Source organism: Streptomyces sp. NPDC058663, assembly GCF_042716745.1.
Lineage (GTDB): Bacteria > Actinomycetota > Actinomycetes > Streptomycetales > Streptomycetaceae > Streptomyces.
Genome location: NZ_JBHXRV010000004.1, coordinates 171,587 through 218,088 on the forward strand (window position 1 = coordinate 171,587; position 46,502 = coordinate 218,088).

At 71.4% G+C, this 46,502-nt stretch carries 42 protein-coding genes (1 of these 42 cut by a window edge); 19 read left to right on the forward strand and 23 right to left on the reverse strand.

Translation table 11 applies throughout. From position 1 onward, the window contains the following. The 4 genes from ACFWVV_RS04620 to ACFWVV_RS04635 all read right to left on the reverse strand — a co-directional run. Window positions 1-640, reverse strand: the 5' portion of a protein-coding gene (locus ACFWVV_RS04620) for an SURF1 family protein (RefSeq protein WP_384349784.1). Its footprint begins 233 nt before the window's first position; only the first 640 of its 873 coding nucleotides appear in the window; the start codon lies at window positions 638-640; the stop codon falls past the left edge of the window. Between the two features lie 102 nt (window positions 641-742). Further along, window positions 743-976, reverse strand: coding sequence for a hypothetical protein (locus ACFWVV_RS04625; protein ID WP_266655386.1), 234 nt, complete (start codon window positions 974-976; stop codon window positions 743-745). A gap of 54 nt (window positions 977-1,030) precedes the next feature. Next, window positions 1,031-2,032: a DEDDh family exonuclease gene (locus ACFWVV_RS04630; RefSeq protein ID WP_384349787.1), complete on the reverse strand. Its 1,002-nt coding sequence runs from the start codon at window positions 2,030-2,032 to the stop codon at window positions 1,031-1,033. 29 nt (window positions 2,033-2,061) lie between these two features. After that, on the reverse strand, window positions 2,062-2,772 hold the full coding sequence (locus tag ACFWVV_RS04635) for a TetR/AcrR family transcriptional regulator (RefSeq protein WP_384349790.1): 711 nt from the start codon (window positions 2,770-2,772) through the stop codon (window positions 2,062-2,064). A 109-nt stretch (window positions 2,773-2,881) separates the two neighbouring features. Between ACFWVV_RS04635 and ACFWVV_RS04640 the strand changes: the two genes are divergently transcribed. The 7 genes from ACFWVV_RS04640 (at window position 2,882) to ACFWVV_RS04670 (ending at window position 9,529) form a co-directional block, all read left to right on the forward strand. Beyond that, window positions 2,882-3,682, forward strand: a complete 801-nt coding sequence (locus ACFWVV_RS04640; protein ID WP_384349792.1) for an acetoacetate decarboxylase family protein — start codon at window positions 2,882-2,884, stop codon at window positions 3,680-3,682. Beyond that, window positions 3,682-4,566: an SDR family NAD(P)-dependent oxidoreductase gene (locus tag ACFWVV_RS04645; RefSeq protein ID WP_384349795.1), complete on the forward strand. Its 885-nt coding sequence runs from the start codon at window positions 3,682-3,684 to the stop codon at window positions 4,564-4,566. Before ACFWVV_RS04640 ends, ACFWVV_RS04645 begins: the two co-directional genes overlap by 1 nt. Window positions 4,567-4,603: 37 nt before the next feature. Continuing rightward, window positions 4,604-5,899: an amidohydrolase family protein gene (locus tag ACFWVV_RS04650; RefSeq protein ID WP_384349798.1), complete on the forward strand. Its 1,296-nt coding sequence runs from the start codon at window positions 4,604-4,606 to the stop codon at window positions 5,897-5,899. Continuing rightward, entirely contained in the window at window positions 5,899-7,167 is a 1,269-nt protein-coding gene (locus ACFWVV_RS04655) for an amidohydrolase family protein (RefSeq protein WP_384349801.1), read from the forward strand. The genes ACFWVV_RS04650 and ACFWVV_RS04655 overlap by 1 nt, the downstream gene beginning before the upstream one ends. A 171-nt stretch (window positions 7,168-7,338) precedes the next feature. Further along, window positions 7,339-7,611, forward strand: coding sequence for a Clp protease N-terminal domain-containing protein (locus tag ACFWVV_RS04660; RefSeq protein ID WP_384349803.1), 273 nt, complete (start codon window positions 7,339-7,341; stop codon window positions 7,609-7,611). A gap of 104 nt (window positions 7,612-7,715) precedes the next feature. Beyond that, a complete protein-coding gene (locus tag ACFWVV_RS04665; protein WP_384349806.1) occupies window positions 7,716-8,837 on the forward strand; it encodes a sterol desaturase family protein in 1,122 nt (373 codons plus the stop codon). After that, window positions 8,834-9,529: a lysoplasmalogenase gene (locus ACFWVV_RS04670; protein WP_384349808.1), complete on the forward strand. Its 696-nt coding sequence runs from the start codon at window positions 8,834-8,836 to the stop codon at window positions 9,527-9,529. Before ACFWVV_RS04665 ends, ACFWVV_RS04670 begins: the two co-directional genes overlap by 4 nt. A 100-nt stretch (window positions 9,530-9,629) precedes the next feature. Here the strand turns inward: ACFWVV_RS04670 and ACFWVV_RS04675 are convergent, their stop codons facing one another. Further along, window positions 9,630-11,162: a S8 family serine peptidase gene (locus ACFWVV_RS04675; protein WP_384349811.1), complete on the reverse strand. Its 1,533-nt coding sequence runs from the start codon at window positions 11,160-11,162 to the stop codon at window positions 9,630-9,632. Window positions 11,163-11,405: 243 nt separating this feature from the next. Between ACFWVV_RS04675 and ACFWVV_RS04680 the strand changes: the two genes are divergently transcribed. The 3 genes from ACFWVV_RS04680 (at window position 11,406) to moaA (ending at window position 14,578) form a co-directional block, all read left to right on the forward strand. Further along, entirely contained in the window at window positions 11,406-11,771 is a 366-nt protein-coding gene (locus tag ACFWVV_RS04680) for a DUF485 domain-containing protein (protein WP_384349814.1), read from the forward strand. A 95-nt stretch (window positions 11,772-11,866) separates the two neighbouring features. After that, window positions 11,867-13,429 carry a cation acetate symporter gene (locus ACFWVV_RS04685; protein ID WP_384349844.1) on the forward strand — a complete coding sequence of 521 codons (1,563 nt, stop codon included), beginning with the start codon at window positions 11,867-11,869 and terminating at the stop codon, window positions 13,427-13,429. 159 nt (window positions 13,430-13,588) lie between these two features. Next, window positions 13,589-14,578: a GTP 3',8-cyclase MoaA gene (moaA, locus tag ACFWVV_RS04690; RefSeq protein WP_384349817.1), complete on the forward strand. Its 990-nt coding sequence runs from the start codon at window positions 13,589-13,591 to the stop codon at window positions 14,576-14,578. Window positions 14,579-14,631: 53 nt separating this feature from the next. Here the strand turns inward: moaA and ACFWVV_RS04695 are convergent, their stop codons facing one another. Both ACFWVV_RS04695 and ACFWVV_RS04700 read right to left on the reverse strand, forming a co-directional pair. Then, the gene (locus tag ACFWVV_RS04695; protein ID WP_384349820.1) at window positions 14,632-14,862 is read right to left on the reverse strand and encodes a hypothetical protein; all 231 of its coding nucleotides are present in this window, start codon (window positions 14,860-14,862) and stop codon (window positions 14,632-14,634) included. Window positions 14,863-15,059: 197 nt separating this feature from the next. Beyond that, window positions 15,060-15,425: a DUF3099 domain-containing protein gene (locus ACFWVV_RS04700; protein ID WP_384349821.1), complete on the reverse strand. Its 366-nt coding sequence runs from the start codon at window positions 15,423-15,425 to the stop codon at window positions 15,060-15,062. Between the two features lie 212 nt (window positions 15,426-15,637). Between ACFWVV_RS04700 and ACFWVV_RS04705 the strand changes: the two genes are divergently transcribed. Then, window positions 15,638-15,916 (forward strand): GlsB/YeaQ/YmgE family stress response membrane protein, encoded by a 279-nt coding sequence (locus ACFWVV_RS04705; RefSeq protein ID WP_384349824.1) that lies wholly within the window; start codon window positions 15,638-15,640, stop codon window positions 15,914-15,916. A gap of 143 nt (window positions 15,917-16,059) precedes the next feature. Here the strand turns inward: ACFWVV_RS04705 and tyrS are convergent, their stop codons facing one another. From tyrS to ACFWVV_RS04720, 3 genes are all read right to left on the reverse strand, one after another. Then, window positions 16,060-17,328 (reverse strand): tyrosine--tRNA ligase, encoded by a 1,269-nt coding sequence (gene tyrS / locus ACFWVV_RS04710; protein ID WP_384357817.1) that lies wholly within the window; start codon window positions 17,326-17,328, stop codon window positions 16,060-16,062. Window positions 17,329-17,375: 47 nt separating this feature from the next. Beyond that, window positions 17,376-18,767, reverse strand: coding sequence for a metallopeptidase TldD-related protein (locus ACFWVV_RS04715; RefSeq protein ID WP_384357815.1), 1,392 nt, complete (start codon window positions 18,765-18,767; stop codon window positions 17,376-17,378). A gap of 91 nt (window positions 18,768-18,858) precedes the next feature. Next, on the reverse strand, window positions 18,859-20,400 hold the full coding sequence (locus tag ACFWVV_RS04720) for a TldD/PmbA family protein (protein ID WP_384357813.1): 1,542 nt from the start codon (window positions 20,398-20,400) through the stop codon (window positions 18,859-18,861). 187 nt (window positions 20,401-20,587) lie between these two features. Here ACFWVV_RS04720 and fabG point away from each other — a divergent pair, with 187 nt between their 5' ends. After that, a complete protein-coding gene (gene fabG / locus ACFWVV_RS04725; protein WP_384357811.1) occupies window positions 20,588-21,304 on the forward strand; it encodes a 3-oxoacyl-[acyl-carrier-protein] reductase in 717 nt (238 codons plus the stop codon). 5 nt (window positions 21,305-21,309) lie between these two features. After that, window positions 21,310-22,077 carry an enoyl-ACP reductase FabI gene (gene fabI / locus ACFWVV_RS04730; protein WP_384357809.1) on the forward strand — a complete coding sequence of 256 codons (768 nt, stop codon included), beginning with the start codon at window positions 21,310-21,312 and terminating at the stop codon, window positions 22,075-22,077. Window positions 22,078-22,140: 63 nt separating this feature from the next. Here fabI and ACFWVV_RS04735 read toward each other — a convergent pair whose 3' ends face one another. From ACFWVV_RS04735 to ACFWVV_RS04780, 10 genes are all read right to left on the reverse strand, one after another. Continuing rightward, complete coding sequence (locus ACFWVV_RS04735) at window positions 22,141-24,108, reverse strand: helix-turn-helix domain-containing protein (protein ID WP_384357807.1); 1,968 nt, start codon at window positions 24,106-24,108, stop codon at window positions 22,141-22,143. A 174-nt stretch (window positions 24,109-24,282) separates the two neighbouring features. After that, window positions 24,283-25,644 carry an MFS transporter gene (locus ACFWVV_RS04740; protein WP_384357805.1) on the reverse strand — a complete coding sequence of 454 codons (1,362 nt, stop codon included), beginning with the start codon at window positions 25,642-25,644 and terminating at the stop codon, window positions 24,283-24,285. 47 nt (window positions 25,645-25,691) lie between these two features. After that, the gene (locus ACFWVV_RS04745; RefSeq protein ID WP_384357803.1) at window positions 25,692-26,435 is read right to left on the reverse strand and encodes a 3-hydroxybutyrate dehydrogenase; all 744 of its coding nucleotides are present in this window, start codon (window positions 26,433-26,435) and stop codon (window positions 25,692-25,694) included. Between the two features lie 139 nt (window positions 26,436-26,574). Beyond that, window positions 26,575-27,948 carry a UbiD family decarboxylase gene (locus ACFWVV_RS04750; protein ID WP_384357801.1) on the reverse strand — a complete coding sequence of 458 codons (1,374 nt, stop codon included), beginning with the start codon at window positions 27,946-27,948 and terminating at the stop codon, window positions 26,575-26,577. After that, a complete protein-coding gene (locus tag ACFWVV_RS04755) occupies window positions 27,935-28,681 on the reverse strand; it encodes a hypothetical protein (RefSeq protein ID WP_384357799.1) in 747 nt (248 codons plus the stop codon). Before ACFWVV_RS04755 ends, ACFWVV_RS04750 begins: the two co-directional genes overlap by 14 nt. Before the next feature lie 116 nt (window positions 28,682-28,797). Next, a complete protein-coding gene (locus tag ACFWVV_RS04760) occupies window positions 28,798-29,748 on the reverse strand; it encodes an amidohydrolase family protein (RefSeq protein WP_384357797.1) in 951 nt (316 codons plus the stop codon). 115 nt (window positions 29,749-29,863) lie between these two features. Continuing rightward, complete coding sequence (locus ACFWVV_RS04765; protein WP_384357795.1) at window positions 29,864-32,104, reverse strand: molybdopterin cofactor-binding domain-containing protein; 2,241 nt, start codon at window positions 32,102-32,104, stop codon at window positions 29,864-29,866. A 78-nt stretch (window positions 32,105-32,182) separates the two neighbouring features. After that, a complete protein-coding gene (locus tag ACFWVV_RS04770; RefSeq protein ID WP_384357793.1) occupies window positions 32,183-32,941 on the reverse strand; it encodes a GntR family transcriptional regulator in 759 nt (252 codons plus the stop codon). Window positions 32,942-32,982: 41 nt separating this feature from the next. After that, window positions 32,983-34,446 (reverse strand): nucleobase:cation symporter-2 family protein, encoded by a 1,464-nt coding sequence (locus ACFWVV_RS04775; RefSeq protein ID WP_384357791.1) that lies wholly within the window; start codon window positions 34,444-34,446, stop codon window positions 32,983-32,985. Between the two features lie 287 nt (window positions 34,447-34,733). Continuing rightward, window positions 34,734-36,164, reverse strand: coding sequence for an amidohydrolase family protein (locus ACFWVV_RS04780; protein WP_384357789.1), 1,431 nt, complete (start codon window positions 36,162-36,164; stop codon window positions 34,734-34,736). 196 nt (window positions 36,165-36,360) lie between these two features. Between ACFWVV_RS04780 and ACFWVV_RS04785 the strand changes: the two genes are divergently transcribed. Beyond that, complete coding sequence (locus ACFWVV_RS04785; RefSeq protein ID WP_384357787.1) at window positions 36,361-36,861, forward strand: hypothetical protein; 501 nt, start codon at window positions 36,361-36,363, stop codon at window positions 36,859-36,861. Window positions 36,862-36,973: 112 nt separating this feature from the next. On the opposite strand, the gene ACFWVV_RS04790 is transcribed toward ACFWVV_RS04785, so the two are convergent. After that, window positions 36,974-37,672 carry a FadR/GntR family transcriptional regulator gene (locus ACFWVV_RS04790; RefSeq protein ID WP_384357785.1) on the reverse strand — a complete coding sequence of 233 codons (699 nt, stop codon included), beginning with the start codon at window positions 37,670-37,672 and terminating at the stop codon, window positions 36,974-36,976. Between the two features lie 104 nt (window positions 37,673-37,776). Here ACFWVV_RS04790 and ACFWVV_RS04795 point away from each other — a divergent pair, with 104 nt between their 5' ends. From ACFWVV_RS04795 to ACFWVV_RS04810, 4 genes are all read left to right on the forward strand, one after another. Next, window positions 37,777-39,123 (forward strand): CynX/NimT family MFS transporter, encoded by a 1,347-nt coding sequence (locus tag ACFWVV_RS04795; RefSeq protein WP_384357783.1) that lies wholly within the window; start codon window positions 37,777-37,779, stop codon window positions 39,121-39,123. Between the two features lie 73 nt (window positions 39,124-39,196). Next, window positions 39,197-39,313: an SGM_5486 family transporter-associated protein gene (locus ACFWVV_RS04800; RefSeq protein WP_384357781.1), complete on the forward strand. Its 117-nt coding sequence runs from the start codon at window positions 39,197-39,199 to the stop codon at window positions 39,311-39,313. A gap of 146 nt (window positions 39,314-39,459) precedes the next feature. Then, on the forward strand, window positions 39,460-39,666 hold the full coding sequence (locus ACFWVV_RS04805) for a hypothetical protein (RefSeq protein WP_384357779.1): 207 nt from the start codon (window positions 39,460-39,462) through the stop codon (window positions 39,664-39,666). An 84-nt stretch (window positions 39,667-39,750) separates the two neighbouring features. Then, window positions 39,751-40,269, forward strand: coding sequence for a SixA phosphatase family protein (locus ACFWVV_RS04810; RefSeq protein ID WP_384357777.1), 519 nt, complete (start codon window positions 39,751-39,753; stop codon window positions 40,267-40,269). A gap of 105 nt (window positions 40,270-40,374) precedes the next feature. Here the strand turns inward: ACFWVV_RS04810 and serB are convergent, their stop codons facing one another. Together serB and ACFWVV_RS04820 are read right to left on the reverse strand one after the other, a co-directional pair. After that, window positions 40,375-41,589, reverse strand: a complete 1,215-nt coding sequence (serB, locus tag ACFWVV_RS04815) for a phosphoserine phosphatase SerB (protein ID WP_384357775.1) — start codon at window positions 41,587-41,589, stop codon at window positions 40,375-40,377. Between the two features lie 152 nt (window positions 41,590-41,741). Then, window positions 41,742-43,556, reverse strand: a complete 1,815-nt coding sequence (locus ACFWVV_RS04820; RefSeq protein WP_384357773.1) for a streptophobe family protein — start codon at window positions 43,554-43,556, stop codon at window positions 41,742-41,744. A gap of 315 nt (window positions 43,557-43,871) precedes the next feature. On the opposite strand from ACFWVV_RS04820, the gene ACFWVV_RS04825 reads away from it, so the two are divergent. Beyond that, a complete protein-coding gene (locus tag ACFWVV_RS04825) occupies window positions 43,872-46,445 on the forward strand; it encodes an FHA domain-containing protein (protein ID WP_384357771.1) in 2,574 nt (857 codons plus the stop codon). The last annotated feature ends 57 nt before the right edge of the window (window positions 46,446-46,502 follow it).

Below are 46,502 nucleotides of genomic sequence, written 5' to 3' on the forward strand. Positions count from 1 at the left end.
TCGACTCCGCGTCCGGCTCGGCGATCGGCTCGGGGGTGTTGTTCGCCGGGGCGGGGGCGGTCAGTTCGAGGTAACCGCCGAGCACGGGGCGGCCGAGCAGCGCGGACTGCTGCGCGCTGTTGATCAGCATGACCTGCCGGGGCGGCAGCCCCTTGAGGTCCTTGATACCGCTGCCGGCCGCCGTCTCGTCGGCCTTGAGGCGGCCGGTGACGGTCACTTCGCCCTTGGGCGGGGCCGGAATGTGCGGGAAGGACTGCTGGTCGGGTCCGAACGGCACCCAGCCCCGGTTGACCAGGACGGTGCCGCCGCCCTTGAGGTCCAGCGGGGTCAGGACGTGGAAGCCGACCTTGTCGCCGGCCGAGGTACGGCGCCGGACGGCGACCTCGTGCGTGGTGTCGAAGGTGCCCGTCGCGGTCGCGGTGCGCCAGTAGTCGGCGCGCGGCACGGTGTGGCCGGGCGAGGTGAGCTCGCCCACGGGCTTCGGCTTCGCTGCGACGTTCCCGGCGATCAGCTGGTTCTGGGCGACCTTGTGCTCGTGGCGGTGGAACTGCCAGAAGCCGAGCTCGACCATCGTGGGGATGAGGACGAGAACCAAGAGGGTGAGGATCACCCACTGCCGGGACAACAGGAAGCGGTACACGCTTTGACGGTACCTGGCGGGGAAAGACCCCCGGTGGGCGGGTTGCCCGCCGAGGGCCTCGCGCGCGCGGGCGCGGTGGGTGCAGTCGGGTGGCGGGCGGTCTCAGACCTTGTCCACGATGCCCACCTTCCCCTCCGCGCGGGAGCAGTGCGCACCGCAGAACCACTGGCCCTCGACCTCGACGCCCTGACCGATGATGCGGCAGCGGCAGTGCTCGCAGATCGGGGCCATCCGGTGGATGGCGCAGGAGAAGCAGTCGAAGACGTGCACCGCACCCTGTGCGTGCACTTCGAAGGACATGCCGTAGTCGTTTCCGCAAACCTCGCATCGTGCCATGCGCCACAGGGTGCAGTGCCGGACGGTGCGGGACGTGCAGGGCACGCCAGGGCGTCACCCGTCCGACGGTGCGGGTGCCACGTCGCGGAGCAGATGCGTGTACGCGGCCTCGTCGACCACCGGTGTGCCGAAGGACTTGGCCTTCACCGTCTTGGAGGTCGCCGAGTCCGGGTCGTTGGTGACGAGCAGGCTGGTGAGCCGCGACACACTCGACGCGACGTGCAGGCCCGCCTCGACCGTACGGTCCTCCAGCAGGTCCCGGTCCACCGAGGTGTCGCCGGAGAAGGCCACCCGCATCCCCTGCATCAGCGGCTGGTCCGCCCGGTAGCGGCCGGGGTTGGGGTACGGGCAGGCGGGCCGCTTCCGCGAGGGCCGCCAGCCGGTCTGACCGCCGCCACCGCTGCCGCCGTACGAGGCCTGGTAGCCGATCCGGGGCCGGGCGGGCGCGTCCGACCACTCGGTGAGCGGCCGGCACTCCAGCAGCGGCAGCCGCACCCCGCCCCTGGCCGCGGCGTGCAGGCTCGGGCGGAACGCCTCGGCGAGCACCCGCGCGTCGTCGAGGGCGTGGTGGGCGCGCTGCTGCACGACGCCGAAGTGCGCGGCCAGCGAGGCCAGCTTGTGGTTGGGCAGCGGCAGCGCCAGCTCCTTGGCCAGCGCGATGGTGCACAGCCGCTGCTGCACCGGTGCCCGGTGCCCGGCCCTCGCGTACTCCCTGGCCAGCATCGACCAGTCGAACATCGCGTTGTGCGCGACGAGCACCCGGCCGTCCAGCCGCGCGGACAGCTCTCCCACGATCTCCGGGAACAGCGGTGCGCCCTCCAGGGCTTCGGTGGTCAGTCCGTGGATCCAGGTGGGGCCGGGGTCCCGCTCGGGGTTGACCAGGGTGTACCAGTGGTCGACGACATCGCCGTGCGTGTCCAGGCGGTAGACGGCAGCGGAGATTATCCGGTCGTCGCGGGAGAGGCCGGTGGTCTCCACGTCGACGACCGCGTACCCGTCCGGGTAGGCGGTCGGCCAGGGTGCTGCCGCTGTGGTCTGGTCATCGAGCATGGTCACAGAGAATACGGGCCGGGACTGACAGTCCCCTATTCGGCCAGGTCCGCCGTCCGCGCGGCCCGTTTGCCGGCGGGGCCCGTCCCCTTCGCGGCGGACGCCCCCGCGAGCAGCGCCCCCGCCAACGCCCGTACGGACAGCGCGAACAGCCGCTCCGGGTCGGCCGGCCGGGCCAGCGCGCGGGCCAGCGCCGGGTCGTCCTCGGCGCCCCGGTCCTGCCGGAGGCCGCCGGAGCGGCCCGCGGACCACAGGTCACTGCCGTCCGGCGACTGGACGGGGGACCGCTCACGGTTGCGCTCCACCAGGACGTGCCCCACCACCTGGTACTGCACCGCGCGCACCGCCTGCGCGGCCCGCGCCCCGCGCAGGCCCGCCGCGTGCACCTCGCGCACCAGGGACTGCTGGGCCGGCAGGAACATCCGCTCGGTGAGCCCGCGTTCGTGCACCATCGCGATCAGGTGCGGCCGGGCGCGCAGTTCCCTGCGCAGCGCCCGCGCCACCGAGACGACCCGGTCGACGGGGGTGCGGCCGCGCGGGGAGAGCGCGCCCATCTCCCGCACCGTCCGCTCCACGAGGGCGTCGAGCAGAGCCTCGCGGTTGCCGACGTGCCAGTAGATGGAGGTGACCGCCGTGTCCAGTTCGGCGGCCAGCCTGCGCATGGTGAGGGTCTGCGGGCCGTGCCGCACGACGAGCCGCGCGGCGGCCGCCAGCACGTCCTCCCGGGTCAGCTGCGTCTTCGGCATGGCCCTCAACTCCCTCGGTGCACGGCTCTTTACCCTTCATCGCCGCTGCTGTAACAGTGTTACAGCAGCGACGACCCGCGAACGGCACGACCGACGAAGGGTGGCAGGCATGGCACGCGTACGGTACGGACCGCGCACGGAGGCCGAGATCGAGGCGGCACGCTCCGGGAGCACCGCACTCCCCGCCATCTGGTCCACCGGAGTGGTCGCAGTGTGGGAGAGCGACCCCGACGCGGTGGCCGCGGTCCTGCCGCCGCCCCTCAAGCCCACCGGCCGTCCCCTGGTGCGGGCGAACATCAGCAAGGTGGACCTGCCCGGCTACCCGCTCGGCGCCGGCTCCGTGGCGGTCGCCGCCGAGTACGGGGGCCGCGAGGGCTGGTATCCGCTGGTGATGCCGATGACCCACGAACGGGCCCTGATCGGCGGGCGCGAGGTGTTCGGCGAGCCCAAGAAGCTCGGCGAGGTCACCGTCGAGCGCGACGGTCTGGTCGTCCGCGCCGCCCTCGCCCGGCACGGCATCGCCTTCGTCGAGGTGCGCGGCGCGGTCAGCGAGGTGCTTCAGGTGCCGCCGGAGCCGGTGGAGAAGCTGGACTTCTACTTCAAGTTCCTGCCCGCCGTCGACGGGCACGGCTTCGACGCGGAGCCGGTCCTCGTGCAGTGCACCCGGCACGAAAGGGTGCGCAGGCTGGAGCGGGTCACGGGTGACGTGGTGCTGCGCGAGTCGATGTACGACCCCGTGGCCGACCTCCCGGTGCGGCGCCTGATGGAGATCACCCTCGGCGAGAAGACCAGTGACCAGAGCGGCAAGGTGGTCGAGCGGGTCGACGCGCAGGCCCTGTTGCCGTACATCCACCAGCGCTACGACGATCCGCAGCAGATCCTCGACGGCCCGCCGGAAGGGAGCGTCTGATGGAGCTGCGGGCCGGACAGGTGGCCGTCGTCACCGGGGCCGCGAGCGGGATCGGGCGCGCGATGGTGCGGCGGTTCGCCGACGAGGGGCTCAAGGTGGTCCTCGCCGACGTGGAGGAGGGCGCGCTGGAGAAGGCCGCCGCCGAACTGCGCGAGGGCGGGGCCACCGTCCTGGCGCGCGTGACGGACGTCGGCGAGCGCGCTTGCGTCACCGCGCTGGCGGACGCGGCGTACGAGGCCTTCGGCGCGGTGCACGTGCTGTGCAACAACGCGGGCGTCGGCTCCGGTGCCGAGGGCCGCATGTGGGAGCACGAGCCCAACGACTGGAAGTGGGCGTTCGCGGTCAACGTCTGGGGCGTCTTCCACGGCGTCCAGGCCTTCGTCCCGCGGATGCTCGAAGGCGGCGACGCCGGCCATGTCGTCAACACGTCGTCGGGGGACGGCGGCATCGCACCGCTGCCGACCGCCTCCGTGTACGCCGTCACCAAGGCGGCCGTGGTCACCCTCACGGAGTCGCTGTACGCGCACCTGAAGGCGGAAGGGGCCCGGGTCGGCGCGTCCGTACTGTTCCCCGGACCGCACATGCTGCGCACCGGGCTGTGGGAGTCGCACCGCAACAGGCCCGGCCGGTACGCCAAGGAGCGCCCGCGCAGAACCCCGTACCGCACCCTGGACCAGTGGGAGGCGGCGATGGAGCGGGCGGGGCAGCGGATCGAGTTCACCCCGGTCGAGGAGGTCGCCGCGACCGTCGTCGACGGGATCAGGGCGGACCGCTTCTGGATGCTCCCCGAGAGCGAGCACAGCGACCGGCAGATCAGGGCGCGGGCGCAGTCGATGCTGGAGCGCGCCAACCCGGCGTACCTGGAGAAGTTCGTCCTCGACTGAATCCGCCACGCAATCCTCGACCGAGGGGAAGTACGCGATGCCCAGTGAGGCGCACGACGCACGTGACCCGTACCTGATCATCTCCTCCGACTGCCACGCCGGACTCCCCACCGAGCAGTACCGGCCCTATCTGGACAGTGCCTTCCACCGCGCCTTCGACGACTTCCTCGGGCAGCGCGACGCCCGCCGCGAGGCGATGACCCGGCTCGGCGTCCGCAACGAGGCCTTCGCCGCCAAGTGGTTCAAGGACAACGAGGAGGGGCTGCGCGGCGGCTGGGACACCGCGCAGCGCCTCAAGGAACTGGACGGCGACGGCGTGGCCGCCGAGGTCGTCTTCCCGGACGCGGACGCCGTGGACAGCCGGACCGCGGCCCCCTTCGGCGTCGGGCTCGGGCTCTCCGGCGACCAGGACCCCGAGCTCGGCATGGCGGGCGCGCAGGCGCACAACCGGTGGCTGGCCGAGTTCGTCGCCCAGAACCCGGACCGGCACTGCGGAGTGGCGCTGCTGCCGATCACCGGCGAGGTGGACAGGGTGGTCGCCGAGGTGCACCGGGCCAAGGAGTCCGGGCTCGGTGCGCTGATGATCCCCTCGATGTGGGTGGACAAGGCCCCGTACCACGACCGGCGTTACGACCCGGTGTGGGCGGCCGCCGCCGAGAGCGGCATGCCGGTCGTCACCCACTCCGGAGCCGCTCCCCGCCACGAGTACGGCGACCACCTGGGCATCTACGTCAGCGAGGTCACCTGGTGGCCGGCCCGCCCACTGTGGTTCCTGCTCTGGTCCGGGGCCTTCGAGCGGCACCCGGGACTGAGGTTCGGCGTCGCCGAGTCGGGCTGCTGGTGGCTGCCCAACCAGCTGTGGTTCATGGACCGGCTCTACCTCGGGGCGCACGGCGGCAAGAAGCTCTCCCCCTTCGAGGAACTGAAACGCCCCCCGAGCGAGTACCTCGACCGGCAGGTGTTCGTCTGCGCCACCAACACCAAGCGCCGCGAACTCGCCCAGCGCTACGAGATCGGGGTCGACAACATCCTCTGGGGCAGCGACTTCCCCCACCCCGAGGGCACCTGGCCCAGGACCCGCGAGTGGCTGGGGAACACCTTCCACGACATCCCCGTCACCGAGACCCGCCGCATCCTCGGCCTCGCGGCGGCCGACGTCTTCGGCTTCGACACCGAGAAGCTGGCCCCGCTCGCCCGCCGGATCGGACCCACCCCCTACGACCTGGGCCAGAGCGAGGACCAGGCGGCCGTCGAGCAGTCCTGGGCGAAGTCCCGCGAGGTGGGCCGCCACTGGCTCACCGGGCACGACTTCCCGCAGATCGGGGTCATGTGATGGACCGCGCCACGACCTCGCACGCTGCGACCTCTCACGCCGCGACCTCTCGCTACACCGTCATCTCCGCCGACTGCCACGCCGGCGCCGACCTCCTCGACTACAAGCCGTACCTGGAGAAGAAGCACCACGCCGACTTCGACGCCTGGGCGGCCACCTACACCAATCCCTACGAGGACCTCCTCGCCGACACCGCCGACCGCAACTGGAACTCGGCGCGCCGGCTGGCCGAGCTGGAGGCGGACGGCATCGTCGCCGAGGTGGTCTTCCCCAACACCATCCCGCCGTTCTTCCCCGCCGCCTCCCTGCTGGCCCCGGTGCCCTCCCGCGCCGAGTTCGAGCAGCGCTGGGCAGGACTGCGCGCCCACAACCGCTGGCTGGAGGACTTCTGCGCGATGGCCCCCGGCCGCCGGGCGGGCGTCGCACAGATCCTCCTCAACGATGTCGACGAGGCGGTCCGGGAAATCCGGCGGACCAAGGAAGCCGGGCTCACCGGGGGAGTGCTGCTGCCGGGAGCACCGCCGGGCTGCGGCGTACCGGAGCTGTACTCGGCCGCCTACGACCCCCTCTGGGCGGTCTGCGCCGAACTGGAGGTCCCGGTCAACCACCACGGCGGCTCCGCCTCCCCGCCGCTCGGCGACGAACCGGCGGCACGCGCCGTCTTCATGGTGGAGACGACGTGGTTCTCGCACCGGGCGCTCTGGCACCTGATCTTCGGCGGTGCCTTCAAGCGGCACCCGGGCCTGAGACTGGTCCTCACCGAACAGGGCTCCGGCTGGATCCCCGGCATCGTCGACATGCTGGACTACTACCACGAGCGGCTGGTCGCGGCGGCGTCGAAGGCGGCCACCGCGGAGTCGAAGTTCGGGGCGGGACTCGCCGCCTCGATGGGGGCCAGCCCCGGCGAGGTGTGGCGGGACAACTGCTTCGTCGGCGCCAGCTTCATGCGCCCGCACGAGGTGCCGCTGCGCCACCGGATCGGCCTCGACAAGATCATGTGGGGCAGTGACTACCCGCACGACGAGGGCACCGCCCCCTACTCCCGCGAGGGCCTGCGGATCGCCTTCGCGGGGCTGCCGCGGGAGGAGGTCGCCGCGCTCGTCGGCGGCAACGCGGCCCGGGTCTACGGGTTCGACCTGCCGGCCCTGGACGCCGTCGCCGCCAAGGCCGGTCCGACCGTGGAGGAGATCGCCCGGCCGCTGGAGGAGATCCCCGCCGACGCGACCAGTCCCGCCTTCGCTCCCGGCGGATCGGTCCGCGTCTGGTGACCCGGGGCGGCCGGAACGCATCACGGGTGCCGGTGCGTTCCGGTGCGCCGGGCGTCCGGGATCCGGTGCCGCCCACGGCGGGGCGGCACCGGCCGTGGGTGGCATCCGGGAACCTGTCCGGGGCGGTTCGCCCTGTTCCGTACCGGCTGCGCTTCGGTCACCATGGGGCGTATGCCGAACCACGAGCGAAACGAGACAACTCCCCACCCCACCCCGCGATTCGAGGCCCTGGTCGCCGAGGCGGGCCGGATAGCCGTCGGACTCGGGCACCGCCACACCGGCGCCGAGCACCTGATGCTGGCGCTGCTGCGCGACCCTGACGCCGTACCGACGCAGGTGCTCGCCGAACTCGCCGACCCCGGCCAGGTCGACAAGCGGCTGCTCGACCTGGTCACCTCGCCGACGTACCACGAGAACCGGCACACGGACCGGCCGCGCTCCTGACCGGGACCCCCGCCGGCGGCGGACACACTCCTGACAGAAGTTCTTACATACTCGTAGGTAACTACCCCTAGTCGGGCCGCTGCCCGCGCCTCTATCGTGCGGGCATGCCGAACCTGCCCGATGTCGTGCTGTGGTCGATACCCGCCTTCGTCCTGCTCACCGTGGTCGAGATCGTGAGCTACCGCCTGCACCCCGACGACGACGCCGAGGGGTACGAGACCAAGGACGCCGCCACCAGCATCACCATGGGTCTGGGCAGCATCGGGTTCGACCTCCTGTGGAAGATCCCGATCGTCGCGGTCTACAGCGCGGTGTACGAGCTGACGCCCGCCCGCGTCCCGGTGCTGTGGTGGACGATCCCGCTGATGCTGCTCGCCCAGGACTTCTTCTACTACTGGTCGCACCGGGGCCACCACGTGGTGCGCATCCTGTGGGCCTGCCACGTCGTCCACCACTCCAGCCGGAAGTTCAACTTCACCACCGCGCTGCGCCAGCCCTGGACCACGCTCACCGTCTGGCCGTTCTACCTGCCGCTGATCGTCTGCGGCGTCCACCCGGCGGCGCTCGCCTTCTGCTCGTCGGCGAACCTGGTCTACCAGTTCTGGGTGCACACCGAGCGGGTCGGCAAGCTGCCGCGCCCCTTCGAGTACGTCCTCAACACGCCCTCGCACCACCGGGTCCACCACGCCTCGCAGGGCGGCTACCTGGACCGCAACTTCGGCGGCATCCTGATCGTCTGGGACCGGCTCTTCGGCTCCTTCGTGGCCGAGACCGAGCGCCCCGTCTATGGGCTGACCAAGAACATCGGCACGTACAACCCGCTGCGGGTCGCCACCCACGAGTACGCGGCCATCGCCCGCGACGTCCGCCACGCACGGTCGTGGCGGGAGCGCGCGGGCCGGGTCTTCGGCGGCCCCGGCTGGCAGCCCAAGGACGCGACGCCGGCGACGACTCAGGCCGCACCTCCGGCACCGGCGGTGCCTTCTGCGTCGGCGGTCACTCCCGAATCGGCGGTGCCTCCCGCGTCGGCCGCACCTGCGGCACCGGCGGTGTCTCCCGCATCGGCCGTGGCTCCCGAACCGGCGGAGCCTCCCTCACCGGCCGTGACTCCCGTACCGGCGGCACCTCCCTCGCCGGCCGTCCCCTCCGCGACGGCCACGCCCGCCCCGGCCGCCGCCACCCCCCACCCCGCCGCCTCGCCGCAGCAGCCCGAGCCCGCCGCGTGAGCACCGTCCCTGCCAGCCTCGGCGAGCGCCTCGCCCGGCCCCTGCTCATCGCGTTCCTTCTTGCCGCGGCCGTCGACCTCGCCGGGCTGCTGGCGGGCGTCTGGGCGGTGCACGCCGCCGCCAAGCCGCTGCTGATGCCGCTGCTCGCGGGCTACGTCGCCGCACGGGGCGGGCCGCGTCTGCTGATCGCCGCGCTGCTCTTCGGCTGGGGCGGCGACCTGGCCCTGCTGTTCGACGCAGACCCCGCCTTCATGCTCGGCATGGGCTCCTTCGCCGCAGGCCACGTCTGCTACCTGCTGCTCTTCCGCGGTGCGCCCGTGAACCGCCCGCTCGGCGCCGCCTACGCCCTCGTGCTCGTCGCCGTCGTCGCCCTCCTGTGGCCCGGCCTGCCCGCCGATCTGCGCATCCCGGTCGCCGGGTACAGCCTGCTGCTGACCGTCATGGCCTTCCGCGCCGGCGGCGTCGGCCCGCGGGCGGGCGCGGGCGGCGCCCTCTTCCTGCTCTCCGACACGCTCATCGCCACCGGGGTCGCCCAGTGGCCGCAGCCGCCCGTGCCGGACTTCTGGGTGATGGCCACCTACGCGGCGGCCCAGCTCCTGCTCACCCTCGGGGTGCTCGGCGCGGCGTCCGCGGCGCCCCTCGGGGCACGCCGCGCGGACCGGACGTACGGTGATCAGCACACCCCGCTCTGACCAGCGAGGACGCACTTCCCCGGATATGCGCAAGGGGCCTGCCGGCGCATTGCCGGCAGGCCCCTCCCCGTCCCAAGGACGGCTCTGCTCGGTGACGTGTCTAGCGCACGGCACGCAGGGCGTCGACGATTCCGGCTCCGTAGAAGCCGTTGTCGTTGGTCGAGCCCTGGCAGACGGCGTCGATCTTGCCGTCCTTGTTGATGTCGTACGGCTCACCGCACGCCACGCTCTCGGCCTGCGTCGTCAGCATCCGCTCCAGCTGGCGCGGAGAGGCGTCGGGGTGGTTCGACTTCAGCAGCGCGAGGACACCCGAGACGTGCGGGGACGCCATCGAGGTGCCGTTCTTGTAGCCGTAGCCGCCCGGCACCGTCGAGAGGATGCGGCCGTCGACGGCCGGGCCCTCCGGCGGCTGGTAGGCCGTGCGGTCGCCACCGGGGGCGGTGACGTCGACAACGCCCTTGCCGTAGCTGGAGTACGAGGACTTGAGACCCTTGGCACCGGTCGCGGATACCGTCACCACGTCGTCCAGCTGCATCGGGATGTCCAGGCACTTCTTCGGGTCGATGGTGCGGCTGCCCGGCGTGGAGTCATTGGGGCTCGACGTGTCCACGATCTCCTTGGCGGCGAGGTCGTAGTTCGAGTTGCCCGCCGAGGCGACCGAGATCGTGCCCTTCTTCCAGGCGAACCTGTGCGCCCGGTCGACGGCCTCCACCAGGGCACCCTGGTCCGGGTCGTTCTTGCAGTTGAACATCCACGGGTCGGTGTAATAGCTGTTGTTCGTGATGTCCGCACCGTGCTCGGCGGCGTACACGAAGGCACAGACGACGGCCTCGGTGTAGAAGAAGCCGGTCGCGTCGGCGACCTTGATGCCGGAGACCCGGACGTTCGGCGCGACACCGGTGACGCCGACGCCGTTCTTCGCGGCGGCGATGGTGCCCGCCACGTGCGTGCCGTGGTCGGACTCGTCGGCCTTGGGACGCCACACACCGGCCGTGGTGTCCGCCTTGCCGCCGACACAGCTCGCGGAGCCCTTGGCGTCGAAGTTCGGCGCCAGGTCCGGGTGGGTGTCGTCCACGCCGGTGTCGATGACGGTGACGTTGACCTTCTTGGAACCGAGCGACTTCTGGTGCGCCTTGTCGGCGCGGATCGCCGGCAGGCCCCAGAGCAGCGGCTCCAGCGGGTCCTGGGCCTCGGACGCCTTCTTGGCGGCGGCCTGGGCCTCACTCGCGGAGAGGCGCTCGGTGGAGCCCTCCTCGGTGGTCGCGGCCGCCTTGATCGGCGCGGTGCGGGTGGCACCTGCCGACTCCACGCCCCGCACCTTGCGGATCTGCTTCCCGAAGTCCGGGTTCTGGGAGGTGACGACAATGACGCCTATTTTGTCGTAACTGATCACGATCGTGCCGCCGGCCTTGGCGATCGCCTTCTTGACCGACTTCGCGGTGGAGCCGCCGCCGTCCACGTTCACGACGTACGACAGCTTCGGTCCGTCGGCCCGGGGGGCCGCGGCCGCCGCGGTGTCCTCGGCGGGAGCCGCCGTGGCCGAGGTCATCGGCAGGAAGCCGAGCGAGGCAGTCAATGCCAGTCCGACGGGCAGCGCCAGTGCGCGCGACCGTCTGGTTCCCAGATGAGCCATGGGTTCTCCACATCATCCTTGCCGAACATCCAGCCGCACAACTGCGGTTGGACGAGTACATGACGAGTGAAGTTATCCCTGATCGAACCGTTGTATCAATGAGTTCGGAAAAGAAAACGTCCCGCGTGAACCGAGTCGTGCCGCGCACCGTGCCGTTGTCAGTGGGAGGCAGCACCATCCGCCCTTCCCAGTGAGGTCACTTTGCCCCACCCCACCACCACACCCGCGTCGCGAGGAGAGTCCGTGAGCACCGATGCACCGCCGCCCCGGGGCGGTCCGGACACCAGCCCTGCCGGGCCCACGACGGAGCAGTTCGTCGAGGTGCAGGAGAGCGCGGAATTCGGCGAACTGCGCCGTGCGCACCGCTCCTTCGCCTTCCCCCTCACCATCGCCTTCATCGCCTGGTACCTGCTGTACGTACTGATGTCGAGCTACGCCGGCGGCTTCATGGGCACGAAGCTCTTCGGCAACATCAACGTCGCACTCGTCTTCGGACTCGCCCAGTTCCTGACGACCTTCCTGATCGCCTGGTTCTACTCGCGGCACGCGGCGACCAAGCTGGACCCGAAGGCCGCAGCGATCAAGTCGCGCCTGGAGGCCGGAGAATGACACTGCACACCGTGGGCCACCACAGCCTCACCCCGGACCACCTCGGCTGGCAGCTCGCCGCCGGCGACGGGGCCGGCGAGCACCGCGGCCTGATCATGACCCTCTTCGGTCTCTTCGTCGTCGCGACCCTCATCATCACGGTCTGGGCCGGCAAGCAGACCAAGAGCGCCTCGGACTTCTACGCGGGCGGCCGCCAGTTCACCGGCTTCCAGAACGGCCTGGCGATCTCCGGCGACTACATGTCCGCCGCGTCCTTCCTCGGCATCGCGGGATCCATCGCCCTCTTCGGCTACGACGGCTTCCTGTACTCCATCGGCTTCCTGGTCGCCTGGCTGGTCGCCCTGCTCCTGGTCGCCGAGCCGCTGCGCAACTCCGGCCGGTACACGATGGGCGACGTCCTCGCCTACCGCATGAAGCAGCGCCCGGTGCGCACCGCGGCGGGCACCTCGACCATCGTCGTGTCGATCTTCTACCTGCTGGCCCAGATGGCGGGTGCGGGCGTCCTCGTCTCGCTGCTGCTGGGCATCACCAGCGACGGCGGCAAGATCGCCATCGTCGCCCTGGTCGGCGTCCTGATGATCGTGTACGTGACCATCGGCGGCATGAAGGGCACCACCTGGGTGCAGATGGTCAAGGCGGTGCTGCTCATCGCGGGCACCGTGCTGATCACCTTCCTGATCCTGCTGAAGTTCAACTTCAACGTCTCCGACCTGCTGGGCGCGGCCGCCACCAACAGCGGCAAGGAAGGGTTCCTGGAGCCGGGACTCAAGTACGGCGTCAGCACCATGTCCAAGCTGGACTTCATCTCGCTGGGCATCGCGCTCGTCCTCGGCACCGCGGGCCTGCCGCACATCCTGATCCGCTTCTACACCGTGCCCACGTCCCAGGCCGCCCGTAAGTCCGTGAACTGGGCCATCGGCATCATCGGCGCCTTCTACCTGATGACGATCGTGCTGGGCTTCGGCGCCGCCGCCCTGCTCAAGCCGGGCGACATCACCGCCTCCAACAAGGCGGGCAACACCGCGGCCCCGCTCGCCGCGCTCGAGATCGGCGGCGGCTCCGGCTCCACGGGGGGCGCGATCCTGCTCGCCGTCATCTCGGCGGTCGCCTTCGCGACCATCCTCGCGGTCGTCGCCGGCCTCACCCTCGCCTCGTCGTCCTCGTTCGCGCACGACATCTACGCGAACGTGATCCGGCGCGGCAAGGCCACCGAGAAGGAGGAGATGAAGGCGGCCCGCTGGGCCACCGTCCTCATCGGCGTCGTCTCCATCGCGCTCGGCGCCCTGGCCCGCGACCTCAACGTGGCCGGCCTGGTCGCGCTGGCCTTCGCGGTCGCCGCGTCCGCCAACCTGCCGACGATCCTCTACAGCCTGTTCTGGAAGAAGTTCACCACCCAGGGCGCCCTGTGGTCGATCTACGGCGGACTCTTCGCCGCGGTCTTCCTGGTGCTGTTCTCGCCGGTCGTCTCCGGCAAGCCCACCTCGATGTTCAAGGGCGTCGACTTCGCCTGGTTCCCGCTGGAGAACCCCGGCCTGATCTCGATCCCGCTGGGATTCCTGCTCGGCTGGCTCGGCTCCGTCCTCTCCAAGGAAGCCCCCGACAAGGGCAAGTACGCCGAGCTGGAGGTCAAGTCCCTCACCGGCACGGGAGCCCACTGACGGCCACGCAGGGGCGCTCCTGACGGCCTCTGCGGGGGCCGCGTCGTAGAGTCCTACGACGCGGCCCCGCCGTGCCTCGTGGCAATCGGCCCCCGGGGTTGTCAGTGCCGTCGCGTAGTGTCGAAAGCAACAGTCATCCCATCGGGGAGGGGGCCCACAGTGCTCATCGACACTTACGGTCGGGTCGCCACCGACCTGCGCGTCTCGCTCACGGACAAGTGCAACCTGCGGTGTACGTACTGCATGCCGGAAGAGGGCCTGCAGTGGCTCGGCAAGCAGGAGCTGCTCTCCGACGACGAGATCGTCCGCCTCATCCGGATCGCCGTCACCGACCTGGGCATCACCGAGGTCCGCTTCACCGGCGGCGAACCGCTGCTCCGGCCCGGCCTGACCGGGATCGTGGAGCGCTGTGCCGCCCTGGAGCCCCGCCCCAGGATGTCGCTGACCACCAACGGCATCGGCCTCAAGCGCACCGCCGCCGCCCTCAAGGCGGCCGGCCTGGACCGGGTGAACGTCTCCCTGGACACGCTGCGCCCCGACGTCTTCAAGACCCTCACCCGCCGCGACCGGCACAAGGACGTCCTGGACGGCATGGCAGCCGCCCGTGAGGCCGGCCTCACCCCGGTCAAGGTCAACGCCGTACTGATGCCGGGTCTCAACGACGACGAGGCCCCCGACCTGCTCGCCTGGGCCGTGGCCAACGAGTACGAGCTCCGCTTCATCGAGCAGATGCCGCTGGACGCCCAGCACGGCTGGAAGCGCGACGGAATGATCACCGCCGGTGACATCCTGCAGTCGCTGCGCACCCGTTTCACCCTCACCGAGGAGAGCGAGCGCGAGCGCGGCTCCGCCCCCGCCGAGCGCTGGGTGGTGGACGGCGGCCCGCACCGGGTCGGCGTGATCGCCTCGGTCACCCGCCCGTTCTGCGGGGCCTGCGACCGGACCCGGCTCACCGCCGACGGCCAGGTCCGCACCTGCCTCTTCGCCCGCGAGGAGTCCGACCTGCGGGCCGCCCTGCGCTCGGGCGCCAGTGACCAGGACATCGCGGAGCTCTGGAAGACCGCCATGTGGGGCAAGAAGGCCGGCTCAGGACTGGACGACCCCACGTTCCTCCAGCCGGACCGCCCGATGTCGGCCATCGGCGGCTGACGGCCCGACCGGCCCGCGACCGTACGGGGAGAGGCGGGCGGCGCGGGGTCGCTTCAGCGGCCCTCGGCCGAGTGCTCCCGCTGCTCCCACTCGGCGAACGGCACGACGTCCTTCAGGAAGCCGCGCAGGTCCAGGAAGTGCGCCAGATGCTCGCGGTGCTCCTCGCACGCGAGCCACGTCTTGCGGCGCTCCGGCGTGTGCAGCTTCGGGTTGTTCCAGGCCAGCACCCAGGCGGCGGGCACACGGCAGCCCTTGGCGGAACAGACGGGGGTTTCGTCACTCACAGCAGATTTCCCAACAGGGGCCACGCGGAAGGGGCCCTCACAAAGGCGACGCCGAGCAGCCACGGGGGGAGCTGCCCGGCGTCGGTCCGTCGCTCCGACGGGGGATGCGGAGCGCTTACGAAGTATGTCACGGGGGACGGGGTGCGGTGCACCGGAACTTCATGATTGATCTGAGCTTTTCTTGAGCTTGGGCGGAGCTAAGTAGTCCGCCCCTGCGGGTCGTTGACCGGTTCGGCGGGCTCGGGGTCCATGATCCGGCCCTCCAGCACGGGCCCCAATGCAGGCCGCACCGGAGGCGGGATGAAGGTAGACGGCATCGCCTTCACGGTCTCCCGTCCGGCGTTCGCGATCACCACCGAGACGTACGGCAGCAGCACACCCAGCGCGAGCGCCACGACCGCCACATGGCGCTCCACGTTCCACAGGACCGCGGCGGCGATGACCGCGACCGTTCTGATCGACATCGAGATGATGTAGCGGCGCTGCCTGCCCCGCACGTCATCGGCGAGCCCCTGCCGCGCCCCGGTGATCCGGACGACCTCGGTTCCGCGCAGCTTCCGCATACCTTCCACCACCCGATTTCCGCTCCCGGCACTCCCCGGCCCGGACACCTTCCACGGTACGCCCGCGCTCCGACGGGCGGCAGAGCGGGGGCCTGCCCGTGCGACCGGACACGGACCGGCGTACCGCGTATGGAGGTGTCCGACATGCGCCGTACGGGGGACAGGCACAGACTTGATCGCAGCGCACATCCGCGCCGCTACGAGGAGGCGACATGAGTTGGTTGTGGGCAATCATCGTCGGGCTGGTGCTCGGCCTGATCGCCAAGGCGATCCTGCCGGGCAAGCAGCAGATCCCGCTCTGGTTGACGACTGTCTTCGGCATCATCGGAGCCGTGCTCGGCAACTGGCTGGCGACCGTCTTCGGCATCAACGAGACCCGTGGCATCGACTGGGGGCGGCACATCCTCCAGTTGATCGGAGCCGTGGTCGTGGTCGGCGTGGGTGACGCGATCTACGCGTCGCTGCGCGGGAACCGACGGCGAACGACCTGACCCCAGTACGGGTACGAACGCCAGTACGAGTACTTGTACCTGTGCCGGTGGCCGGGAACCCCCCCCGAACGCGGGGTTCCCGGCCACCGGTCTGTCCGGACCCGGGGCAGAGCGGCCACCGGCCCCTCCCCTCCCGGTGCGGGTCAGGCGCCGGCGACCTCGACGGCCGCCAGGTTCTTCTTGCCCTTGCGCAGCACCAGCCAGCGGCCGTGCAGCAGCGACTCGGCGGTGACCTCGGCGTCCTCGGCGGTGACCTTGACGTTGTTCACGTAGGCGCCGCCCTCCTTGATGGTGCGCCGCGCGCCGCCCTTGCTGGGCGCGAGCCCGGCCGCGATCAGCAGATCCACCACCTGGCCGAGGCCCTCCACCCGCGCGTGCGGCAACTCGGAGAGCGCCGCCTCCAGGGTCGGAGCGTCCAGGTCGGTCAGCTCGCCCTGCCCGAAGAGGGCCTTGGACGCGGCGATCACGCCCGCGCACTGGCCGGCGCCGTGCACCAGCGTCGTCAGCTCCTCGGCCAGCGCACGCTGGGCGGCACGCGCCTGCGGACGCTCCTCGGTCTGCTTCTCCAACTCCTCCAGCTCCGCCTGCGAGCGGAAGCTCAGGATCCGCATGTACTTGGAGACATCCCGGTCGTCCACGTTCAGCCAGAACTGGTAGAACGCGTACGGCGTGGTCATCTCTGGGTCGAGCCAGACGGCGCCGCCCTCGGTCTTGCCGAACTTGGTGCCGTCCGCCTTCGTCATCAGCGGCGTCGCCAGCGCGTGCACGGACGCCTCCGGCTCGACCCGGTGGATCAGGTCGAGGCCTGCGGTGAGGTTGCCCCACTGGTCGCTGCCGCCCTGCTGGAGGGTGCAGCCGTACCGGCGGTACAGCTCCAGGAAGTCCATCCCCTGGAGCAGCTGGTAGCTGAACTCGGTGTAGCTGATGCCCTGCTCGGACTCCAGCCGGCGGGCCACCGAGTCCTTGGTGAGCATCTTGTTGACCCGGAAGTGCTTGCCGATGTCCCGCAGGAACTCGATCGCCGACAGCCCGGCGGTCCAGTCCAGGTTGTTCACCATGGTGGCCGGGTTGTCGCCCTCGAAGTCGAGGAACGGCTCGATCTGCGCGCGCAGCCGGTTCACCCACTCCTTGATGGTCTCCGGGTCGTTCAGCGTGCGCTCGGCCGTCGGCCTCGGGTCGCCGATCTGCCCCGTCGCCCCGCCGACCAGCGCCAGCGGCCGCAGACCCGCCTGCTGGAGCCGGCGCATGGTGAGCACCTGCACCAGGTGCCCCACGTGCAGGCTCGCCGCGGTCGGGTCGAAGCCGCAATAGAACGTGACGGGGCCGTCCGCGAGCGCCTTGCGCAGTGCGTCTTCGTCAGTGGACTGGGCGAACAGCCCGCGCCACTTCAGCTCGTCGACGATGTCCGTCACGATTCTCGTATCTCCTCGGATGTGCGTGCAGCCTTACCGCCCCGAGGTTATACGCCCCGGCTGACAGAACTCATATTGAAATCCGGCACCCGCAGCGCCGGCATCGCGGCCCTGGTGAACCAGTCGCCCCACTCCCTGGGCAGCGTCCTCTCCGACACACCCGCCTCCGAGGCCCGCGACAGCAGGTCCACCGGCGACTCGTTGAACCGGAAGTTGTTCACCTCGCCGACCACCTCGCCGTCCTCCACGAGATACACCCCGTCCCTGGTCAGACCGGTCAGCAGCAGCGTCGCCGGGTCGACCTCGCGGATGTACCACAGGCAGGTCAGCAGCAGCCCGCGCCCGGTGGCAGCGACCATCTCGTCCAGGGTCTTCGTGCCACCCGCGTCCAGCACGAGGTTGTCGATGCCGGGCGTCACCGGCAGCCCGGTCAGGACGGCCGTGCTGCGGGTGGTGATCAGCCGCTCCAGCTTCCCGTCCTTGATCCACTCGGTGGGGGCCAGCGGCAGCCCGTTGTCGAACACCGACGCGTCGCCGCCCGAGGAGTGCGCCAGCACGAACGGAGCCGATTCCAGCCCCGGCTCGTCCGGGTCACTGCGCAGCGTCAGCGGCAGCGCGGACAGGGTGTCGCCGAGCCGGGTGGAGCCGCCGGGCCGGGAGAACACCGTCCGCCCCTCCACGGCGTCCCGCGCCCCCGACGACCACAGCTGGTAGACGAGCAGGTCCGCGACCGCGCTGGGCGGCAGCAGCGTCTCGTACCTGCCCGCAGGCAGGTCCACGCGCCGCTGCGCCCACACCAGGCGTCGTGCCAGCTCCTCGTCCAGGGCACCCGGGTCCACGTCCTTGAAGTCCCGGGTGGAGCGCCCGGCCCACGCCGACCTCGTACGGTCGGGAGACTTGGCGTTGAGCTCCAGGGTGCCGTTCGGCTGGTCGTGACGGAGCCGGAGCCCCGTCGACGTACCGAGATAGCTGGACGTCATCTCGTGGTTCGCGAACCCGTACAGCTCGCGGCCACCGGCTCCGGCCCGGGCGAAGGCCTCGCCGAGCGCCGGCGCGAACGCGTCGAACACCGCCGAGGACGTCTCGGCGGGCGAGTCCCGGAAGCCGGCGGACTCCGGGACGCCCTCGACCAGCGGCTGGGCGTCCTCCGCCGGACCCGCCGACCGCGCGGCCGCCTCGGCGGCCCGTACCAGCGGCTCCAGGTCCGCGGCGGTGACCGCCGACCGCGAGACGACACCGGACGCGGTGCCCTCGGACCCGTCGACGGTGGCGACGACGGTGAGGGTGCGCCCCCGGGTCACGCCGTTGGTGGTCAGGGCGTTGCCCGCCCAGCGCAGATTGGCCGACGACTCCTCGTCGGCGATGACGACGCACCCGTCGGCGGTGGACAGCTCCAGCGCCCGCTCGACGATCTCGTACGGCTTGCTCACGCGGCTCATCGACCGGCCTCCTGCGTGGTGTTCAGACTGTGCTTGCCCGGGGGGCGACCCCCGGACCCCCGGCCGGTTCCCCCGTGCCCTCGCTCCGTGCTCATCGACCGGCCTCCTGCGTGGTGTTCAGAATGTTGACGCCCCGGAAGAGGGCGGAGGGGCAGCCGTGCGAGACCGCCGCGACCTGGCCCGGCTGGGCCTTGCCGCAGTTGAAGGCGCCGCCCAGGACGTACGTCTGCGGGCCGCCGACCTTCTCCATCGAGCCCCAGAAGTCGGTGGTCGTCGACTGGTACGCCACGTCACGCAGCTGCCCGGCAAGACGGCCGTTCTCGATCCGGAAGAAGCGCTGCCCGGTGAACTGGAAGTTGAAGCGCTGCATGTCGATCGACCACGACCGGTCGCCGACCACGTAGATCCCGCGCTCGACGCCCCCGATCAGGTCCTCCGTCGACAGCCCGCCCGGATCCGGCTGGAGCGACACGTTCGCCATGCGCTGCACCGGGACGTGCCCGGGGGAGTCCGCGTACGCGCACCCGTTGGACCGCCCGAGCCCCGTCAGCTTCGCGATCCTGCGGTCGGTCTGGTAGCCGACGAGGGTGCCGTCCTTGATCAGGTCCCAGGACTGCCCGGCCACGCCCTCGTCGTCGTACCCGACCGTGGCGAGCCCGTGCTCGACGGTGCGGTCACCGGTCACGTTCATCACCGACGACCCGTACGCCAGCTTCCCCAGCTGGTCGAAGGTCGCGAACGAGGTCCCCGCGTACGCGGCCTCGTACCCCAGCGCCCGGTCCAGCTCGGTGGCGTGCCCGATCGACTCGTGGATCGTCAGCCACAGGTTCGACGGGTCCACGACCAGGTCGTACGTCCCCGCCTCGACACCCGGCGCCCGCATCTTCTCCGCCAGCAGCGCGGGGATCTGCTCCAGCTCGGAGTCCCAGTCCCAGCCGGTGCCCGTCAGGTACTCCCAGCCGCGCCCGGCCGGCGGCGCGATCGTCCGCATCGAGTCGAACTCGCCGGACGTCCCGTCCACGGCCACCGCCGTCACCTGCGGGTGCACCCGCACCCGCTGCTGCGTGGTCACGGTCCCCGCCGTGTCGGCGTAGAACTTGTTCTCCTGCACGGTCAGCAGTGACGCGTCGACGTGCGTCACCCCGTCCGCCCGCAGCAGCCGCGCACTCCAGTCGGCGAGCAGCGCCGCCTTCTGCTCGCCCGGCACGTCGAACGGATTGATCTCGTACGACGACACCCACGTCCGGTCCTCGTGCACCGGTTCGTCCGCGAGCTCCACCTGCTCGTCGGAACCCGCCGCTTTGATCACCTTCGCGGACAGCTTTGCCATCGCCACCGCCTGCCCGGCGACCCGGGCCGCGGCGTCCATGTTCAGATCCACCCCGGAGGCGAACCCCCAGGCCCCGCCGTGCACCACCCGCACCGCGTACCCGAGGTCGGTGGAGTCGGAGGACCCGGACGGCTTGGCGTCCCGCAGCCGCCAGGAGGCGGTGCGCACCCGCTCCAGCCGGAAGTCCGCGTGCTCCGCCCCGAGCGCCCTGGCCCGGGCGAGGGCGGCGTCGGCGAGGGCGCGCAGCGGCAGTGAGGTGAAGGTCGGGTCGAGGGCGTGCGGGGAACGGGGGGACTGCGGCACGGATGTCTCCTGTCGTCGAGACGAGGTCGCACCGATCATGTCCTGTCCGGGGGCGCAGCGGCCAGCCCCCTTCTGTAGGGACCCGACAGCGGTCGCCAGGCGGTGCTGTCAGGGGCCGATTCCCCGTACGGGCCCCGGTACCGATAGTTTCGGTCGGTACCAGACCGCTATTCGAAAGGGTGATCCGTTGAGCCGCTCGGTTCTCGTCACCGGAGGAAACCGGGGCATCGGCCTCGCCATCGCCCGCGCTTTCGCCGACAACGGCGACAGGGTCGCGATCACGTACCGCTCGGGTGATCCCTCGGACCTCGAGAAGGCCGGTTACCTGGCCGTCAGGTGCGACATCACCGACACCGACCAGGTGGAGCAGGCCTACAAGGAGATCGAGGAGAAGCACGGTCCCGTGGAGGTGCTGGTCGCCAACGCCGGCGTCACCAAGGACCAGCTGCTGATGCGCATGTCCGAGGAGGACTTCACGTCCGTCCTCGACACCAACCTCACCGGCACCTTCCGCGTCGTGAAGCGGGCCAACCGCGGCATGCTGCGCGCCAAGAAGGGCCGCGTCGTGCTGATCTCCTCGGTCGTGGGCCTCCTCGGCTCCGCCGGGCAGGCGAACTACGCCGCCTCCAAGGCCGGTCTGGTCGGTTTCGCACGCTCGCTCGCCCGCGAGCTGGGTTCGCGCAACATCACGTTCAACGTCGTCGCGCCCGGGTTTGTCGACACCGACATGACCCAGGCCCTGACGGAGGAGCAGCGCAAGGGCATCGTCGCCCAGGTGCCGCTCGGCCGTTACGCGCAGTCGGAGGAGATCGCCGCGGCGGTCAGGTTCCTCGCCTCGGACGACGCGTCGTACATCACTGGAGCCGTCATCCCGGTTGACGGCGGATTGGGCATGGGTCACTGATCGCCATGAGTGGAATCCTCGAAGGCAAGAACATCCTCATCACGGGTGTACTGATGGAGTCCTCCATCGCCTTTCACGCGGCCAAGGTGGCCCAGGAGCAGGGTGCCAACGTCATCCTGACCGCCTTCCCCCGCCCGACGCTGACCGAGCGCATCGCCAAGAAGCTCCCGAAGCCGGTCAAGGTCATCGAGCTGGACGTGACCAACCAGGAGCACCTGGACCGCCTCGAAGGCCTGGTCCGCGACGAGCTCGGCTCGCTCGACGGTGTGGTGCACTCCATCGGCTTCGCGCCGCAGGACGCCCTCGGCGGCAACTTCCTCAACACGCCGTTCGAGTCGGTCGCCACCGCGATGCACGTCTCGGCGTTCTCGCTGAAGTCCCTGGCGATGGCCTGCCGCCCGCTGATGAGCGAGGGCGGGTCGATCGTCGGTCTGACCTTCGACGCGCAGTTCGCGTGGCCGCAGTACGACTGGATGGGCCCGGCGAAGGCGGCGCTGGAGGCCACCTCCCGCTACCTCGCGCGCGACCTGGGTGCCGAGGGCCTGCGCTGCAACCTGATCTCGGCGGGCCCGATCGGCTCGATGGCCGCGAAGTCCATCCCGGGCTTCTCGGACCTGGCCGCGGTGTGGGACACCCGCTCCCCGATGAAGTGGGACATGGCGGACCCGGAGCCGGCCGGCAAGGGCATCGTGGCGCTGCTGTCGGACTTCTTCCCGAAGACGACCGGCGAGATCATCCACGTCGACGGCGGCGTGCACATGATCGGCGCCTGACCCTTCCAGGGGTCCGTGCGGGGGCGGTGCGGGCCTGTGCGGCCTGTCCCGCCCCCTTGCGTCTCATGCGCCGGGCCGCGCCGGGCGGGCGGGTGGTTGTCCGCACGGTTCCCGGCGCGCCCCGAGCCGGTGCAGGCGCAGGGCGAGCTGAAGTTCCAGGGCGCGGGGCGGGGAGTTCCAGTCCGGGCCCAGGAGGCGGGTGACCCGTTCCAGGCGCTGGGTCACCGTGTTCACGTGCACGTGGAGCGCGTCCTTGGCACGGGACAGCGACGCCCCGTGCGCGTAGTACTCCTCCAGCGTCCGGATCAGCTCCGTGCCCTGCGCCGCGTCGTAGTCCAGTACGGGCCCCAGCACCCGCACCGCGTACGACGCCACGTCCGCACGGTCCCCCAGCAGGACCCCCAGGAAGCCCAGCTCCGTGACGTCCGCGCCCTCCCCGGTACGGCCCAGCGCATGCAGCGCGGTCAAACAGCGCACCGCCTCGGCGTGCGCGTGGGGCAGGGCGCCGGGGCCCCCGGCGGTATCCGCCGCGCCCGCCGTGACCGGGGCGTCGAGAGCGCGGCCCAGGTCGCGGGCGAGGTCGCGCGCCACCTGGGCCGCCCCGGCCGCGTCCCCGGGAGCGAGAAGGACGACCGATCCGTCCCGCGGCCCCGACAGCGCTCCCAGCGCCCGTGCCCGCCGTGCCGCCTCCGTGGCCAGCCGGGGCCTGACCCGCGGCGGGCAGTCCAGAACGACCACCGTGTGCGGCTTCGCCAGGTCGACGCCGAGCCGCCGGGCGCGCAGCGCCAGACTGCCGCCGCCGGTGCGCCGGGACGGATCGCTCAGCAGGTCGTCGAGGAGTTCGCCGCGCACCCGGTCCTCGGCCTCGGCCACCGAACGTCGCAGCAACAGCACCAGGGCCGTGACCAGCGCCGCCCGTTCGAACAGTCGCAGATCGGCGTCCGCGAGCACGGGGGACGACGCGTCAGTCCCGTCGGGCCCGGCCCGCCCCGTGAGCACCAGGCACCCCAGGAGCTCCGTCCCCGCCACCACCGCGCAGGTCCAGCGGCCCTGCGCGTACACCGCACGGCCGCTGGTACGGGACTCGGCCAGGCCCCGGCTCGGCGGGGTCGCGGCGCCCTCGCCCACCCGGGCCAGTTCCGCGCCGTCCGCGTCGTGCACGGTGAGGCCGCCGCCGAGCAGGGCCGCGAGCTGTGCCGCCACGTCCGCCACCCCGCCGCCGCGCAGGACGAGTTCGGTGAGCCTGTCATGGGCGTCCGAGGCCCGGCGCAGCGCCTCGCTGTGCGCGCGTGCCGTGGCGTTGGCCGCCTCCAGGCTCGTGAGCGCGGCCCGGGTCTCCTCCATCAGCCGCGCCCCGTCGATGGCCACGGCGGCGTGGTCGGCGAGCGAGCCGAGCAGCGCGATGGCGTCCTGCGGGAAGTCGCGCGGCGCCCGGTCCGCGGCGAACAGCACCCCGATCACGTGGTCGCCGAGCCGCAGTGGCACCCCCAGGATGCCGCGCAGCCCCTCCTCGCCCACCCCGTGGTCGATGTCCCCGGTGTGCCGGAAGCGGAAGTCCGCGCGGTAGTCGCGGCTGGCGTACGGCCGCGCGGTCTGCGCCACCAGACCGCCGAGCCCCTCACCCATGCCCAGCCGCAGCTGCTGGAAGGCCGCGGACACCGAACCGTCCGTCACCCGCATGTACGTGTCGCCCGCCACGGGGTCGTTGAGCGTCAGGTACGCGACGTCCGCGCCCAGCAGGGTGCGGGCCCGCCGGACGATGGCACGCAGTACGGCGTCCAGGCCGCGCAGCGCCGCGAGGTCGCCCGCCGTGTCGAACAGGGCCGCCAGCTCCGCCTCCCGCCGCCGGTGCTGGTCGAGGGTGCGCCGTACCGCGAGCGCCGCCTCCGTGGCCTCCGCCAGCCCTGCGGTCCACGCCGTGTCGGTGCCGGCCGCCCGTGCTCGCGCGGCCGGCACCGCGAGTTCCTCGGCACTGGCCCCGGCGGCGAGCAGGTCGAGGAGTTCGCGGAGCGCGTCGGCGGCTCGGGTCATGGCGGCGGGGATCCGTCCTTACGGGAGGAGACACAGGCACGGGAGGAGACACAGGGCGCGGGCCAGGGCGCGGGAGGAGACACAGGGCACGGGACAGGGCACGGGAGGAGGCACAGGACGGGCCCCAGCCTGCCGCGCCCCGCGCGCGCACGACAGCCCGGGGTGCGCTCCGGTTCACCGGCGTTCGGCCGCCGCCCGCACCGGCGCCCGGGAGGCGGCCGCGTCGCGGGACAGGTCGCGGCCCCGGGTCTCCCGGGCGAAGTACACCGTCACCGCAGTGACCAGAGCGGCCCCGCCGAGGTAGAGACTCAGCGGCAACGTCGTGTCGAAGTCCTTCAGGAGCCCGACGGCGATGATCGGCGCCAGCGCCCCCGCCACGATCGACGCGAGCTGCGAGCCCATCGACGCCCCCGAGTACCGCACCCTGGTGTCGAACATCTCTGCGATGAACGCCGCCTGCGGCCCGTACATCGCCCCGTGCAGCAGCAGTCCGGCCGTCACGGACAGGGTGATCACCGTGAACGACCTCCCGTCCAGCGCCGCGAAGAAGAAGAACGCCCACACCGCCATGCCGAGCGCACCGATCAGCGTCACCGGGCGCCGCCCGATCCGGTCCGACAGCGCCCCCCACAGGGGGATGGTCACGAAGTGCACGGCCGAGCCGAGCAGTACGGCGTTCAGGGCGGTGCTCTTGGGGAGGCCGAGGTGGACGGTGACGTACACGAGGAGGAAGGAGGTCAGCAGGTAGTACGAGACGTTCTCGCCGAACCGGGTGCCGATGGCGGTGAGCACCTCGCGCCAGCTGCGCCGGAACACCTCGACGACCGGGGCCTGTTCCCTGGCCGAGCCCTCCGCGTCCGCCCGGGCCGCGGCACGGGCGGCCAGGAACACCGGCGACTCCTCCACCGAGACCCGGATCCACAGCCCGATGACCACGAGCACGCCCGACAGCAGGAACGGTATCCGCCACCCCCACGACAGGAACGCCTCGTCGGACTGCACGGCGGCCAGGAGCGCCAGCACACCGGTGGCCAGCAGGTTGCCGCCGGGCGCGCCCGCCTGCGGCCAGGAGGCCCAGAACCCGCGGTGCTCGTCGCCGCCGTGCTCGGAGACGATCAGCACGGCCCCGCCCCACTCGCCGCCGAGCGCGAAACCCTGGATCAGCCGCAGCACGGTCAGCAGGATCGGTGCGCCGACGCCGATGGTGTCGTACGTGGGCAGCAGCCCCATCGCGAAGGTCGCGCCGCCCATCATCAGCAGACTCAGCACGAGGAGCTTCTTGCGCCCCACCCGGTCGCCGAAATGGCCGAAGACGACACCGCCGAGCGGCCGGGCGGCGAACCCGATCGCGTACGTCACGAAGGCGATCAGGGTGCCGACGAGCGGATCGCCGGTCGGGAAGAACAGAGTGTTGAAGACGAGGGCGGCGGCGGACCCGTAGAGGAAGAAGTCGTACCACTCGACGGTCGTGCCGATCAGGCTCGCGCCGACGACGCGGGCGATGCCGGTGCGCGGGGGCGGGGAGGCGGAGGTCATGAGGTGTCACCGCTTTCGAAGAAGGGGCACAAGCCGGGCGTGCGGGGTCAGTTGGCGCTCCAGCCGCCGTCCAGGGGCAGCGAGACGCCGGTGACGGACGCGGCGTGCGGACCGCACAGCCAGAGCACGGCCGCCGCCACCTCCTCGGGCTCCAGAAGCCGCTTCACGGGGGAGCGGGCCAGCAGGACGTCGCGCAGGACGTCGTCGGGGCTGATGCCGTGCACGTCGGCCTGGTCGCGGATCTGCTCCTCGACCAAGGGGGTGCGTACATAGCCGGGGTTGACGCAGTTGCTGGTGACCCCGTGCGGGGCGCCCTCCAGGGCGGCGACCTTGCTCAGCCCCTCCAGGGCGTGCTTCGCGGCGACGTAGGCGCTCTTGTACGGGCTGGCGCGCAGGCCGTGCACGCTGGAGACGTTGACCACGCGCCCCCATCGCTGGGCGTACATGTGGGGGAGGGTGTGCCGCAGCAGCAGGAAGGGGGCCGTCACCATGACCCGCTGCATCAACTCGAAGCGGTCCGGCGGGAACGCGGTGAGGGGAGCGATGTGCTGGAATCCGGCGTTGTTGACGAGGACGTCGACGTCGCGGGGCAGCGCGCCGATGGCGTCGGGGTCGGCCAGGTCGACGGCGTGGGCCTGCCCGCCGGTCTCCTCGGCCACGGCCGCGGCACCGTCGCCGTCGCGGTCGACGACGTGCACGGTGGCTCCGGCGGAGGCCAGGGCGAGGGCACAGGCGCGGCCGATGCCGCGGGCTGCGCCGGTGACGAGGGCGGTGCGGGGAAGGGGGGCCATGGGCGGAAACGGTAGGGAGGAGGCCTGCCTGCTCCCATGGGGCGGGACACCACAATCGGCCCGGTGGGTGTGGGGGCGGGACCCATGAGGGGCGGTGAGCGGTCCCTCGTGCGGGGGTCCCGCCCCGCGAAACCCGCGCTCAGCCCAGGATCCGGCGCGCCCGCTCCACCCGCTCCGGGTCCACCCGGATCCGCACCCCGTGGAAGTCCGCCCCGCGCGTGGCGTCCAGCGCCATGCGCGAGGTCGTCCCGTCGGCCGTGGAGGAAGGGTCGAGCGGGCTCCCGGGCAGCCCGTCCACCACGAAGACGTCGCGGTGCGGCTGCAGGTGCGCGGCCATCGCCCACAGCACCTGGGAGTCGTCCGTGACGTCCACGTCCGCGTCCACCGCCACGACCGTCTTCAGATACGGGTCCCAGCCCAGCAGCCCCAGCATGATCTGCCGGGCCTGCCCCGGCCGGGAGCCCCGCATCGCCACATAAGCGTGGAAGTGGGTCCCCGACGTCGGGTAGTACAACGCCGTGACCTCGGGAAACCTCTCGCGCAGCTTCTGCGCCATCTCCGACTCGCGCGGAATCCTGGCCAGGTTCAGATGCTCGTCCGTATTGCCGCCGACCACGTCCAGCAGCAACGCGTCCCGCCGCCGCAGCACCGTCTCCACCGTCAGCACGTCGTTCGTCGACCGGTCGGACGAGTACCCCGAGAACTCCCCGAATGGGCCCTCCTCCGCGTGCCGGGCCGGATCGATGTACCCCTCCAGCACGAACTCCGCGCTCGCCGGAACCCGTATCCCGTACTCCGGGGTCCGTACGACCTCCAGGGGTGCGCCCAAAAGACCGCCGGCCACGTCCCGTTCGTCGGTGTCCGCGCCCAGCCGCGCCGAGGCCGCCAGCATGAAGAGCGGATGACCGCCCAGCACCATAGCCACCGGCAGGCGTTCGCCCCGCTCCTCGGCGAGCCGCAGCAACTGCCACAGATGGCCGCGCGAGTGCAGGCTCGTCGCCAGCTCGGTGCGACTGTGCACCATCGACCGGTGATAGCTGAGATTCCCCGCCCGGCCCGGAGCGTCCGCCGGCGCCTCCACCGCGATGATCCCGCTGGTGATGTACGGAGCCCTGTCCGACGCGAAGTGCTGGAGGAGGGGGAGCGAGGTCAGGTCGACGTCGTCGCCCGACTCCACCACCTGGAGGACCGGCCCGTCCACGACCACCCGAGGGGCGCATCTGCGCGCCGAGGCCGCCTGGTACGCCTCGTGCAGCCCCGCCGGGTCCGTGCCGAGCAGCCGGGCCACCCGCCGCCGCGACGCGAAGACATTGGTGACGACGGGGGTGCCGAGGCCCGCCACGTCCCGGCACACCAGCATCTCGTCCCGGCCGCGCACCGCCAGCTCCATGGCCAGCGCGGCGACGTCCTCACCGTCCAGCTTGTCCTCGACGGTCAGGACGTCGTCCGGGTACGCGGCGGCGTACGAGCGCAGGAAGGTCCTGAGGTCCTGGGGCGCTTCAGTGCGTGTCACAGCACACCCCGGCCGGGTGCTCCGCGCCGAACATCTCGCCCCACTCGGGCGCCGTGACCGACAGACCCAGCAGTTCGAGGCCCGTACGGATCGCCACCCGCGCCCCGTCGTACACCGGCTTGCCCAGCTCCCGCTCCACCAGGGCCGCCACGGGCGCCACGGGCAGCTCCGTGCCCGCCACCACGAGGCACTGCGCGTCCAGCGAGTCGGCGTCCAGGAGCAGCCGCCGTACCCGCGAAACCGGCAGCTCGGCCGCGTCCCGCGGAAGCGCCAGGCCCAGCGCCGTCACCGAAGCGATCTTGAACCCGGCCGCCAGATAGGTGTCGGCGAGCCGCCCGGCCGTCTGCTCCGAGCCCGCCGAGACCAGGGCCATCGACGTGATGTCCCGGCGGGCGAGCAGGTCGATCTGCCCGAGGGTGACCGTGGAGGCGCGAACCCCCGTCACCTCCTCCACCCAACGGGCCATCGCCCGCCCGTGCGCCGCCCCGTGCAGATCCGCCGAACTGCCGCTCCACACCACCGCGGACACCCCGGCATCTGCCAACTGGCCTGCGGCACGCGTCAGTTCACCGGACTGGGACGGGGTGATCGCCGGCCCGCTCAGCACCTCGGGAAGCGAGGCGCGGGCGATCGGGTGCGCCACCTCGATGGCGACCGGCGTGCAGATCTGGGACACCCAGCGCTCGACGCCGACGCTGGTGGAGGGAACGAGATGACCGATGCGCTGCTGCATGTGCGGCACCACTTTTCTCACGCGGGGATGTACCGACGTACCGGCAGGGAAAGCCGTACGGAGAAGGGGGCGGCCCCGAGCCTCCCGAGCATCGGAGCCGCCCCCGGACCGTGGAGCTACACGCGCGCTTCCGCCGCGGACTTCGCCGACGGGTTCTCCAGCGTCGCGTACGTGCTCTTCAGGCGCAGCTGCGCCTCTTCCTGGTCGCGCGGCGCGGGCGTCGGGTCGAGGCCCAGCAGCTTCGCCACGTTGTTCCCCAGGTACCCCTCCAGGTGTTCCTCGGAGAGGTGCATGCCCTGCGGCGGCGGCCCCATCAGGACCTCAAGCTCCCTCGCCCACATGCCGGGCTCGTTCGGCGGTGAGTCGGTGCCGAAGACCAGCTGGTGCTTCTCCATCTGCTGCGCGAACTCCACGATGCGCGACTGGAGCAGCCAGCCTGACTCGCCGTAGACATTGGGCGAGTCGAGGATCATGTAGAGCGCCTCGAAGCAGTACACGCCACCCGTCTGCACGCCGAAGTGGCCGAGGATGAAGTTGACGTTGGGGAACTCCCGGATGATCGGGTAGAACTGCGTCGGGATCGAGTACGGCCCGTCGCCCGTGTGGATCAGGACGAGGATGCCCAGCTCGTCGCAGACCTTCAGGACCGGACGCAGCCAGTCCAGGGCCCGGTCGGGGCGGTAGGCATGCATGTTGGCATGCAGCTTGAGCATCTTGTAGCCGTATTCCTCGACGTGGAACCTCAGCTCCTTCGCGCCGTTCTCAGGACCGAAGCGCGGGTTGTACATGAAGTTCCCGATGAAGCGGTCCGGGTACTCCGTGACCAGCTTCGTGATGTACGCCATGTAATCGCGAATCCCCTCGCGACCCCCGCGCATCCCGTCCTGCCACACCGAGTTGCCGGGCGGGGGCATGATGCAGCCGTAGTCGATCCGGCGCGGCTTCCCGTTGATCATGAAGGGGCCGTCCATCATCGCGAGGGTCCGCTCACCGGTGAACGGCTCGCCGTCGTGCCTCCACGCCTGGTCGACGATGTTCGTCGGGTGCATATGGGTGTCGATGATCAAGGTGCTGTTCCTTCCCTGCTGGTTCTGGTCGTCCGTGCTGCCTGTGTGGACCGTGGTGAACCGTTCGGGGACCCAGGGCAGGGCCCGCCTCACCTCCCTTCGCTTCGTGTACGTGTCAGGACTTCGCCGGGTCGGTGAAGTCGTCGGGCCGCACCGGCACCCTGGCCAGGTCCAGACCCGTCGCGTCGCGCAGGGCGTTGGCGATGGCCGGCGTGGAGGAGAGAGTCGGTGGTTCGCCCACCCCGTTCAGGCCGTACGGCGAGTCGGGGTGCGGCAGTTCGAGAAGGTCGATGGGCACGGACGGCATGTCCGCGATGGTGGGGATGAGGTAATCGGTGAAGGAGGGGTTGCGCACCTTGCCGTCCTTCACGTGCAGTTCCTCCATCAGGGCAAGTCCCAGGCCCTGGGCGCTGCCGCCCTCGATCTGCCCCTCCACGGCGAGCGGGTTCATCGCCCTGCCGACGTCCTGGGCGGTGGCAAGCTCGACCACCTTCACCAGCCCGAGCTCCGTGTCGACCTCGACGACCGCCCGGTGCGCGGCGAACGCGAAGGCGATGTGCGCCTGCCCCTGACCGCGCTCCGGATCCACCGGGTAGGTGCGGCGGTGCGCGTACTCGTACTCCTCCTCCAGCGGGCCGTGCGCGGCGAGCAGCGGAACCAGCTCCCCGTCGCCTCGCAGCTCGGTGATCCGCTCCTTGAGCGCCCTGCAGGCGCCCTGCACCGCACCGCCGCTCATCCAGCTGATCCGGGAGGCGGAGGAGGAGCCGGCGTCGCCGACCCGGGTGTCCGCCGGCAGGACCGTCACCTGCTGGACGCCGAGTTCGGTCCGCACGATCTGGGTCTGGAGGGTGACGATGCCCTGGCCGCACTCGGACGCGGAGGTGTGCACCTGCGCCACCGGCTCCCCGCCGGCCAGGGACAGCCTGACCCGGGCCACCGACCGGTCGTCGACGCCACCGGAGAACCCGATGGCCTTGACGCCGATCGCATAGCCGACACCGCGCTTGATGCCCTCGCCGCGGGTGGTGTTGTTCAGGCCGCCGGGCAGTGAGAAGACGCCTGTCCCCGGCGGGGGCAGGGGGCGGTCGCGGAGGCGTGCGAGCAGTTCGGCGGCGGGCGCCGGGCCGTCGACGGCCTGGCCGGTCGGCAGCATCGTCCCCGTCGTCATGGCGTTGCGGATCCGCAGCTCGACCGGCTCGATGCCCAGCGCCCGGGCCAGCTTGTCGAGGTTGGACTCCACGCCGTAACAGGACTGGACGGCGCCGAAGCCGCGCATCGCCCCGCAGGGCGGGTTGTTGGTGAAGACGGAGTACCCGTCGATCTCCGCGTGCGGCACGTCGTACGCGCCCGCCGCGAAGTACGAGCCGTTGGCGATGACCACCTGCGAGGTGGAGGTGTACGCGCCGCCGTCGAGGACCAGCCGCGCCTTCACGTAGACGATCTTCCCCGCGCGGGTCGCCCCGTGCTCGAACCGCATCTTCGCCGGGTGCCGGTGCACGTGCCCGAAGAAGGACTCCTCGCGGTGGTAGCTCATCTTCACCGGACGCCCGGTGTGCAGGGCCAGGAGCGCGGAGTGGATCTGTACGGAGACGTCCTCGCGGCCCCCGAAGGCGCCGCCCACACCGGACATGGTCAGCCGCACCTTGTCCGGGGGCAGCCCGAGCGCCGCGCACATCTGGTGCTGGTCGTCGTACAGCCACTGGGTCGAGACGTAGACGTCGACACCGCCGTCCTCGGCGGGTATCGCGAGCCCCGACTCCGGCCCCAGGAACGCCTGGTCCTGCATGCCCACCTCGTACGTCCCCGAGACGACCACCTCGGCGAGCCGCTCGGCCTGCGCCATGTCGCCGTGCCGGATGCGGACGTGGCGCACGACATTGCCCCACTCGTCCCTGCCGTCCACCCGCCGCTCGTGGACGCGGGGGCCCTCGCCGCCGACCGCCTGCTCCGGATCGGTCAGCGGGGTCCGTATCTCGTACTCCACCTCGATGAGGCGCAGCGCCCTGCGGGCGGTCTCGGGGTGCTCGGCGGCCACGAGGGCCACGGGCTCGCCCTGGTAGCGGACCACGTCCTTGGCGAGGACCGGCTGGTCGGCGACCTTCATCCCGTACAGCGGGTGCCCGGGCACGTCCTCGTGGGTGAGGACCGCGACGACACCGGGGAGTTCCAGTGCCCTGCTCGCGTCGAGGCGCACGATGCGGGCCGAGGGGTGCGGGCTGCGCAGGGTCGCGCCCCACACCATGTTCTCGGCGCGCAGGTCGGAGGAGTAGGCGAAGTCGCCCTTGACCTTCAGACGGCCGTCGGGGCGCCGGACGCTTTCGCCCACCCCGTTCCGGATCCCGGTAGCGGTGCTCACGTGTCGTCACTTCCCTTCCACAGCAATGGGGTGGGGTGGTGCGAGGTGATGCGTGAAGTGCCGTGTGCGGTACGGGGGTCACGCCACCGGGTGGATGCCGGGACCCCGTACGTCGTCCTGGTCGGGGCCCGCGGCCACCGCCTGGGAGAGCCGGATGCGCAGGCGCCGGATGTGCTCCCGCGCGGCCAGCTCCGCCGCGTCCGGATCGCCGGCCGTCATCGCCTCGAAGATCCGGCGGTGCTCGGCGACGGCGAGCCGGGGGGCCTCCGGGCTGCGCCACAGGGAGTGGAGCGCCAGGTGGGCCTTGCCCTGGATGGTGTCCAGGGCCGAGGTCAGGTGGGTGTTCCCGGCGACCTCGCGGATCAGGCGGTGGTACGCCATGTCCATCTCGATGTGCGCGCCCTCGTCGTAGTCGGAGGTGACCACGCGCTCGTGGCGCTCCAGGAGGTCGCGGAGCTCGCCGACCCTGGTGGCGTCGAGCCGCTCGGTGGCCAGGCGCGCCGCCAGTCCCTCCATGACCTCGCGGACCACGTACAGCTGGCGCACGTCCTCCAGATCGACGGTGGAGACCACGGCGCCCCGGTGCGGGACGTGGGAGGCGAGTCCGTCGTGGATGAGCCGCTGGACGGCTTCCCTGACGGGGCTGCGACTGATGCCCATCTGCGTGGCGAGTGCCGGCACGGACAGGGCGTCACCCGGGCGGAGGCGGTTCGCCAGAACGGCGGCCTTCAGCTCTTCGTACGCCCGGTCCGCCAGCAGACTCCCCGCCGCGACCGGATTCACGGTCCGCTGCACGGCCTGCGTGCTCACGGCCCGCTGTGCTTTGCCGGTCGCCATCCTCGCCTCCCCATCCCTGTGGTCAGTCAGCAGTGCGGGTGCTACGCGGTATCGGCCTCCGTCTTGGGTGCCGCCTCCGCCTTGTGGACTTCATGTTGCATGTAATCCTTCGGCGGGTCAACGGGTTCGACCTCCCTCCGCCGAGTTCCTGGCAGCCGCAAATGATGGAAGAACAGGTTCAAAAGGACAGCGGTGAGCGTGCCGAGGATGATTCCGCTCTCGAAGAGTGCATGCAGCTGCCGGGTCGGCATCTGTGCCGCGAAGTGCGGGAACGCGGTCGGCAGGAAGCCGATGCCCAGACTCGCGGCCACCAGGATGGTGTTGCGCTGGTCGGTGAGATCCGCCTGGAGCAGGATCTGGATGCCGACCACGCCGATGGTCGCGAACAGCACGATCGTGGCGCCGCCGAGCACGGAGGCGGGCATCGAGGCCACGACCGCCCCGATCTTGGGCACCAGTCCGAACAGGATCATGATCACGCCGGCCGAGGCGATGATCCAGCGGCTCTTGACGCGGGTGAGCCGGATCAGCCCGATGTTCTGCGAATAGACGGTGCTGGGGAACGAGTTGAGGACACCCGCGACCGCCGTGGCCAGCCCGTCCGCCCGCAGTGCCCTGGTGACGCCCTTGCCGTCCACCTCACGGCCGACGATCTCGCCGACCGCGAAGAACTGCCCGATGGACTCCACCGCCACGATGATCATGACCATGAAGACGGCCAGGACCGCGAGGGTGTCGAACTCGACGCCGTAGTGCAGCGGTGCCGCCATTCCGAACCACGAGGCGTCACCGATCCGCGAGAAGTCCGTCTTCCCCAGCAGCGCGGCGACCGTGGTGCCGATGACCAGTCCCGCCAGCACGGCGACGGTGGCCAGGAAACCGCGCGAGAACTTGTACAGCAGCAGGATGACGACGAAGGTCACCGCCGCCATGCCGAGCTGGCCCGGCGATCCGAAGGTCTTCGCGCTCGGATCGCCGCCGCCCACCTGACGGGCGGCCACACCGAGCAGGGTGATTCCGACGATCGTCACGATCGTGCCCGTGACCAGCGGCGGGAAGAACTTCACCAGCCTGCTGAAGACCGGTGCGATCACGAACAGGGCCAGCCCCGCGGCGATCACCGCCCCCAGCACCGTCGGCATTCCGGCCTTCGCTCCGCCGGCCGCCAGCCCCACCGAGACGAGCGAGGGCACCGCCGTGGTCGACGTGCCCTGCACGATCGGCAGTTTGATGCCGACCCCCTTGAACCCCACCGCCTGCATGAGCGTGGCGATGCCGCAGGTCAGCAGGGACGCGTTGACCAGCATCCCGATGTCCTTGTCCGGCAGGCCGACGCCCTGCGCGACCAGCAGCGGCATCACGACGGCGCCGGCGTAGAAGGCGAGCACGTGCTGCAGCCCGTAGACGGCGAGCCGCCAGAGGGACGGCACCGCCTCCACGGGGTCGGCCGACGTGTCGTCCGCCCACCCCTGTTCCGAAGTGCCCTGTTCTGTAGTGCGGGACATGGTGCGTTCTCCCTCCACCCGCCGCCCGTGACGGCAGGGGTCCTTGTATGCGCACGTACGGGGGCCGCGGACGGGCAGCCGTGGGTCCTGCGAATATTCGGGAGGCTGTGGTGCTCGGGAGGCTTGGGATGCTCGGGAGGCTGTGGTGCTCGGGAGGCTTGGGTTGCTGTGGTGCTCGGGAGGTTTGTGGTTCGGGAGGCTTGTGGTGCGGCCCGGGAGGCAGCCGGCGGGGGAGTGGTGGGGCTCGGGTGGTGTGTGGGGTACGGAGGGACCCGGTGCCGCCGGACTCAGTGCCGCCAGGGGACGCGCAGCGCGTCGAACCCGGCCCGGGAGACCAGTCGTTCGGCCCGCTCCTGGGCCTCTTCGAGCAGCGCGGCCTCGTCCACGAGCACACAGCGGCCCTCCTCGAAGACCACCCGCCCGCCGACGACCGTCATCTCCACGTCGCTGCCGCGCGCCGAGTAGACGAGCGTGGCCACCGTGCGGTGCACCGGCCGCAGGTGCGGCCGGTCCAGGGCGACGACCGCGAGGTCCGCGGGCGCGCCGACGGTCAGGGCCCCGGTGCCCGTGCCTGCGTACCTGCCGCCCTCGCGGGTGGCCAGTTCCAGGGCTTCCTCGCAGCGCGCCGAGGCCGGATCCAGGTGGTGCTGCCGCTGGCCGAAGAGGGTCTGCTTCATCACCTCGAACATGTCCTGCCGGTGCCCCGCGCTCGGCCCGTCGGTACCGAGGGCCACCACCGCGCCCGCATCCCGCAGCTCGCGCAGCCGCATCACGCCGGAGGCCAGATAGGCGTTGGACGCCGGGTTGTGGGACACGCCCGCCCGGCGCTCGCCGATGTGCTTGACCTCGGCGTCGTCCAGCCAGATCGCGTGCGCCAGAGTGGCCCGCTCGTCCAGCAGCCCCTCCCTGGCCAGCCACTCGACCGGCCGCACGCCGTATGCCTCCAGGTAGCTCGCCGGGTCCTTGGCCCCCTCGGAGCAGTGCGTGTGCCAGCGGGTGCCGAACTCGGCGGCCAGCTCCACCGCGCCCCGTACCAGGTCCTGGTCCACGTAACTCAGATTGAGCGGGGCGGGCCAGATCTCGACCATGGAGGTACGCGGCGGACGGCGTTGCATGCAATCCCGGGTGATGTCCAGCTCTTCCTGAGTGGAGTAGCGGTACAGGGCGTCCGGGAGCCCGCGGGCGGCGGCGACCGCGGTCCTGCGGCCGAGCATGCCCCGGGCGACCGCGCCCCGCAGACCGGCCGACTCGACGGCCCGTGCGACCGCCAGGACGGTCTCCGCGTCGGTCGGCGCGTAGTGGTTGTCGATCACGGTCGTGATGCCCGAGCGCAGCGCCTCGACCGCCCCGAGGGTGGCGGCGACACGGGCGTCCTCGGGGTCCACGGCTATGGAGTAGGGCCACATGAACTCGCAGAGCCAGGGCCAGATCGAGAGCCCTTCGCCCATGCCCCGGGCCAGGGCCTGGAACAGGTGCGAGTGCCCGTCGACGAAGCCGGGCAGCACCGCCCTGCCCCGGCAGTCGACGGTGCGCCGGGCCTGCCACTGGGCGTCCACCTCCGCGGCAGGACCGACGGCCACCACCCTGCCGCCCGCCACCGCCACCGAACCCGGTTCGTGCACGGAGCGCCGCCCGTCGACGGTCACCACCCGGCCGCCCGACAGCAACAGATCGCATTCCAGGGGGCCGGAAGCGGCGACGGGGCGCGTGGGATGCATGGGAGTCCTCCCGGAGGGTTCGGCGGCATGTTCCATGTTGCATGTAACGTATTCAGGCCCTTCGGCCTGTCAACCCTCTGCGACGGAACGTGCTCGTCAGGAGCCCCTCAAGTCGAAAACCCCACGCAATCCCCGCAGACTGAGCAAACCGGGATCTTCCCGGCCGCTATCCGGTGCGGGGAGGAGGTGGGGCACGGTGTCCGCTCACGACAGCAGCCGCCGCAGGCACGACAGCACCCGGCATCCGCACGGCGCAAAAGCGACGGCCGTCCACCGCGCGGCGGGGTTCCTGACGGTCCCGGGCCTCCTGGCGTCCTCGGTGCTCGCACTGGCCCTCGCAGGGGCGGCTTCCTGGGCGGCGCTCCCCGTCGGCAGGGCGGCCACGGAACCGGTGCCCCCGGCCGCTGCCGCACCCGCGGCGCCCTTCGGCTCCAAATGCCGCACAGCGGTCGAGGGCTCTCAGGTCGTCGTCCACTGCCACAACCCGTACCCGCAGGTCGACCACGTCCGGCTGCACACCGAATGCGCCCGCTGGTGGGACATCGACGGTGACTCGGCCGCCACGGAGGTGGGCCCCGCACAGACCGTGCGGCTGAACGGCCGCTGCTGGAAGGAGGTCGGCAGCGTCTGGGTCAGCCACGCCCGCACTCCGGACACCCCGCTCGCACCCCCGGCCCCGGGCGGCGGCAGCCGGTAACCGGTCCCTTCCCGCACCACGGTCGCAGTCCGTCACTCCTGGGCGCAGACTGTCAGTCCTGTGCGCAGACTGTCAGTTCTATGCGCGCCCGGTCAGTCCCCTGTGCAGCCCGTCAGTCCTGCGCGCGGCCCGTCAGGCAGCCGCGCTCGGCCAGGCACTTCAGTGAGTAGCCGGCCGCCTCGGCCGCCGCCGTCTCCGCGTCGCCCGCCCGGATCGCCCCGACCAGCCGGGCGTGATCCATGTGGTCCTCCGGCCGCAGCTCGTGCCCGACGTCGTCGCGCAGCCAGTCCCGCAGCAGATCCCCCAGGTCGGCGTAGAGCCCGATCAGTACGTCGTTGTGCGAGGCAGCCACCACCGCCAGGTGCAGGGACGCGTCCGCGGTGACGAACTGCTCCGCGTTCCCCGAGGCCCACGCCTCCTCGCGCCGCGCGAGCAGCGCGTCCAGCTGCCTGATGTCCTTCTCCGTCCGCCGCTGCGCCGCCAGCCGCCCTGCCGAGGACTCCAGGGTGGAACGCAGCTCTGCGATGTGCAGCGGGTCGGCGTCGGCGAACCGGCGGTGCATCACCCCCGCGAGCTCACTCGTCGCCCGTACGTACGTCCCCGAGCCCTGACGGATGTCGAGCAGCCCGTTGTGCGCGAGGGCGCGCACCGCCTCACGGACAGTGTTGCGGGCCACCCCCAGCTGCTCGACGAGTTCGGGCTCGGTCGGAATGCGTGAGCCCACGGGCCACTCGCCCGAGGTGATCTGCTGGCGCAGCGCGCTGATCACCTGGTCGGAGAGTGCGGAACGCCGGGCAGAGGTCAGCGTCATGGTGCTCCTGGTTCGGGGCGGAGCCGGCGCCACGAAGGGGGTGGCCCCGGAACGGAAGGGGTGCGGAGTCCGGATTGGACAACCAATCATCCCATGATTCTATGATGGACCTCATGCCAGTCGACGAGTCCCGGACCCTGAGCCCCGAACCGAGCACCGCATGCACGCCCCCGGCCACCCCCGCACCGCCCGAGCCCTCCCGCGAGGGCTCCGTCTGGCTCGTCCGGCTCATGGTCGTCGGCCTGGTGCTCGCCGCGCTGAACCTCCGCCCCGCCATCACCAGTCTCGGCCCGCTCCTGGAAGAGGTCCGCCTGGGACTCGGGATGAGCGGCGCCGTCGCGGGCCTGCTCACCTCGGTGCCGTCCGTGTGCTTCGCGGTCTTCGGGATCATGGCCCCCCGGCTGGCCCGCCGCTTCGGCCCCGCCTCCATCGTCTTCGCCGGCATGACCGCGATCGCGATCGGTCTGCTCCTGCGCCCCTTCGCCGGCGGCACGGCGGGCTTCATCGCCGCCAGCGCCCTCTCCCTCGTCGGCATCGCCGTCAGCAACATCCTGCTGCCGGCCATCGTCAAGCAGTGGTTCCCCGACCGGGTCTCCACGATGACGGGCCTGTACTCGATGGCCCTGGCCATCGGCACGTCGCTGGCCGCCCTGTCCACCGTGCCCATGACCAGGGCGCTGGGCGGAAGTTGGCAGACCGGCCTCGCGGTGTGGGGCATCCTCGCGGCGCTCGCCCTCTGCGTCTGGCTGCCGCTGGCCGTCCGGCACGGCCGGGACCGGCGCAGTGCCGGGGCGCGGGCCGGACAGGAGACCCCGGACGTCGAGGCCCTCGAATCCGCTGCCCGGACCCCGTCCGCCGCACCCGCCCTGTCGATGGTCCGCAGCCGCACCGCCTGGGCGCTCGCCCTCTTCTTCGGACTCCAGGCCACCGCGGCGTACATCACGATGGGCTGGATGCCGCAGATCTTCCGCGACGCCGGCATCTCCGCCGGAACGTCCGGCATGCTGCTCGCCCTCACCATGGCGATGGGCATCCCGCTCGCCTTCGTCATCCCGCGCGTCGCCACCCGGCTGCCGAACCAGGGCCCGGTCGTGCTGGTCCTCGGCCTGTGCGGTCTTTCGGGATACGCCGGCCTGTACCTCGCCCCGGCGGGCGGGGCCTGGGCCTGGGCGCTGCTGCTCGGCATCTCCAACTGCGCGTTCCCGCTGGCCCTCACCATGATCGGGCTGCGTACCAAGAGCCACCAGGGCGTGGTCAAGCTGTCCGCCTTCGCCCAGAGCGTCGGCTACCTGATCTCCATCCCGGGCCCTCTGCTCATCGGTGTCCTGCACGACGCCACCGGCGGCTGGGGACTGCCGATCGCCCTGATGGCGGCACTGATGGTGCCGCAGATGGTGGTCGGCGTCCTGGCAGGCCGCAACCGCACGGTCGAGACCGAACTCGCCTCCTGACCCGAAGCCCCGCCGCGGGGGAGGGGGCAGGGGTGGGGGCACAGGACAGGGCAAAGGGTGCGAGACTGGCCGCATGCCTGTGCTCGAGCCGAACCCCCCGAACGGTCACAAGAAGCTGCTGATCGTGCTCGGCGCCATGCTCGCCGTCACCGTGATCATCGCCGTCATCGCGACACTCGCCTCCCCGTAGGCCCCGGGGTGGGGCTGCCCCCACCATCCCCTAGGGGGCTGGGATCAGGGTCAAGTGGGGAGTTCACCGGATGGGCCCGCACCGCCGCACTCCGTAGGTTCGAGGTGTCCCGTTCGCAGAGCGCCCACCCACCCCCGGAGGCGGCCATGTCGGCCCCCATGCACACCGTCCGCCGCACCACCGCCCCGGGCAAGCGGCTGCCGTGGTGGTCCGTCGCGCTGCCCGTCGTCGCCTTCGTGGCGCTGTTCGTGCTGATGGCGGGGGAGGGCAGAGCCAGCGCCGCGGTCGGCGGCGCGGACGCCCCGGGCCTCGCGTACCTGCTGGAGCGAGTGCTCGGCGCACTCTCCCTCTGAGCATCCCGCCCTTCGCCGAACAGGGGTGGGGGAGCACGTCAACACCCCGGGCCCCGGAGTGCGTTTCGTGCGAAGCTGGAATGCATGAGCGTCGAAACACCCCGCAGGATCGTCCTTCTCCGGCACGCCAAAGCCGACTGGCCGCAGGTGTCCGACCACGACCGGCCGCTCGCCGACCGGGGCCGCAGGGACGCGGCCACCGCAGGCCGCAAACTGGCCGACAGCGGCATCGGCTTCGGCCTGGCGCTGTGCTCGACCGCCGCCAGGACCCGCGAGACCTGGAAGCTGGCCGTCCAGGAGATGCCGCAACGGCCCAAGACCCTCTACGAGGACCGGCTGTACGAGGCCTCCCTCGGCGAAATCATCGCCCTGCTCAACGAGGTGCCCGACGAGGTCACCGACCTCCTCGTGATCGGCCACAATCCCGGAATGCACGCGGCGGCCGACGCCCTCGCCGGCCAGGCGGACCCCGACGCACTCGCCCGGATGACCAGGGGCGGCTTCCCCACGGCGGCGTACGCAGTGCTCGGATTCACCGGCTCGTGGAAGACGGTGGAGCACGGAGCGGCGCGGCTCACGGAGTACTGGGCCCCGCACGACTGACGGGCCCCACCGCGTACGCACCACTCGTACCCACCAAGGGCGGGGCCCCGGAAAGCAAGTGCTCCCGGGGCCCCTTCGTCGGTCGGCCGGCCGTGTCCGGCCGGCTCAGTGCAGGTGTACGGCGTCCCCGTCCGCGGCCTCGACCTCTTCGCGGGTGATGCCCAGCAGATAGAGGACGGTGTCCAGGAACGGCACGTTGACGGCGGTGTCGGCGGCCTGCCGCACCACCGGCTTGGCGTTGAACGCCACACCGAGACCCGCCGCGTTGAGCATGTCGAGGTCGTTCGCTCCGTCGCCGATGGCCACCGTCTGATCGAGCGGCACACCGGCCTCCGCGGCGAACCGGCGCAGCAGCCGGGCCTTGCCCGCCCGGTCCACGATCTCGCCGACCACCCGCCCGGTCAGCTTGCCGTCGACGATCTCCAGGGTGTTGGCGGAGGCGAAGTCGAGCGAGAGTTCGTCCTTCAGCGCGTCGGTCACCTGGGTGAATCCCCCGGACACCACACCCACTTGGTACCCGAGCCGCTTGAGCGTACGGACGAGAGTCCGCGCGCCGGGCGTCATCCGCACCTCGGTGCGCACCTTCTCCACGACACCGGCGTCCAGACCCGCCAGCAGCGCCACGCGCGCGTGCAGCGACTGTTCGAAGTCCAGCTCGCCGCGCATCGCCTGCTCGGTGACGGCGGCGACCTCGGCCTCGCACCCGGCGTGCGCGGCGAACAGCTCGATGACCTCGTCCTGGATGAGCGTGGAGTCCACGTCCATCACCACCAGCCGCTGGGCCCGCCGGTGCAGCCCCGCCGACACCACGGCCACGTCCACACCGATCCCGGCGGCCTCGACGGCGAGCGCGGTGCGCAGGGGCTCGGTCTCGACGCCCGACACCGCGAACTCCACGGCGGTGACCGGGTACTTGGCGAGACGGAAGATACGGTCGATGTTGCCGCCGCTGCCGGTGATCCTGGCCGCTATGGCGGCCGTCGACTCGGCGGTCAGCGGGTGCCCGAGCACGGTGACGTGCGAACGGCCGCTGCCGCGCGGCCGGTTGTCACCCGTACCGGAAATGATCTCGGCCTGGAGCTTCAGCGAATCGGCCCAGCTGTGCACGGTCGCCCGGAGCTCACCGGCCGCGGCGACGGTCGGCTCGGTCACGAGCGCGCACAGCACGATGCGGCCACGGGTGACCACCTGCTCGATGTCGACGACGTCGACGGCGTAGGCGGCGAGGGTGTCGAAGAGCCCGGCGGTGATCCCGGGGCGGTCCTTCCCGAAGATCTTGACGAGAAGGGTGGGGACGTCGGTATTCGGCAGTGCGCTCATGGTGCCCCCACCGTATCGGCACCCCGCCCCGCCCTCACCCCCCGTCCCGCCCACCGGACAGCCCCGCCCCGGCTCCCGCTCACGTGCGGCCGGTCATGCGGGGCCGACGGCCCGCCAGGCGCGGCGGTCCGGCTCCCCGCCCGCACGTGGGGCTACCTCCGCCCCCGCCCCGGCACCCCCGGCGGCGGAGGCCCCTCCTCCGGCGGCGGGGAAGCAGCCGCCCCAGCCCCCTTCCCGCCCCGGGGACTGCCGCTGGCACCCCGGGGACTGCCGCTCCCGCGCCGGGGACCGCCACTCCCGCCCCGGGGGCCGCTGTCCCGGAACTCCCCGCTCTCGGGGCTCCCACCCCGCGGGTTCCCACCCCGCGGGCTCCCCGCCCCGCCTGGCGCAGGCGGTGGCACCGGCGGCGCGGGCATCCCCGCGATCGTCGGCGCCGCGTGTCTCCCGTCCTTCGTCCTGCGGTGCGGCACCGGCCCCAGCGACCCCGCGGGCGGTGGCGTCCCGGCCGCCTCCGCGTCCGTCCGCCGCGCGTCCCCCCGCAGATACGGATTCGCCTCGCCGGCCACCGGCTCCCCGTAGCCGGGCGAAGGGCGGTAGGGCCCCGGTACGTACGCCAGGTCCGGATACGTCCGGTCGCCCCTCCCCGGCACCCCCGCCCAGGGCCGCGCCAGCACCGCGGTCCGCCGCCCCGCCGCCCCGGTCGCGCAGGCCAGCACCGCCCCGAGCGCTCCGGCCGTCACCCCCCAGGCCACCCCGAGCAGCAACGCCATCGCCACGTTCCCGCGCAGCGAGATCCCCGCTCCGAAGGCGTCGAAGCCCAGCACCGAGAGCGACGCGTCCGCCGAAACCCCCGTCAGCCACACCAGCAACGGCAGCCCCACCCCGGCCACCGCACCCAACGCCACCGCGGCCTGCCCCGCGTACCCCGCCACCGAGAGGTCGTCGCGGGGCGTCCGGGAAGCCGCGAGCACCCCCGCGCACAGCATCATCAGCACCGCGGCGACGGCCAGCAGCCACACCCGCCCGTCCAGCTCGGCGAGCCGGGCCACCGAGAGCGGCCGGTCGCCGCCCCCGGAGAGCAGCTCGTCGAGGGGAGCGGGCAGTACCTGGGCGAGCTGTCCCGTGGCGTGCCCGTCCCAGGGCACGAACAGCCCCAGCGGCACCGCCAGCCACACCCCGTTCGGCGCCCCGAGCAGTGCGGCCCCCAGCACCCGCCCCGGGTGGTCGTCACCGACCGCCGCGTACCCGGCCGCCGCCACGCCTGCGAGCACCGCCACCAGGAACACCGCGGCCAGGGCGGACGCGGCCGGCCGCAGCACCCGGTGCACCGCGTCCCACGCGCACGGCAGCGGCGTCCGGCGCGAGGCGAGCAGCGCGATCAGCAGCACCCCCGCCACCCACAGCGCACCGCCGATCAGCGAGTCCCCGGTATTGACACCGAATCCGACCGTCGCCTTCGCATCCGCCAGGTCGGAGAGCCGGTCGGGCAGGAGCCCGCCGATGTCGCCGAGCGAGTCCGGAAGGCGGTCCGCGATACCGCCTGGAAGATCATTTCCGGGAATTCCGCCCAGTCCGAGCTTCGCACCGTCAATCGTGATGACGTCGTGACCCGCCCAGGCGAGACCACCCAGAGTGACGACGAACAACGCCACCACCGATCCCGCGCGCACCGCCAGTTCGCTGCCCTGAATCACCGGCCCGGCACCCCTCAGCGAACGCAGAAAGAAGAACGAGAGCAGCAGCGCGCCGACCAGACCCACCCCAAGTGGCGCAATATCGACGGCCGTTCGCGCCGCGGCGCCCTCGACCCCGAAGGCCGAGACGTTCCCGGTCGGAGTGACCGAGCCGCCCACCGCGAGCACGATCACCGCAGCCGTCAGCGCCGGTAACGATCCGGCCGCATCCGCTCCCAGTAGATGCAGGCCGAGCGCCGAGACGCCCGCCATTCCCGCCAAAGCCCAGCTCACAGCGGCAATAGCAGCAAGCAGAACCTCACCCCACCGCACACCGACCCGGCCGTTCGCATCCATCTGGCCACCCGATCCGTACCGGTATTTCCCAGTTGTCCCGCTCGCGCATGATCCGTACGCAGTCATACGGACTCATGGGCGCTTACTACTCTCCGGGGGTGTTTCGGCTGCGTCAACGGGCGCGTCCCGGGCGCGCGCGCCCCCTTTTCACATGGCCCGACTTTCGTATTCGAGCCGGAGCCTGAAATAGTTCCCCACGATGTTCACCATCCCTAGACTCCCGGTGACGGGCGTAACTACGGGGGACAACTAGTGGGGCATGGAGTGCCGGAACTCGTACTGGAATTGAATGGAAGGACCTGGACGCTCGATCCGTCCCGGTCGTACACCCTTGGTCGCGATCCTCAGGGTGACGTGGTCATAGACGACGCCAGGGTGTCCTGGCGGCACGCCTCGATCAGCTGGGGCGGCCGTAGCTGGGTGATCGAAGACCACGGCAGCACCAACGGCACGTACGTGCAGGGCCAGCGCATCCACCACACGGAGATCGGCCCCGGCTCCGACGTACACCTGGGCAACGCCACCGACGGACCGCAGCTGATCCTGACGGGAGCGGGCGCGGCGCAGCAGCAGCCCTCGCACCAGCAGGACCCGCCGCAGTCGCAGCAGCCGAGCTGGCAGCAGCCGTCCCACCAGGGAGCGCCGGCCCAGCAGCCGAGCTGGCAGCAGCCCCAGCACCAGGCGTCGCCCCAGCACGGGCAGCCTGCGCAGGGACAGCAGCAGCCGAGCTGGCAGCGCGCGCCCGACGCCCAGGGCCACGCACCCGCGCAGCGCGGACCCTCCGGTGGTGCCGCGGGGGCCCCGCCGGTGTACGGCGACCGCAGCCCGACCACGTTCCACCAGATGGCACTCGGCCGCGTCATGCGCATCGGCCGTGCCCTGGAGAACGAGCTGGTCGTCTCCGACCTCCAGGTCTCGCGGCTGCACGCCGAGTTCCACTCGACGCCCGACGGGCGCATGGAGATCCGCGACCTCGGCTCGCACAACGGCACGTACATCAACGGCCAGCCGATGCAGAAGTCGGGCACGGCGCTGCTCGGCCCCAACGACATCGTCGGCGTCGGCCACTCCACCTTCCGCGTCGTCGGCGACCGGCTCGAAGAGTTCGTCGACACCGGCGAGGTCTCCTTCTCCGCCCGCCACCTCACGGTGACGGTCGACGGCGGCAAGGACATCCTCAAGGACGTCTCCTTCGGCGTCCCCGAGAAGTCCCTCATCGCGGTCATCGGACCCTCGGGCTCCGGAAAGTCGACCCTCCTCAAGGCGCTCACCGGCTACCGGCCCGCCAACAAGGGCGACGTCCTCTACGACAACCGGAACCTCTACAAGCAGTTCGCCGAGCTGCGCCAGCGCATCGGTCTGGTCCCGCAGGACGACATCCTGCACAAGGAACTGACCGTCAAGAAGGCCCTCAAGTACGCCGCCAAGCTGCGCTTCCCCGCGGACACCTCCGAAGCGGAGCGCAACCAGCGGATAGACGAGGTCCTCGGCGAGCTCAAGCTGGACATCCACAAGGAGAAGAAGGTCACCTCCCTCTCCGGTGGCCAGCGCAAGCGTGTCTCGGTCGCCCTGGAGCTGCTGACCAAGCCCTCGCTGATCTTCCTGGACGAGCCCACCTCGGGCCTCGACCCGGGCATGGACCGCGACGTCATGCAGCTGCTGCGCGGCCTCGCCGACGACGGCCGCACCGTCCTGGTCGTGACCCACTCGGTGGCCGAGCTCGCCATCTGCGACAAGCTCCTGGTGATGGCCCCCGGCGGCTCCGTCGCGTACTTCGGTCCCCCCGAGGAAGCTCTCAACTTCTTCGGCTACAGCACCTGGGCCGACGTCTTCTCCGCCTTCGAGAACTACCGCGACTACGACTGGGCGGGCCGCTGGCGCGGCTCGCAGCACTACCAGATGTACGCCGCGGACATCGACGCCGTCGCCGCCCAGCCCGTGCACATGCCGCCCGCACAGCAGATGCGCCCGCCGAAGCCGCAGGGCTGGGGTGCGCAGCTGACGACGCTGGTGCGGCGGTACGTCTCCGTCATCGCGTCCGACAAGGGCTTCATGGGCCTGATGGTGATCCTCCCGGCCGTCCTCGGCCTGGTCAGCGTCGTCATCCCGGCGGACTTCGGCCTCGGCCCGCCCAAGGCGCCCTCCCGCTTCAACGGCGACGCGGGAACCATCATGCTGATCCTCGCGGTCGGCATGTGCTTCTCCGGCGCCGCGAACTCGGTCCGCGAGCTGATCAAGGAACGGGTGATCTACGAGCGGGAACGGGCCACCGGCCTCTCCCGTTCCGCCTACCTGATGTCCAAGGTCATCGTCCTCGGCGTGATCACGGCCTTCCAGGGCGTCATCATCTGCGCCATCGGCTTCTCCACCCGGGCCCTCCCGGAGGAGGGCCTGATCATGCCTCCCGCGGTCGAGATCTGCGTCTCCGTGATCGCACTCGGCTTCACCTCGATGATGTTCGGCCTCGTCATCTCCTCACTGGTGAAGACCTCCGAGAAGACGATGCCGCTGCTGGTCATGTTCGCGATCGTCCAGGTCGTGTTCACCGGCATCCTCTTCCAGGTGTACGGACAGATCGGCCTGGAGCAGTTCGCCTGGCTGATGCCGTCCCGCTGGGCGATCGCCGCTGCCGGCACCACGCTGGACCTGGCGCACCTGATGCCGCCGTGGGACCAGAAGAACCCGACCGACCTCGACCCGCTCTGGGAGCACACCGCCTCCCAGTGGGGCATCAACATCGCGATCCTGCTGGCACTCGGCGTGATCTGCGGCTTCCTGGTCGCGCGCCTGCTGCGCCGCCACGAGCCCGAGGTCATGCGCAAGTGACGCACTGACGCGTACGACGAAGGGCGGCGCGGGCGATCCGGCTGGTCAGGGGGAGGG

Coding starts and splice junctions, on each gene's coding strand:
- ACFWVV_RS04625 (WP_266655386.1), bottom strand. CDS start 976: ATGGCACGATGCGAGGTTTGCGGAAACGACTACGGCATGTCCTTCGAA.
- ACFWVV_RS04635 (WP_384349790.1), bottom strand. CDS start 2,772: ATGCCGAAGACGCAGCTGACCCGGGAGGACGTGCTGGCGGCCGCCGCG.
- ACFWVV_RS04640 (WP_384349792.1), top strand. CDS start 2,882: ATGGCACGCGTACGGTACGGACCGCGCACGGAGGCCGAGATCGAGGCG.
- ACFWVV_RS04645 (WP_384349795.1), top strand. CDS start 3,682: ATGGAGCTGCGGGCCGGACAGGTGGCCGTCGTCACCGGGGCCGCGAGC.
- ACFWVV_RS04650 (WP_384349798.1), top strand. CDS start 4,604: ATGCCCAGTGAGGCGCACGACGCACGTGACCCGTACCTGATCATCTCC.
- ACFWVV_RS04655 (WP_384349801.1), top strand. CDS start 5,899: ATGGACCGCGCCACGACCTCGCACGCTGCGACCTCTCACGCCGCGACC.
- ACFWVV_RS04660 (WP_384349803.1), top strand. CDS start 7,339: ATGCCGAACCACGAGCGAAACGAGACAACTCCCCACCCCACCCCGCGA.
- ACFWVV_RS04665 (WP_384349806.1), top strand. CDS start 7,716: ATGCCGAACCTGCCCGATGTCGTGCTGTGGTCGATACCCGCCTTCGTC.
- ACFWVV_RS04675 (WP_384349811.1), bottom strand. CDS start 11,162: ATGGCTCATCTGGGAACCAGACGGTCGCGCGCACTGGCGCTGCCCGTC.
- ACFWVV_RS04685 (WP_384349844.1), top strand. CDS start 11,867: ATGACCCTCTTCGGTCTCTTCGTCGTCGCGACCCTCATCATCACGGTC.
- ACFWVV_RS04700 (WP_384349821.1), bottom strand. CDS start 15,425: ATGCGGAAGCTGCGCGGAACCGAGGTCGTCCGGATCACCGGGGCGCGG.
- ACFWVV_RS04705 (WP_384349824.1), top strand. CDS start 15,638: ATGAGTTGGTTGTGGGCAATCATCGTCGGGCTGGTGCTCGGCCTGATC.
- ACFWVV_RS04715 (WP_384357815.1), bottom strand. CDS start 18,767: ATGAGCCGCGTGAGCAAGCCGTACGAGATCGTCGAGCGGGCGCTGGAG.
- fabI (WP_384357809.1), top strand. CDS start 21,310: ATGAGTGGAATCCTCGAAGGCAAGAACATCCTCATCACGGGTGTACTG.
- ACFWVV_RS04735 (WP_384357807.1), bottom strand. CDS start 24,108: ATGACCCGAGCCGCCGACGCGCTCCGCGAACTCCTCGACCTGCTCGCC.
- ACFWVV_RS04740 (WP_384357805.1), bottom strand. CDS start 25,644: ATGACCTCCGCCTCCCCGCCCCCGCGCACCGGCATCGCCCGCGTCGTC.
- ACFWVV_RS04745 (WP_384357803.1), bottom strand. CDS start 26,435: ATGGCCCCCCTTCCCCGCACCGCCCTCGTCACCGGCGCAGCCCGCGGC.
- ACFWVV_RS04755 (WP_384357799.1), bottom strand. CDS start 28,681: ATGCAGCAGCGCATCGGTCATCTCGTTCCCTCCACCAGCGTCGGCGTC.
- ACFWVV_RS04770 (WP_384357793.1), bottom strand. CDS start 32,941: ATGGCGACCGGCAAAGCACAGCGGGCCGTGAGCACGCAGGCCGTGCAG.
- ACFWVV_RS04775 (WP_384357791.1), bottom strand. CDS start 34,446: ATGTCCCGCACTACAGAACAGGGCACTTCGGAACAGGGGTGGGCGGAC.
- ACFWVV_RS04780 (WP_384357789.1), bottom strand. CDS start 36,164: ATGCATCCCACGCGCCCCGTCGCCGCTTCCGGCCCCCTGGAATGCGAT.
- ACFWVV_RS04790 (WP_384357785.1), bottom strand. CDS start 37,672: ATGACGCTGACCTCTGCCCGGCGTTCCGCACTCTCCGACCAGGTGATC.
- ACFWVV_RS04795 (WP_384357783.1), top strand. CDS start 37,777: ATGGACCTCATGCCAGTCGACGAGTCCCGGACCCTGAGCCCCGAACCG.
- ACFWVV_RS04800 (WP_384357781.1), top strand. CDS start 39,197: ATGCCTGTGCTCGAGCCGAACCCCCCGAACGGTCACAAGAAGCTGCTG.
- ACFWVV_RS04805 (WP_384357779.1), top strand. CDS start 39,460: ATGTCGGCCCCCATGCACACCGTCCGCCGCACCACCGCCCCGGGCAAG.
- ACFWVV_RS04810 (WP_384357777.1), top strand. CDS start 39,751: ATGAGCGTCGAAACACCCCGCAGGATCGTCCTTCTCCGGCACGCCAAA.
- serB (WP_384357775.1), bottom strand. CDS start 41,589: ATGAGCGCACTGCCGAATACCGACGTCCCCACCCTTCTCGTCAAGATC.